The 55,746-nt window shown below is 64.0% G+C and carries 56 protein-coding genes, 1 tRNA gene and 1 other RNA gene (1 of these 58 only partly in view); 36 read left to right on the forward strand and 22 right to left on the reverse strand.

The genetic code is table 11. The features are described from left to right. Positions 1-185: 185 nt before the first annotated feature. The 3 genes from HTIA_RS00010 to HTIA_RS00020 form a co-directional block, all read right to left on the reverse strand. Positions 186-1,952, reverse strand: coding sequence for a cbb3-type cytochrome c oxidase subunit I (locus HTIA_RS00010; protein ID WP_008525307.1), 1,767 nt, complete (start codon positions 1,950-1,952; stop codon positions 186-188). A 131-nt stretch (positions 1,953-2,083) separates the two neighbouring features. Then, complete coding sequence (locus HTIA_RS00015) at positions 2,084-2,356, reverse strand: DUF6684 family protein (RefSeq protein ID WP_008525305.1); 273 nt, start codon at positions 2,354-2,356, stop codon at positions 2,084-2,086. A gap of 68 nt (positions 2,357-2,424) precedes the next feature. Next, the gene (locus tag HTIA_RS00020; protein ID WP_008525303.1) at positions 2,425-2,814 is read right to left on the reverse strand and encodes a DUF7541 family protein; all 390 of its coding nucleotides are present in this window, start codon (positions 2,812-2,814) and stop codon (positions 2,425-2,427) included. 145 nt (positions 2,815-2,959) lie between these two features. Between HTIA_RS00020 and HTIA_RS00025 the strand changes: the two genes are divergently transcribed. After that, complete coding sequence (locus HTIA_RS00025) at positions 2,960-5,578, forward strand: DUF7527 domain-containing protein (RefSeq protein WP_008528571.1); 2,619 nt, start codon at positions 2,960-2,962, stop codon at positions 5,576-5,578. Positions 5,579-5,645: 67 nt separating this feature from the next. Here the strand turns inward: HTIA_RS00025 and HTIA_RS00030 are convergent, their stop codons facing one another. Then, entirely contained in the window at positions 5,646-5,951 is a 306-nt protein-coding gene (locus HTIA_RS00030; protein ID WP_008525301.1) for a hypothetical protein, read from the reverse strand. A 163-nt stretch (positions 5,952-6,114) separates the two neighbouring features. Here HTIA_RS00030 and HTIA_RS00035 point away from each other — a divergent pair, with 163 nt between their 5' ends. Continuing rightward, complete coding sequence (locus tag HTIA_RS00035; RefSeq protein WP_008525300.1) at positions 6,115-7,503, forward strand: adenylosuccinate synthase; 1,389 nt, start codon at positions 6,115-6,117, stop codon at positions 7,501-7,503. A gap of 15 nt (positions 7,504-7,518) precedes the next feature. On the opposite strand, the gene HTIA_RS00040 is transcribed toward HTIA_RS00035, so the two are convergent. Further along, entirely contained in the window at positions 7,519-8,613 is a 1,095-nt protein-coding gene (locus HTIA_RS00040) for a Gfo/Idh/MocA family protein (protein WP_008525299.1), read from the reverse strand. Positions 8,614-8,722: 109 nt separating this feature from the next. On the opposite strand from HTIA_RS00040, the gene HTIA_RS00045 reads away from it, so the two are divergent. From HTIA_RS00045 to corA, 6 genes are all read left to right on the forward strand, one after another. Then, the gene (locus HTIA_RS00045) at positions 8,723-8,917 is read left to right on the forward strand and encodes a methytransferase partner Trm112 (RefSeq protein WP_008525298.1); all 195 of its coding nucleotides are present in this window, start codon (positions 8,723-8,725) and stop codon (positions 8,915-8,917) included. Positions 8,918-8,950: 33 nt separating this feature from the next. After that, on the forward strand, positions 8,951-9,508 hold the full coding sequence (locus HTIA_RS00050) for a DUF7524 family protein (protein WP_008525297.1): 558 nt from the start codon (positions 8,951-8,953) through the stop codon (positions 9,506-9,508). Positions 9,509-9,556: 48 nt separating this feature from the next. Beyond that, positions 9,557-10,036 carry a DUF7523 family protein gene (locus tag HTIA_RS00055; protein WP_020935870.1) on the forward strand — a complete coding sequence of 160 codons (480 nt, stop codon included), beginning with the start codon at positions 9,557-9,559 and terminating at the stop codon, positions 10,034-10,036. Between the two features lie 64 nt (positions 10,037-10,100). Beyond that, positions 10,101-11,591 carry a cysteine--tRNA ligase gene (gene cysS, locus HTIA_RS00060; RefSeq protein WP_008525294.1) on the forward strand — a complete coding sequence of 497 codons (1,491 nt, stop codon included), beginning with the start codon at positions 10,101-10,103 and terminating at the stop codon, positions 11,589-11,591. A 77-nt stretch (positions 11,592-11,668) separates the two neighbouring features. After that, complete coding sequence (locus HTIA_RS16745; protein WP_008525292.1) at positions 11,669-11,833, forward strand: hypothetical protein; 165 nt, start codon at positions 11,669-11,671, stop codon at positions 11,831-11,833. Then, complete coding sequence (gene corA, locus HTIA_RS00065; protein ID WP_008525291.1) at positions 11,830-12,807, forward strand: magnesium/cobalt transporter CorA; 978 nt, start codon at positions 11,830-11,832, stop codon at positions 12,805-12,807. Before HTIA_RS16745 ends, corA begins: the two co-directional genes overlap by 4 nt. Positions 12,808-12,832: 25 nt before the next feature. On the opposite strand, the gene HTIA_RS00070 is transcribed toward corA, so the two are convergent. Next, complete coding sequence (locus HTIA_RS00070; protein WP_008525290.1) at positions 12,833-14,074, reverse strand: tripartite tricarboxylate transporter permease; 1,242 nt, start codon at positions 14,072-14,074, stop codon at positions 12,833-12,835. A gap of 110 nt (positions 14,075-14,184) precedes the next feature. Between HTIA_RS00070 and pdxS the strand changes: the two genes are divergently transcribed. Beyond that, positions 14,185-15,090, forward strand: coding sequence for a pyridoxal 5'-phosphate synthase lyase subunit PdxS (gene pdxS / locus HTIA_RS00075; RefSeq protein WP_008525289.1), 906 nt, complete (start codon positions 14,185-14,187; stop codon positions 15,088-15,090). A 74-nt stretch (positions 15,091-15,164) separates the two neighbouring features. Next, positions 15,165-16,358: a mechanosensitive ion channel family protein gene (locus HTIA_RS00080; protein ID WP_008525288.1), complete on the forward strand. Its 1,194-nt coding sequence runs from the start codon at positions 15,165-15,167 to the stop codon at positions 16,356-16,358. Between the two features lie 25 nt (positions 16,359-16,383). Here HTIA_RS00080 and HTIA_RS00085 read toward each other — a convergent pair whose 3' ends face one another. Continuing rightward, positions 16,384-17,259, reverse strand: a complete 876-nt coding sequence (locus HTIA_RS00085; RefSeq protein WP_008525287.1) for a homoserine kinase — start codon at positions 17,257-17,259, stop codon at positions 16,384-16,386. A gap of 112 nt (positions 17,260-17,371) precedes the next feature. Here HTIA_RS00085 and HTIA_RS00090 point away from each other — a divergent pair, with 112 nt between their 5' ends. The 3 genes from HTIA_RS00090 to HTIA_RS00100 all read left to right on the forward strand — a co-directional run bounded on the left by HTIA_RS00090 (position 17,372) and on the right by HTIA_RS00100 (position 21,931). Beyond that, positions 17,372-19,561, forward strand: coding sequence for a histidine kinase N-terminal 7TM domain-containing protein (locus HTIA_RS00090; RefSeq protein WP_008525286.1), 2,190 nt, complete (start codon positions 17,372-17,374; stop codon positions 19,559-19,561). A 55-nt stretch (positions 19,562-19,616) separates the two neighbouring features. After that, positions 19,617-20,930, forward strand: a complete 1,314-nt coding sequence (locus HTIA_RS00095; RefSeq protein WP_008525285.1) for an NAD(P)/FAD-dependent oxidoreductase — start codon at positions 19,617-19,619, stop codon at positions 20,928-20,930. A gap of 101 nt (positions 20,931-21,031) precedes the next feature. Beyond that, positions 21,032-21,931, forward strand: coding sequence for a hypothetical protein (locus tag HTIA_RS00100; RefSeq protein WP_008525284.1), 900 nt, complete (start codon positions 21,032-21,034; stop codon positions 21,929-21,931). 169 nt (positions 21,932-22,100) lie between these two features. Here the strand turns inward: HTIA_RS00100 and HTIA_RS00105 are convergent, their stop codons facing one another. After that, positions 22,101-22,382 carry a hypothetical protein gene (locus HTIA_RS00105; RefSeq protein WP_008525282.1) on the reverse strand — a complete coding sequence of 94 codons (282 nt, stop codon included), beginning with the start codon at positions 22,380-22,382 and terminating at the stop codon, positions 22,101-22,103. Positions 22,383-22,515: 133 nt separating this feature from the next. After that, complete coding sequence (locus HTIA_RS00110; RefSeq protein WP_008525280.1) at positions 22,516-23,124, reverse strand: DUF6149 family protein; 609 nt, start codon at positions 23,122-23,124, stop codon at positions 22,516-22,518. Between the two features lie 146 nt (positions 23,125-23,270). On the opposite strand from HTIA_RS00110, the gene HTIA_RS00115 reads away from it, so the two are divergent. From HTIA_RS00115 to map, 8 genes are all read left to right on the forward strand, one after another. After that, a complete protein-coding gene (locus HTIA_RS00115; RefSeq protein ID WP_008525278.1) occupies positions 23,271-24,512 on the forward strand; it encodes an NAD(P)/FAD-dependent oxidoreductase in 1,242 nt (413 codons plus the stop codon). Between the two features lie 52 nt (positions 24,513-24,564). Further along, positions 24,565-24,981, forward strand: a complete 417-nt coding sequence (locus HTIA_RS00120) for a DUF7124 domain-containing protein (protein ID WP_008525277.1) — start codon at positions 24,565-24,567, stop codon at positions 24,979-24,981. A 78-nt stretch (positions 24,982-25,059) separates the two neighbouring features. Further along, positions 25,060-25,590: a DUF5815 family protein gene (locus HTIA_RS00125; protein ID WP_021029663.1), complete on the forward strand. Its 531-nt coding sequence runs from the start codon at positions 25,060-25,062 to the stop codon at positions 25,588-25,590. A 160-nt stretch (positions 25,591-25,750) separates the two neighbouring features. After that, on the forward strand, positions 25,751-26,005 hold the full coding sequence (locus HTIA_RS00130; protein WP_008525271.1) for a hypothetical protein: 255 nt from the start codon (positions 25,751-25,753) through the stop codon (positions 26,003-26,005). A 59-nt stretch (positions 26,006-26,064) separates the two neighbouring features. Next, positions 26,065-27,822: a flippase activity-associated protein Agl23 gene (locus HTIA_RS00135; protein ID WP_049816587.1), complete on the forward strand. Its 1,758-nt coding sequence runs from the start codon at positions 26,065-26,067 to the stop codon at positions 27,820-27,822. An 87-nt stretch (positions 27,823-27,909) separates the two neighbouring features. Beyond that, the gene (carB, locus tag HTIA_RS00140; RefSeq protein ID WP_008525269.1) at positions 27,910-31,143 is read left to right on the forward strand and encodes a carbamoyl-phosphate synthase large subunit; all 3,234 of its coding nucleotides are present in this window, start codon (positions 27,910-27,912) and stop codon (positions 31,141-31,143) included. Between the two features lie 6 nt (positions 31,144-31,149). Beyond that, positions 31,150-31,671 (forward strand): hypothetical protein, encoded by a 522-nt coding sequence (locus tag HTIA_RS00145; RefSeq protein WP_008525268.1) that lies wholly within the window; start codon positions 31,150-31,152, stop codon positions 31,669-31,671. Positions 31,672-31,740: 69 nt separating this feature from the next. Further along, positions 31,741-32,637: a type II methionyl aminopeptidase gene (map, locus tag HTIA_RS00150; protein ID WP_008525266.1), complete on the forward strand. Its 897-nt coding sequence runs from the start codon at positions 31,741-31,743 to the stop codon at positions 32,635-32,637. Positions 32,638-32,661: 24 nt separating this feature from the next. Here the strand turns inward: map and HTIA_RS00155 are convergent, their stop codons facing one another. Then, a complete protein-coding gene (locus HTIA_RS00155) occupies positions 32,662-32,862 on the reverse strand; it encodes a DUF7835 family putative zinc beta-ribbon protein (protein WP_008525264.1) in 201 nt (66 codons plus the stop codon). Positions 32,863-33,156: 294 nt separating this feature from the next. On the opposite strand from HTIA_RS00155, the gene HTIA_RS00160 reads away from it, so the two are divergent. Next, entirely contained in the window at positions 33,157-33,699 is a 543-nt protein-coding gene (locus tag HTIA_RS00160) for an HIT family protein (protein ID WP_008525262.1), read from the forward strand. Positions 33,700-33,738: 39 nt separating this feature from the next. Here the strand turns inward: HTIA_RS00160 and HTIA_RS16750 are convergent, their stop codons facing one another. Beyond that, a complete protein-coding gene (locus tag HTIA_RS16750; RefSeq protein WP_008525261.1) occupies positions 33,739-33,882 on the reverse strand; it encodes a DUF7557 family protein in 144 nt (47 codons plus the stop codon). 123 nt (positions 33,883-34,005) lie between these two features. Here HTIA_RS16750 and HTIA_RS00165 point away from each other — a divergent pair, with 123 nt between their 5' ends. The 3 genes from HTIA_RS00165 (at position 34,006) to HTIA_RS00175 (ending at position 37,358) form a co-directional block, all read left to right on the forward strand. Continuing rightward, entirely contained in the window at positions 34,006-35,001 is a 996-nt protein-coding gene (locus tag HTIA_RS00165) for a cation diffusion facilitator family transporter (RefSeq protein ID WP_020935875.1), read from the forward strand. Positions 35,002-35,122: 121 nt separating this feature from the next. Then, on the forward strand, positions 35,123-35,890 hold the full coding sequence (locus tag HTIA_RS00170) for an SDR family oxidoreductase (protein WP_008525259.1): 768 nt from the start codon (positions 35,123-35,125) through the stop codon (positions 35,888-35,890). Positions 35,891-35,975: 85 nt separating this feature from the next. After that, positions 35,976-37,358: a phosphoglucomutase/phosphomannomutase family protein gene (locus HTIA_RS00175; RefSeq protein ID WP_008525257.1), complete on the forward strand. Its 1,383-nt coding sequence runs from the start codon at positions 35,976-35,978 to the stop codon at positions 37,356-37,358. A 36-nt stretch (positions 37,359-37,394) separates the two neighbouring features. Here HTIA_RS00175 and HTIA_RS00180 read toward each other — a convergent pair whose 3' ends face one another. Continuing rightward, positions 37,395-37,844 carry a metal-dependent transcriptional regulator gene (locus tag HTIA_RS00180; protein WP_008525255.1) on the reverse strand — a complete coding sequence of 150 codons (450 nt, stop codon included), beginning with the start codon at positions 37,842-37,844 and terminating at the stop codon, positions 37,395-37,397. A gap of 166 nt (positions 37,845-38,010) precedes the next feature. Between HTIA_RS00180 and HTIA_RS00185 the strand changes: the two genes are divergently transcribed. Next, positions 38,011-39,000 carry a hypothetical protein gene (locus HTIA_RS00185; protein ID WP_008525253.1) on the forward strand — a complete coding sequence of 330 codons (990 nt, stop codon included), beginning with the start codon at positions 38,011-38,013 and terminating at the stop codon, positions 38,998-39,000. After that, positions 38,997-40,049 carry a methionine synthase gene (locus tag HTIA_RS00190; protein ID WP_008525251.1) on the forward strand — a complete coding sequence of 351 codons (1,053 nt, stop codon included), beginning with the start codon at positions 38,997-38,999 and terminating at the stop codon, positions 40,047-40,049. The genes HTIA_RS00185 and HTIA_RS00190 overlap by 4 nt, the downstream gene beginning before the upstream one ends. An 8-nt stretch (positions 40,050-40,057) precedes the next feature. On the opposite strand, the gene HTIA_RS00195 is transcribed toward HTIA_RS00190, so the two are convergent. Continuing rightward, entirely contained in the window at positions 40,058-40,531 is a 474-nt protein-coding gene (locus HTIA_RS00195) for an NUDIX hydrolase (RefSeq protein ID WP_008525250.1), read from the reverse strand. A 76-nt stretch (positions 40,532-40,607) separates the two neighbouring features. After that, positions 40,608-41,579 carry a transcription initiation factor IIB gene (locus tag HTIA_RS00200; RefSeq protein ID WP_008525247.1) on the reverse strand — a complete coding sequence of 324 codons (972 nt, stop codon included), beginning with the start codon at positions 41,577-41,579 and terminating at the stop codon, positions 40,608-40,610. Positions 41,580-41,748: 169 nt separating this feature from the next. Between HTIA_RS00200 and gatC the strand changes: the two genes are divergently transcribed. From gatC to HTIA_RS00215, 3 genes are all read left to right on the forward strand, one after another. Next, complete coding sequence (gene gatC, locus HTIA_RS00205) at positions 41,749-42,027, forward strand: Asp-tRNA(Asn)/Glu-tRNA(Gln) amidotransferase subunit GatC (RefSeq protein WP_008525245.1); 279 nt, start codon at positions 41,749-41,751, stop codon at positions 42,025-42,027. Then, on the forward strand, positions 42,024-43,334 hold the full coding sequence (gene gatA / locus HTIA_RS00210) for an Asp-tRNA(Asn)/Glu-tRNA(Gln) amidotransferase subunit GatA (RefSeq protein ID WP_008525244.1): 1,311 nt from the start codon (positions 42,024-42,026) through the stop codon (positions 43,332-43,334). The genes gatC and gatA overlap by 4 nt, the downstream gene beginning before the upstream one ends. 119 nt (positions 43,335-43,453) lie before the next feature. Continuing rightward, positions 43,454-44,089 carry a COG1361 family protein gene (locus HTIA_RS00215; RefSeq protein ID WP_008525242.1) on the forward strand — a complete coding sequence of 212 codons (636 nt, stop codon included), beginning with the start codon at positions 43,454-43,456 and terminating at the stop codon, positions 44,087-44,089. Between the two features lies 1 nt (position 44,090). On the opposite strand, the gene HTIA_RS00220 is transcribed toward HTIA_RS00215, so the two are convergent. Continuing rightward, the gene (locus HTIA_RS00220) at positions 44,091-45,200 is read right to left on the reverse strand and encodes a glycosyltransferase (protein ID WP_008525240.1); all 1,110 of its coding nucleotides are present in this window, start codon (positions 45,198-45,200) and stop codon (positions 44,091-44,093) included. Positions 45,201-45,322: 122 nt separating this feature from the next. On the opposite strand from HTIA_RS00220, the gene HTIA_RS00225 reads away from it, so the two are divergent. From HTIA_RS00225 to HTIA_RS00235, 3 genes are all read left to right on the forward strand, one after another. Continuing rightward, complete coding sequence (locus HTIA_RS00225) at positions 45,323-45,616, forward strand: ribonuclease P protein component 4 (RefSeq protein WP_008525238.1); 294 nt, start codon at positions 45,323-45,325, stop codon at positions 45,614-45,616. Positions 45,617-45,714: 98 nt separating this feature from the next. Beyond that, on the forward strand, positions 45,715-45,963 hold the full coding sequence (locus HTIA_RS00230) for a YhbY family RNA-binding protein (RefSeq protein WP_008525236.1): 249 nt from the start codon (positions 45,715-45,717) through the stop codon (positions 45,961-45,963). Beyond that, a complete protein-coding gene (locus HTIA_RS00235) occupies positions 45,960-46,856 on the forward strand; it encodes a mechanosensitive ion channel family protein (RefSeq protein ID WP_008525234.1) in 897 nt (298 codons plus the stop codon). The genes HTIA_RS00230 and HTIA_RS00235 overlap by 4 nt, the downstream gene beginning before the upstream one ends. Before the next feature lie 231 nt (positions 46,857-47,087). Here HTIA_RS00235 and ffs read toward each other — a convergent pair. Together ffs and HTIA_RS00240 are read right to left on the reverse strand one after the other, a co-directional pair. Then, positions 47,088-47,400: signal recognition particle sRNA (ffs, locus tag HTIA_RS15550), an RNA gene on the reverse strand. A gap of 58 nt (positions 47,401-47,458) precedes the next feature. Beyond that, positions 47,459-47,842: a DUF7548 family protein gene (locus HTIA_RS00240; protein WP_008525232.1), complete on the reverse strand. Its 384-nt coding sequence runs from the start codon at positions 47,840-47,842 to the stop codon at positions 47,459-47,461. A gap of 89 nt (positions 47,843-47,931) precedes the next feature. Here HTIA_RS00240 and HTIA_RS00245 point away from each other — a divergent pair, with 89 nt between their 5' ends. Then, positions 47,932-48,267, forward strand: coding sequence for a DUF5798 family protein (locus HTIA_RS00245; protein ID WP_008525230.1), 336 nt, complete (start codon positions 47,932-47,934; stop codon positions 48,265-48,267). Positions 48,268-48,304: 37 nt separating this feature from the next. On the opposite strand, the gene HTIA_RS00250 is transcribed toward HTIA_RS00245, so the two are convergent. Continuing rightward, positions 48,305-48,718, reverse strand: a complete 414-nt coding sequence (locus HTIA_RS00250; protein ID WP_008525228.1) for a CoA-binding protein — start codon at positions 48,716-48,718, stop codon at positions 48,305-48,307. Positions 48,719-48,851: 133 nt separating this feature from the next. Here HTIA_RS00250 and HTIA_RS00255 point away from each other — a divergent pair. Continuing rightward, positions 48,852-48,926: transfer RNA gene (locus tag HTIA_RS00255), tRNA-Arg, on the forward strand. Positions 48,927-49,134: 208 nt separating this feature from the next. Here the strand turns inward: HTIA_RS00255 and HTIA_RS00260 are convergent. The 4 genes from HTIA_RS00260 to HTIA_RS00275 all read right to left on the reverse strand — a co-directional run bounded on the left by HTIA_RS00260 (position 49,135) and on the right by HTIA_RS00275 (position 55,163). Continuing rightward, a complete protein-coding gene (locus tag HTIA_RS00260) occupies positions 49,135-49,668 on the reverse strand; it encodes a hypothetical protein (protein WP_198408532.1) in 534 nt (177 codons plus the stop codon). A gap of 307 nt (positions 49,669-49,975) precedes the next feature. Further along, positions 49,976-51,706, reverse strand: a complete 1,731-nt coding sequence (locus tag HTIA_RS00265) for a hypothetical protein (RefSeq protein WP_008525225.1) — start codon at positions 51,704-51,706, stop codon at positions 49,976-49,978. A 182-nt stretch (positions 51,707-51,888) separates the two neighbouring features. Then, complete coding sequence (locus HTIA_RS00270; RefSeq protein ID WP_008525223.1) at positions 51,889-53,970, reverse strand: AAA family ATPase; 2,082 nt, start codon at positions 53,968-53,970, stop codon at positions 51,889-51,891. Further along, positions 53,970-55,163, reverse strand: coding sequence for a hypothetical protein (locus HTIA_RS00275; protein ID WP_008525221.1), 1,194 nt, complete (start codon positions 55,161-55,163; stop codon positions 53,970-53,972). The genes HTIA_RS00270 and HTIA_RS00275 overlap by 1 nt, the downstream gene beginning before the upstream one ends. Before the next feature lie 320 nt (positions 55,164-55,483). On the opposite strand from HTIA_RS00275, the gene HTIA_RS00280 reads away from it, so the two are divergent. Next, positions 55,484-55,746 carry the 5' end (the start) of a hypothetical protein gene (locus HTIA_RS00280; RefSeq protein ID WP_008525220.1) on the forward strand. Its footprint extends 454 nt past the window's final position, so the window shows 263 of its 717 coding nt (coding positions 1-263); the start codon lies at positions 55,484-55,486; its stop codon lies off the right edge, out of view.

Consider the following 55,746-nt stretch of genomic DNA (forward strand, 5'->3'; position numbering starts at 1 on the left):
TCATGCTCGCGGCGCTGGTCGCGATCGCGCTGATGATGGGAATCGCCGCGTTCATGCTCGTCCTCGGGTGATCTTTCCCAGAACCGAGCGCCAGCTCGGTGTCGAGTGGGTCACAGTCGAAATAGAGCCCGTCGCAGTCGGAATGCCGCCTGAATTTGCCGAGTCGATATCTCGAATTTTCGACGTCAGTCGCTGCTCGTCTCCGGAGTGCCGCCGTCGGCACGAACCCCGTCGTTCTGTGGTTCGCCCCCGTCGGCAGCGGTCAGGCGGTCCTCGTGCCAGGCGAACTCGCGGGTGAACAGGCCGTCGTCCTTGAGGTCCCACGGATCGCCGTCCGTCACCTTTGGACCGTCGAGCCACGACTGGAGAACGTTCCAGACGAAGACGAGTTGGCCGACGAGCAGGATGAGTGCGCCGACGGTGGCCGCCTGGTGCAGCAGCGTGATCACGTCGAGCGGGCCGACCGTGATCGCGTCGTAGGTGGCGTACCGCCGGGGCATCTCGACGTAGCCCAGCAGAATCATCGCGAAGAACGTCACGTTCGTACCGACCATCGACAGCCAGAAGTGCCACTTCCCGAGCGTGCGCTGGTACATCCGGCCGGTGAAGATCGGGAACCAGTAGTAGATCCCGGCGAACACCGCGAAGGCGATCGCCCCCATGATCACGTAGTGGAAGTGCCCCACGACGTAGTAGGTGTCCGTCAGGATCAGGTTGACCGGGATCGCCGCGAGGAAGACGCCGGTCACGCCCCCGATGATGAAGTTCGCGACGAACCCGATAGAGAACAACATCGGCGTGTTCAGCCTGATGCGGCCGTTCCACATCGTCGTGATCCAGTTGAACGTCTTCACCGCGCTCGGTATCGCGATCGCCAAGGAGACGGCCATGAAACTCGCCCGGAGTCGCGGGTCGATCCCGGTCGCGAACATGTGGTGGGCCCAGACGCCAAAGGAGAGGACGCCGATCGCCAGCGTCGAGTAGACGACGAACTTGAACCCGAAGAGTTTCCGACCCGAAAAGCGCGGGATGATGTAACTGATCAGTCCCATCGGTGGGAGCACCAGTATGTACACTTCGGGATGGCCGAAAAACCAGAAGAGGTGTTGCCAGAGGATCGGATTCCCGCCCTCGACGGCGAAGAACATCGTCCCGAGGTTCCGATCGAGCAACAGCATGATGAGCGCGCTCCCCAGCAGCGGGAACGCGAAGATGATGATTCCCGACTGGGTGAGCATCGTCCAGGAGAAGATATCGAGGTTCGCCCAGGAGACGTCGTCACCGCGTTCGGTGAAGATTGTGACGATGAAGTTGATCGCCCCCATCGTCGCCGAGACGCCGGTCAGATGGAGCCCGAGCAACATCAGGTCCGTACCGAAGTGTGCCTGCTCGACAGAAAGCGGTGCGTAAAGCGTCCAGGAGGCCTGGGAGGGAGCGATCCCGGGGATGAGAAAGCCGGCCCAGATGAGCAACGCGCCCGGCGGCAACAGCCAGAAGGCGATCGCGTTGATCCGGGGGAAGGCCATGTCGTCGGCCCCGATCAGCAGTGGGATGAAGTAGTTGCCGAAGGCCGCCAGGATCGGCGTCCCGAACAGAAACAGCATGGTGATGCCGTGGCTGGTGAGCAACGCGTTGTAGAACTGCGGGCTGACGATATTCGAGGCCGGCGTCGTCAGTTCGAGCCGCATCACGACGACGGCGAGCCCGCCGACCGCCAGCGCGATCAGCGCGAACGCACCATAGAGGAGGCCGATGTCCTTGTGATCGACTGTGGTGAGCCACCGGAGCACGCCGCCCGGTTTCTCCCGGTGGCCGTACCCACTTTCGCCGACTGTCCCGCCGCCAGCCGGCGACGCATAGCTTCGCCAGTCTTCGATACGCGTGAGAAACGCCGCGACCCCGACCAGCAACACCCCCATCAACACCGTCAATGCCAGCTGTTCGCCTGCCATGGCCCACGTTCCGGGAGAAATCCACTAAAAGGGTGCGTTAGAGGCATCATTCGCTCCCGGTTATCTCCATTGGAGCGAGGTGGCCGGTATACCCTCCAGCCTGCATGGACTGGGGTACGCTGTTCCGTCGGTCACTCCCTGGATCCGGAGACGACGCCCGGCGGCTCCTCGGATTCGCCGTCGGCCTCGGCCCGCGAGACGGCCCGCCCGGCGTAATAGGACAGCACGCCGAGCAAGACCATCATCGAGCCGACGATCGCGAGTTGGAGGCCGGAGGCGACGCTGTTCCAGCCGAACGGGTTGGCGACGACGAACGCGACGAAGAAAAACGACAGAATTCCGAGCGGAATCGCGTTGACCGTGAGATCGAGCACCGTCTCGCGATCGAGTTCCCCGAATTGCATGAATGAGCGTTCGTCGACGGAGATAAATAGGCTGTTGAAACCGGAAATCGACGGTCGATCGGGCCGACTCACTCCGAGACGAGACCCACGATCCCGACTGCGAGCAGAATTACACCGGCTCCCGTGATCGAGAGTCCGCGGCCGACGATGCCGTTTGGCTCAGTGAGGAGTGAGGCAACTTCGACCGTTCCGGGGTCGATCTGTGTGGCGACGACGATACCGCCGAGTACGACGAAGACGACGCCGAGACCGGCTATCGGCCGCCAGAGGTTGCTCGCGTAGCGCGACTCCCGGAGGATGCCGGCGACGCTCGCCCCGAGAAGGAGAATACCGCCGACGGCGACCGGATACAGCCCGATGAATACGCCGAGTTCCGAGAGGGCGAACCCGAGTGCGACGAACAGCGGCCAGGGACTGGCCCGCCGACTTGGCGTCTGCACGTTCGTCTGTTCGCTCATGGACGATAGTGCAGTGGTGACCTCAAAGGTCCGTCGGAGGTGACAATGCCGGCCGGGATCGTCTCGCGGATGCCCCGGGTGGTACAGGGAGCATCCCCGCGCGCTGGCGCAAAGTATATGCCGCGCATGCGACTTGTTCGTGACAATGACCACACGAGCGCTCGAGCGCGTCGACGACTGGGAGACGCGTTCGTACACCGGGGGTTATCGCGGCATCCACGACCTTGCGGACCAGGCGTTCTCGGGCGTGGTCCGCGCGGGGACGGCGACGCTGTGTATGCTCAACGGCACCGTCGTCGGCGTGCTCGACGGGACGATCGAGGACTTCGAAGCGGCCGATGGAACGGCCTACGTCGCGCCGACGCCCGCCCTGCCACTGCTGGCCGTGATGCAGGAGCGTAGCGACGAGGTGCGGGCGAAATATTACACCGAGGACACGCCGCTCTCGAAGGTCGACAGGACGCTCGAAGACGGTGGGTTCACCGGCTTCGTCGAACTCTCCGAGAACGTTCTCAGCGGCGACTACTACGTCGTTTACCACGGTGGTCGTTCGATGAGCGTGGCGTTCGTCGGCGAGCGCGGGCAGCTTCTGACCGAAGAGGAGGCCTTCGAGCGCGCCGACGGCGAGGTCGGTATCTACGAGGTTCGGCCCGTCGAGATCGACGTCATCGACGTCCCGGAACCCGAACCAGACACATCGTCGTCGGCCGCTGTCGGTGCACCTACCGGAGACTCGGCCGCTGGTGGGGCCGATGCGGACAGCGAGTCTGTTGAGGACGCCACAGCAGTCGATGCCGAGGCGGCCGAGGAAACCGACATTGGCGACGACAGCGACGACGAGTCGGCCGACGGGGCGACCGATCGAGAATCGGCAGGGGAACCGCCAGCACACGAGGAGGATACGGCCGAGGAGAGTGCGTCAGAGCCGGACACTGATACTACGTCCGGGGACCACGGGACTGACGATTCGGCGAGTAGTGACGATTCGGCGAGTAGTAACGATTCGGCGAGTAGTGCTAGCACGCCGCGCGCGACGCCCGATAACGTGGAGACCTCCTCACGTGTGCCGGACGGCGAAGCGGAGACTGACGAACGCACTGGGACCGATCGACCGACGACAGAAACCCAGCACTCTGCGGGCTCGGATCGCGCCCTGTCACGGACCGACGAGGCGGACCAGGCTACCGAAACCCGGTCCACACCAACCGACGAGGCGGACCAGGCTACCGAAACCCGGTCCACACCAGCACAGTCAGAGCCCACCGACCAACCACGCCGGTCGACCGATCGCTCGCCCGCGCCTTCCGGATCAGAATCACAGTCTGCCGGACGGACGGACGCCGGCGATCGGCGGACTGAGTCGCCGTCCTCGAGCCATCCCGGGGCGAAGGCGGCGTCTTCGGGCCGTTCCAGTGAGACGGCCGAAGGGCGAGGGCTGTCCGAATCGGCCGGTGACGCGTCTGATCTCGAAATACGCACGATCCCCTCGCTCGATCCGGCACAGTCCTGGGGGGCGGACGAGGACGGCCCGCAGGCCAGTACGGTTCCCGTCCCGCCGGTCGAATCCAGCGCTTCGACAGTTACCCGCCAGCGACCGTCTGAGGGGCGCTCGGATCGCACTCCATCGGGCGATCGGTCGTCGGCGACTGTCGAGGGGCAGTCGAGGCCGAGGAACCGAACGGCGGTCTCGGAGTCGAACGGCCGGTCGACGGCTGGGGCCGACGAGACACGCCAGGAACCCAACGAGACAGGGGTGGCGACCGGGCAAACCGAGGACACAGGTGGGACGACCGATGCGACCGACGAGCGGGTGGCCGCGCTCGAAGAGACCATCGAGGAGCGTGAGGCGCGAATCGACGATCTCGAGGCCCGCGTCGAGAACGCCGAATCGAAGCGTGACGAACTCGAGGCCGAACGTGACGAGCTCCGCGAAGAGCTCTCGGAGGTGCGTTCGGAACTACAGTCTCTCAAAGAGGAACGTGACGCGTTAGCGGCCCAACTCGACGGTCTCGACGTCGGCACCGACGGTGTCGAGCGCCGGATGAGTCGCCGGGAGGCCATCGAGGGGACGAACCTCTTCGTGCGGTACGGCTCGAAGAGCGCGCCCACACTCGCGGCGGCCCGTGAATCCGGGGCGAGCCAGTCGGACGTCAAGGAGAACCTCTCGGTCGAGTATCACACGCAGTTCGAGGTCGACGGGACGCTCGTCGAAGGTCAGCCCTTCGAGGAGTTTCTGGAGGCGACGATGGAACACCAGTTCGTCACGTGGGTCGTGACGGAACTCCTCTTCGAGATCCGCGACACCGGCCATCGCGAGGCGCTTGCGGACCTCTACGATGCCTTGCCCCACGTCGACCGCGTCGAACTCAACGGGTCGGTGGGTGTGGAGTTCGACGAGGACGGCCAGACCAAGCGGTCCCAGGAATCGTTCGACGTCGTCTTCCGGGACCGGATGGGCAACCCGCTTCTCGTCGCCAACATGAACGACTCCCGGCAGGCCGCGACCGAGAACCAGATGAACTCGCTGGTTACCGCCGCGACGCGGGTGGGCGACACCAGCGACTCGCTCGCGGGGGCGATGTTCGTCACGTCGAGTTTCTTCGAACCGGCCGCCCTCGAGACGACGGCCGACGCGACCGGCGGCGGGCTGCTCAGTCGCGACAAACGAGAGAGCTTCGTGAAACTCTCGCGAAAACAGGGATATCACCTCTGTCTGGTCGAGGCGCGCGACGATCAGTTCCACATGGCTGTCCCGGAACTCTGAGAGCCGTCGCTCGAAAATTCGAGAAAGACCAACTGACACCCTCTAACTCTTGGTGCGTCTCGTGAATTCAGCCTTCGACTTCGGCCGTGTCCTCGATTTTCATTCCTTCGAGCTTTTCGATGGTCTGGTCGACCTTGCTGTCGAGGTCGTCGACGAACTCGTGGGTGTGGTCGGTCGTGATGGCACCCTGGCTCGAGGGCTCGATGAGGTTCTCCTCTTCGAGCACCCGCAGCGAGTAGCGTACCTTGTGGTGGGGGTAGCCCGTCTCGTTGGACATCTTCACGATGCCGATCGGTTCGTTCTCGATGACCATTCGGAGAACCTGGAGATGCCGCTCCAGCATGTCGACTTCCTTTTCGAGCCTATCTATCATGGCACGTGTTAACTTGTGTCCGTACGGTTTAAAGGTTGCTGTCTAGTACGCCGAAAACAACTGTACAATTTTCGTGCCCTGGCGATATAACGCTTGTGATAGAGTGACTATCAGGACGCGTCGACCGTAATCTGTTTATCGGGGTGGAAAAAACGGGCGAGTGATGACCGTTACGATCGTTGGGTCACAACTCGGCGACGAAGGGAAAGGCCGAGTCGTCGACCTCTACAGCGACGAAGCCGACGTCGTCGTCCGGTACCAGGGCGGGGACAACGCCGGCCACACGGTGTGTCACGGCGACGAGGAGTACAAGCTGTCGCTGGTTCCCAGCGGCGCGATCCGGGGGAAGATCGGCGTCCTCGGGAACGGCTGTGTGATCAACCCGCGAACACTGTTCGACGAACTCGAGATGCTCCGGGAACGGGGACTCGATCCGGACGTGCGTGTCGCCGAGCGCGCACACGTGATCATGCCCTTCCATCGCGTCCTCGACGGGATCGAGGAGGACGTCAAAAGCGAGGACGACCAGGAAGTCGGGACCACGGGCCGCGGGATCGGCCCGACCTACGAGGACAAAGCCGGCCGTCGTGGCGTCCGCATCGGGGATCTACTCGACCCGGACGTGCTCCAGGACCGACTCGAGTACGTCGTCCCCCAGAAGCGGGCGATCGCCGCGGACGTCTATGGACTCGACGTCGACAACCTCGAGGAGTATCCGAACGCCTTCGACGTCGACGCCCTCTTCGAGGAGTTCAGGGAATACGGGCGTCGGATCGAGCGCGAGGACATGGCTGTCAACGCCGGTGCGTTTCTGACTGAGGCGCGGGACTCGGGGAAGTCCCTCATGCTCGAAGGAGCCCAGGGGACGATCATCGACATCGACCACGGGAATTACCCCTACGTCACCTCCTCGAACCCGACAGCCGGCGGCGCGACGGTCGGTACGGGTCTCAGCCCGGGCGTCATCGGCGATGGCGAGGTCGTCGGTATCGTCAAGGCCTACCTCACGCGTGTCGGCAGCGGCCCACTTCCGACCGAACTGGGCGGCGTCCCCGGCGACACGCCGGGATACGACGGTGACCCCGACAATCCCCAGACGGAGGCCGAAGAACTCGCGACGGTCATCCGCGAGGCGGGCGACGAGTACGGCACCGTCACCGGTCGGCCGCGTCGCGTCGGGTGGCTCGATCTCCCGATGCTCCGCCATTCGACGCGCGCCAGCGGGTTCACTGGCCTCGCCGTCAATCACGTCGACACGCTGGCGGGACTTGACGAACTGAAGGTCGCCGAAGCCTACGAACTCGACGGCGAGCGACTCGAGACGATGCCCGCGACCACCGAGCAGTGGGCCGACTGCGAGCCGGTGTATCGGACCTTCGAAGGCTGGGACGATCAGGACTGGGAGACGGTTGCCACCGACGGCTACGAGGCGCTCCCGGCGAACGCTCGTACCTATCTCGAGTACGTCAGCGACGAACTCGACGTTCCGATCTACGCGATCGGCGTCGGTCCCTCGCGTGAGGATACGATCGTTCGCGAGACGCCGTACTGAGCGTCCAACGTCGCACTACTTTTCGCTGGCCGGCCCGACCTCACCCGCTTTGACCATCGCCTCGAAGGGGTTGTCCTCGATTTCCAGCGGGAAGTCGACGCGCCCACGCTGGCGGACCGACTCGTAGCCACCGAAGATGATCTCGGCGGTGTTCAGTCCGTTGTGCGCCCGGAGTTCTGACTCGTGGTCGCTCCCAAGTGCCTCGATCACGTCGTCGATCGCGCGCTGGTGATAGGCGTTCGCGTACTCGTAGTCGCCCGTCCCGGCGTGATGGAGCGTCTCGCCGTCCACGTCGACCGTCTCCCATGTCCCCGACTCAGACCGCCGGACTTCCAGCATCGGCCCGTCGTCGGCGTCGATTCGGATCTCGCCGTCGCTGCCGACGAGGTGGAACGCGGCCCCGACCAGATCGGACGGTTCGCCGGTCGAGAGCAACCCCTGTACGCCGTTGTCGTACTCCCAGTGGGCGAGCATCTGGTTCTCCTGGTGCATGCCAAAGCGGACGTCTTCCTTCCGGTAATCGAGCTGGGCCAGAACCCACTTCGCTCGGGGCTCGCCGGCGAACATCCCCGCGAGGTCGATGCTGTGTGCGCCGGTGTCGTAGAAGTCGTCCCACCCGATCTCGACCCGCCGGAGGTCGCCGATCTCACCCCCCTCGAGGATTTCTTTCGCGGCCCGAAACGGCCGGCCGAACCGACGCATCCGGTGGAAGGTCAGCTGGGCGTCGGCCCGCCAGGCCTCCCCCGCCATCCGCTGTGCGCCGGCCCACGTCGCGGCCATCGGCTTCTCGCAGTGGATCGCCTCGACGCCGCGACGAGCGGCCGCGACTGTGAGTTCAGTGTGAGCTTCGGGCGGGACCGTCAGGCTCACGACGTCCGGCTCGATCGCGTCGAGCAGTTCGATCGCGTCGGTGAACCGACCGTCCGCGGGCAGGTCGAACCGGTCGCCGAACGCGTCGACGCGCTCTCGGTGCCGGTCGGCCGCGGCGACGAGTCGTGTCTCGTCGTTGCGCTCGTAGGCTTCCGCGTGGCGATACGCCATCGACCAGCTCTCGACCGTCGGGCTCTCGGGTGCCGCTCCCGTCCCGACGACAGCGACGTCGTAGGTCATCGTCCCGGGCGAAGAGTGGCGTACCTATCGGCGTTTCGGGGACGGCTGTCTCCGTGAAAATATCCGACGCGAGCGGCACGTTTTTGCCGCGGGGGATGTAGGTAGAAGTATGCAAGAAGACCTGATGGACATCATCTGCTGTCCGCTCGATAAGAACGAACTCGAACTCGACGTCACCGAACGCGAGGACGGAGAGATCGTCGCGGGGACCCTGACGTGTACTGACTGTGGCGAGACGTACCCGATCGAGGACGGCATCCCCAACCTGCTCCCGCCGGACATGCGCGAGGACGCACCGGCCTAGAGCTTTTTTACCGGTCCCGCCGGAGAGACACGTGTGGTAGACCCGCTGCCCGTCCACGTCAACCGCGAAGAACTCCACGACATAGCGGTGCCCACGTCCTTCGAGACCACTGGACCGTTTGACATCCGACTCGTCAACCACGGCCAGCCGCTACACGTCCACCTCCACCTCGACGACGATCTCTCGGCCGTCGCAGAGATCGAAGCGACCAACCACTACGTCGACGGAGAGACCGAGCGCCGGGTCTCGGTCTCGGTCCGCGACGGGGCCACCGTCCGTGGGAAACTCAAGGTCGTCAGCGGCTACGGCGCACAGACCCGCTACGTCGACGTGATCGTGACTGAACCGGACGAGCAAGAGGGTTCGGTCCGAGTCGACGAATCGCTCGCCGAACCCCAGCCTGTCGAGACCGAACAGCCGGACAGCGCCCTCGCCCAACAGCCCATCGTGCCGGTGGCTGCCCTGGCTGTCGGTGCCCTCGTCGTCGCGGCCGGGATCGCCTTCGCCGTCCAGGCGTTCGTCGTCGGTCTGGGTGCACTCGTGGTTCTGGCTGGCGTCCTCGTCGCGATGTACGTTCTCTTCGTCGAGTGAGTGCTCTCTCACAGTACCATTATGGGGCTGACCCCCGGAGACGGAACTATGACGCTGGCAGCCAGAGCCCGGGAAGCCGCTCGCGCCCGTCCGTTCGTCTACGAGGGACTCCGTGCGGGCGTCATCAACTATTCCGCCGCCGCGCGGCTGCTCGATGTCGGCGACGAGGAAGCGGTCGCGGCCGCACTCCGGCGATACGCGGATGAGCTCCCCGACCGCGATCTGTCGGACGGGTCGGCGCGAGTCACGATGCACAGCGGACTGGGCGTGCAGGACAGCGAGTCGGACGGGGCTGTCGAGGGACTGCTCACGGTCGGCGAGACGACCTACGTCCAGGACGCGGGGTCGCTGACCGGCGTGGCCGCCACCGGCGACGTCGACGCGCGGTCGCTGGCTCGCGTGCTCGGCCGACTCGACGCCGAGGGCGTCGCCGTTGCGGCCGCTGGCGTCGCCGACGGACGCCTCCTGATCGTCGTCGAGCGTCGGGACGGGCCGGATGTGGTCCGCTTCGTCGAGGAGGCGGTGTGAGCTGCCGTTCGATCCTCAGCGCGCTTCGACGGATTGAAGCGCGCGCCCCGTCGAGCGTCCCACGATGACCCTGCGCGTGACGAACACGCTTTCGGGCGAACGTGAGGACTTCGAGCCACAGGATCCCGAGGACGTCCTCCTGTATTACTGTGGCCTCACGACGTCCGATCCGCCACACCTTGGCCACGCCCGCGGGTGGGTCCACGTCGACGTGATGCACCGCTGGCTGTCGTGGCTCGGCTATACGGTCCACCACGTCGAGAACTTCACGGACGTCAACGAGAAGATCGTCGCCCGCGTCGGCGAGGCCGGGTCGAGCGAGGCCGACGTCGCCCGAACCTACATCGAAGACGTGATCCGGGACATGCGGTCGCTGAACCTCAAGCGCGCCGAGGTCTACCCCCGCGTTTCCGAGCACGTCCCCGAGATCATCGACCTCGTGGAGACGCTGATCGACCGTGAGTACGCTTACGAGGCGAACGGGTCGGTGTACTTCGACGTCACCGCCTTCGAGGACTACGGCGACCTCTCGAATCAGACTGTCGACGAACTCGACGCTCAGGGCGACCCGGACGAACGTGGCGAGAAGCGCCATCCCCAGGACTTCGCACTCTGGAAGGCCGGCGGCGTCGACCCAAGCGACGTCGAGACCCATCAACACGAGGGAGCTGCTCCCCCAGAGACGGCCTGTGAAACAGCCCAGACCTGGGATTCGCCGTGGGGCGAGGGACGGCCGGGCTGGCACGTCGAGTGCTCGGCGATGAGCATGACGCACCTCGGAGAGACTCTCGACATCCACGTCGGTGGCCAGGATCTGGTCTTTCCCCACCACGAGAACGAGGTCGCCCAGAGCGAGGCCGCGACGGGCCAGCGCTTCGCCAACTACTGGCTGCACGTCGGGCTGCTCGAGACCGGCGACGAGAAGATGTCCTCTTCGCTAGGGAACTTCGCAACCGTCGAGGAGGCAATCGCGGAGTACGGCCTCGGCGTCGTTCGAACCTTCCTGCTGTCGACGGCCTATCACAGTCGCGCGACCTACACCGAGGAGACGCTCTCGGAGGCTCGCGAACGCTACGAGACGCTCGAACGTGGCTACGAGCGTGCCGTCGAGGCAGTCGACAGCGCCGACGCGACGGTCAAGACGACCGACGACGCGCTCCGAGAAGCCGTCGAGACGGCCCGCGAAGAGATCCCGCGTGCGATGAACGACGATTTCAACACCCGCAAGGCGCTGGCAGCGCTGGTCGAGTTCACGACTGCGGTCAATCGCCACGTCGACGAGTCCGGGACTTACGATTACCGTGGCCTCCGCCGTGCGATCGAAACCTACGACGAGTTCGCGGTCGGCGTGCTGGGGCTGCCGCTGGGCGACGATGGCGACGACACCGGCGACGTCCGCTTGGCCGAGGATCTGGTCGAGCTCGTTCTCGACGTCCGGGAGGCCGAACGCGACGCCGGCAATTACGAACGTGCAGACGAATTGCGTGACGAACTCGCCGCGCTCGGCGTCGAGGTCGAGGATAGCGACGGCGGCCCGACCTATCGGCTGCCCTGAGACAGTCACCGACTCGACCGTCTCGGTCGCCGCTGTCTGACGCGAACGCTTTTGACGTAGCCGTTTGAGGGGCAGATATGCGACTGCTGGCTGTGGGTGTCGTCCTTTCGCTGCTCGGGCTCGGCGGGTACGTCGCGGGCGTGGTCGTCGCCTATCCCGGACGATCGTTCACGATCGCCGTGGTCATGATCGGTCTCACTCTCGTTGCGATCGGCCGGACGCCGGGGGAGGGATCGGCGTGATCGAGTCGCTCGTCTACGACGGGACTGGCGTCGAGTCCGTCGAGGACCTCGCGGCCGCGCGAACGGCCGACGGGACGACCTGGGTCCACGTCGAGGACGCGAGCGACGCGGAGATCGACGCCGTCGCCGATGCGTTCGATCTCCACGCGCTGGCCATCGAGGACGTGCGGAACAACGTCCGGGCGAAATCCGAGGAGTTCAGCGCCTACACGTTCGCCCTGGTCAAGACTGCCCGCCTCACGCGGGGCGAGACCACCTTCGAGGAGGAGATCGACGACGAGCCGGTTGGCCTCTTCATCGGCGACGACTGGCTCGTGACCGTCGCCACCGGCAGCGCCGACCCGGTCGCTCGTGTTCAGGAGAGCGTCCGTCGTGGGGACGAACGGCTGCTCGAACGCGGGCCGGACTTCACTGCCTATCGCCTGTTGGACGTGCTCGTCGACAGTTACTTTGAGGTCCTCGAACACCTGGAGGGCCAGATCGAAGCGATCGAGGACGAGGTCGTCGAGTCGCCCGATGCCGACTTGCTCAGCGATATCAACAGCGTCCGCCGGGAGCTTCTGTCCTTCCGGAAGGTCGTCTGGCCCGTTCGCGAAACGCTGGCCGTGCTCGCCCGCGGCGACGTTCGCGCGACCCGGGCGGACACCCAGAAGTACTATCGGGACGTCTACGACCATCTGGTCCAGTTGGTCGATTTACTGGAAACGTATCGTGATCTGGTCGTCGGGACGCGGGACATCTACCTCAACGCCCTCTCACAGTCGACAAACGAGGTCATGAAGGTTTTGACCGTCGTCGCCACGATCTTCATCCCGCTCACCTTCGTCGCCGGCGTCTACGGGATGAACTTCGCCGACAGCGCTTACAACATGCCCGAGTTGACCTGGGAGTTCGGCTATCCGGCGGTCATGCTCGGCATGGCTGGCGTCGCGGCGCTGATGGTGTTTTACTTCCGGCGGCAGTCGTATCTCTGAGCTAGTTTTCGGGGGAATATCCGTCTCATACGCCGAGGATCAGCGGGCCGATCAATACGCCCATCAGTGACACACGCCGGGCACCCAATCTTGCAGGGATTAACCCTACCAGCGTGCTGACGGCGAAGACGGCAACGCCGATCGGCCCGGCGAACAGCCCCGAGAGCACCGCCAGTACGCCCAGAACGACAACTGACAGCCTGGTGTGATCCAGCTTTCTGACTAGCCTGAGATACCAGTCGCCGACCACTACGACGAGGACGAATCCGACCGCCGCCGCGATGAGGACGGCCGCGACCAGCAGGGGCCACGCAAGCGGCGCTCCTGATTGATCGAGTGCGACGAGCACACCGGTCCGTGGGTTGCCGAACGCGATCAGCGCACAGAGTGCAAAGAGGGTGTTCGACGTATTCACGCCGCTGGTGGTCACGACGAACCCGCGGCTGCCGTACTGCGACGGCGCGCTGACGAGCGCGAGCGTCGCCGCGATGGCACTGGAGACGCCCGGCAGGTAGCCCACGATCGCCCCCGAGACGGTGCCCAGCAGCGCGAGCCCGCCGACCGACGTTCGCGTGGTCCGTACGGTCGGATCGTCCTGGCTCGGGACGCCAGATCCCCGCATCGCGTCGATCAGCACTGGCGCGCCGAACAGCCCGCCGAACAGCGGCGCGAGCATGCTTCCGACCGGGAGAACGCCCTCGGCGGGCACGTCGAGCGTGACGACGCCCAGGGCGGCGCTGGCGAGAAACGACAACAGCGCGGCCTTTCGGGCGTGATTGGTCGGCTCCGTCGCGATGACTGCGGCTGCGATGGCCGTCAGCACGACTGGCAATCGCTCGGCGAGAACGGGATAGACTTCGAGCATCACGAGCGTCACTGGGACCACGAGTGGGAGCGCGAAGACGACGGCGAGTCCGCTGCCCAGCGCCGAAAGTCGAAGGGCCTCGCGACCGCGGCCGCCGAGGACGAGGCGATGGCTGGGTAGTGCACTTGCGGCCATCGCCGGGTCCGGGACGCCAAGCGCCAGCGCGGGCACGAAATCCAGAAACGTGTGGACGACGCCGGCGGCGAGCATGGCCGCCCCGACCAGTCGCGGCGGGGCGGGCACGCTCGGGGCGACGGCTGCCAGGAGCAACGCGAAGTTGTTCGCGTGTAGCCCCGGCGTCAGGCCGCTGATCGTTCCCAGACAGATCCCGGCGGCGATGGCCACAATGGCGAGGGCTGTGGCTTCCGGGGCGATCGCGAGTCTGACGCCGAGATCGAACACGGCAAGAGTGGTCGCTCTCTGTGACTTAAACTCCCGCCAGGTAGGCTGTCGGCGCTCACGTGCCGGGCAAAAGCAACCCGTTAAGTGAATCCACGGCGAACTTCCTGGCAATGACGGAAACCGATCTCGAAGACCTGCGACGCGGCACCGATCTCGTCAAGCGCGGCTTCGCGAAGATGCAGAAAGGCGGCGTCATCATGGACGTCGTTACCCCTGAACAGGCTCGCATCGCCGAGGACGCGGGTGCTGTCGCCGTGATGGCCCTGGAAGCGGTCCCGGCGGACATCCGCAAGCGCGGCGGCGTCGCCCGCATGGCCGACCCCGCCGACGTGCAGGAGATCATCGACGAAGTCTCGATCCCGGTGATGGGCAAGTCCCGGATCGGCCACACCAAGGAAGCCCAGATCCTCGAAGCCATCGGCGTCGACATGGTCGACGAAAGCGAGGTGCTGACGCCCGCCGACGACGCCTACCACATCGACAAGCGCGAGTTCACGACGCCCTTCGTCTGCGGTGCGCGGAACCTCGGTGAAGCCCTGCGCCGGATCGACGAGGGCGCGGCGATGATCCGGACAAAGGGCGAGGCCGGCACCGGCGACGTCAACCAGGCGGTCCACCACCAGCGGACGATCAAGGGCGCGATCCGGCAACTCGAAGGCATGAGCCACGAGGAACGCGAGGCCTGGGCGCGCGAGCACGAGGCTCCCGCCGAACTCGTCCACGAGACCGCCGAAATGGGGCGGCTGCCGGTCGTCAACTTCGCCGCCGGCGGGATCGCGACGCCGGCGGACGCCGCGCTGATGATGCACCACGAGTGTGACGGCATCTTCGTCGGGTCGGGCATCTTCGGTGCGGAGGACCCCGAGGCGATGGGTCGAGCCATCGTCGAAGCCGTCAACAACTACGACGACCCGGACAAACTTGCGGAGATTGCCTCGGACATCGGCGGCGGGATGAAGGGCGACGCGAACGTCGACCTGCCGGAAGACGAGCAGTTGCAAGGTCGAGGCGTCTGAACGCACGATCGAGCTGTTTTGACCCGGCGGCGACGAAGACAACCGTCAAGTTCGCGGCCCGGCCATAGGGAGTCATGGTCGCGATCGCCTCCGCGTTCTCGCAAATGCAGGGATTCTTCTCGGGCCTTTCGACCGTCGAGTGGCGTCTGGCAGTCAGCGTCGCCGTGGCCGTCGGTGCCCTCGTGGTCAGTACGGTCCTGGTCCCGTTCGCCGCTCGTCAGTTCCGCCGAGGCGTGCGAACCCATATTCTTCCGGGGCCGCTGGGAACGGGCGTCGACGTCGTCGACGAGTCCCTTCCCACGACAGTTGGGTGGGTCGCTGTTCGTCTCCTCCAGCTTTCGATAGTCGCCCTCGCCGTGCTTGCCCTGTTGACGATCTGGGATCTACTGGGCGTCGTCGAGTCGATCGTCGACTCCAGTGGACTCTCCCGGTGGGTCGTGATCCAGTTGTTCCTCACGTTCGCTCTGGCAGGGGTTGTCTACGTTGTCGCCGATCAGTACAAACGAGTCATCGTGCGAATCGGCACGCAGGCTACGTGGATGACTGATCATCAACTGGAGATCGTCGTCCGGATCGGGCAGATCGTCATCCTGCTGTTCGGGGGCCTGATCGGCATGGGTCTCTGGGGGATCAATCCCCAGGGTCTGCTCGTCGGGGCTGGCTTTCTGGGCATCGTCGTCGGCCTGGCCGCCCGACAGACACTCGGCGCACTCATCGCCGGCATCGTCCTGATGTTCTCCCGCCCGTTCGAGATCGGCGACTGGGTCCAGATCGGTGAGGAGGAGGGGATCGTCACGGACATTGCGATCATGAACACTCGCCTTGAGAACTTCGACGGCGAGGTCGTCTATCTCCCGAACGACCGCGTCAACGAACGGGCGATCGTCAACCGGAGTCGCCGTGGGTCGCTCCGGCTCCGCGTCGACGTCGGCATCGATTACGATAGTGAGCCCGAACACGCAAAGACCGTCGCGCTCACGGCGATCAAGGAGATCGACGTCGTTGCCGACGGTCCGCCGCCACAGATCGTCCCGAAGTCCTTCGGCGATTCGGCGGTCGTCCTTGAGATGCGCTTCTGGATCGACCATCCGACGCCGCCCCGGAAGTGGAACGCGGTCGAACGGGTCGTCACAGCGGTAAAGACCGCCTTCGAACGCGAGGGGATCAAGATCCCGTACCCCCAGCGGGAACTCTCCGGCCGGGCCGAGACCGACGGCTTTCGGGTCCACGAGTCGGGCGGCGTGGACGACGCCGGGACGCAGAATTAATACAGGCGGATCCTCCTCACCAGTGTCAGTACAGTCGCGTCCCCTCGCCGATCTCAGTCTGGTAGGCCCGCGCGTCGATACCGCGGTCCTCGAATGTATCGAGCATCGCGTTTGCGACCGCCCGCTGGTTCCATTCGTGGGTAACCGCGAGGACGCCCGGCCCGGCACCGCTGATCGTGACGCCGGTCGCGCCGGCCTCGAGTGCCGCCTCCCGGACGGCGTCGTAGCCGTCGATGAGTTTCGCCCGGGCAGGCGTGACGATCCCGTCTTTCATTCCCCGGCCGACGAGGGTCGGATCGTCCCGGTACATCCCTGCGGTCAGCGTCGCCGCGTTGCCGACCGTCTCGACCAATCGCTCGACTGTCGTCTCCCTCGGGACGACTTTCCGGGCGTCCCGGGTCGAGACGACGATTTCCGGGAGCGTGACGACGATAGAGATGTCGGCGTCGACCTGCGTGACGCCGTCGGGCGTCGCGATGGTGAACCCGCCGAGGATCGCGGGCGCGACGTTGTCGTCGTGGGCGTCACCGGAGACGACGGCCTCACCTTTGGCTGCGATCGGGACGAGCTCCTTCCGGGACTTCCCGCGGTCGTAGAGATCGTTGAGCGCGACGGCCGCCGCGGCGGCGCTTGCAGCCGACGAACCGAGGCCCGAAGCCGGTCGAATCCCCTTGTCGATCTCGATATGGGCGGGTGCATCCAGGGCGTCGGCGACGGCCCCGACGGTGTTCTTCTCGGGATCTTCGGGGATGAACTGGCTGCCGGCCCCCGTCACCTCGATGGTCGTCCGCTCGGCTCGCTCGACGCGGACGACGTCGGCCGGACGCGAGAGTGCGATCCCGAAGACGTCGAACCCGCTCCCGAGGTTCGCGCTCGTCGCCGGGGCTCGCGCCGTGGGCATACCCGCCTTTTCCGGACTGCAGGCAAAAAGGTAGCGGACGCGGTTTCCAGTCCTGATAGTTGGTCCCCCAAACATAAGCCACCGTCTCACAAACCATCGGACAGTGCCGTCGATGGTCTCTCCGTCGATTCCCCACCTGGTGGCCGCTTTGAGCGTCGCTGGCAGTCTCGTCACCGCCTGGATTGCCCTCTACGCGTGGCGACGCCGTGACGTCGCGGCGGCGACCCCCTTTGGCGCGCTCGCTGCCGTGGCCAGCGGCTGGTCGTTGTGCTATGCTGGCGCGCTGATCGCCGAGACCGAAGGGGTCGCCTCGACGCTCCTCACGGTCGGCGACGCCGTCGGCGCACAGATTGCGCCGCTGTGGATCGTCTTTACGATCGTCTACACCAGAGCCGAGCGATATCAGCGCCCGTCGATCTACGCGCTGGTGTGGGTCGTGCCGGCTGCGTACGTTCTGTTGGTCGCAACTGGTCCGATACACGGACTGACCGAGACGAGTGCACAGTTCATGACTGCCAGTGGCATCACCGCCCCCGTGCTCGAACGCACCGGTGTCTCGGTGGTCTACACCGCGTTCTCGTATCTCCTCCTGTTGGGCGGGTACTTACAGCTCGTCCGGTTCCTGATCGAATCTCGAAACGTCTACCGACAGCAGGTCGTTGTCATCATCATCGGGAGCGTTGTCCCGCTGGTCGCAAACGCCGTCTTCGCGATGGGGCTGAGCCCTCATCCGGGACTGAATCCGACGCCGCTGTCGTTCGTGCTGACCGGCGTGATCGTCAGCTGGGCGCTTTTCGAGTATGACTTTCTTTCAGTCGCACCGCTGGCAAGTGATATGGTCGTCGAAGAATTACCCGACCCGGTCCTCGTCCTCGACGCCGACGACGCCGTCGTCAAACACAACGCCGCCGCACGAGCCGCCTTCGGGGCCGACGACCCGATCGGACAGGACATCGAGGCAATCGTCCCCGGAATCGCCAGGCGAACGGACAACGGACAGCTCGTCTCGGCCAACGCACCGGACGGATCGGGGACAGACGCAAAATACAACCCCCAGCTGACCGAGGTCACGGACCAACATGGCGAGTATCGTGGCCAGCTGATCGTCTTTCGGGACGTGACTGCCCAGCAGCAGCGGCTCGACCGGATCGAAGCGCTCCAGGCGGCGACCGAGTCACTCATCGACGCGCGCATCGACGACGAAATTGCGGACGTCGCCGTCTCGTTCGTCGATCGCATCCTCGATCAGGAGGTCGCCGTCGTGTTTCTGGCCGACACAGACGGTGACACACTCCGTCCTGCGGCCGTCTCGGACGCGGTCGAGGCGGCGAACGGCGGGTCGTTGTCGCCGCTCACACCGGACGACAGGACGCTCTGGACGCGCTACGAACAGTCCGCGGGCGACGGCGTCGTCACCGACGGCTGGCAATGGGCTCCGCTCTCGAACGTCGATGTCGACGAATTGCTCGTCCTCTCGCTGGGCGACCACGGCCTGTTCTGCATCGGCTCCCGGGCGTCTGGATACACCACTGGTGATAGACAGTTCGCGAGGATCCTCGCTGATGGGGCCGAAACGGCGCTCGATCGGGTCGCTCGCGAACAGGATCTCCGAGAGAACCGCCGGATCGTCCGTCAGCACACCGAGCAACTCGAGTTCCTCAACGGCGTCCTCAGACACAACATCCGCAACGGGATGCAGGTCATCGAGAGCAACGCTGATCTCCTCGAAGCCCACGCCGGGGCCGACCCGGAGAGCCGCCAGTACCTCGACCGGATCCGCGACCGGACGGCGGAACTGTCCAGCCTGACTGCCAGAATTCGGTCGATCACCGATACGGTCACGACCGACCCCGAGGACCGGCTCTGGCCGGTCGAACTCACACCGGCCCTGCGCGAGCAGATCGCGACGATGGAGCAGCGCCACGACGACCTACAGATCGATGTCGACATCAGCGACGACCCGGTCGTCCTGGCGAACGGTCTCCTCGAGGACGTTTTCGAGATCGTCCTCCAGAACGCCGTCGAGCACAACGACGCCGCACAGCCACACGTCGAGATCGAGGTCGTCCACGTCGGCGACTGGATACAGGTCCACGTCGCCGACAACGGCCCCGGCGTCTCGGATCACTTCAAGGAGTCGCTGTTCGAACGTGACGTCGCCGTCAGCGAGACGGCCCACGGGTTCGGGCTGTACTTCGTGGCGCTCATCCTGGACCTCTTCGAGGGTGACGTCTGGTTCGAGGACAACGAACCTCGCGGCGCGATCGCCGTCCTGGAGTTCCAGCGCGCTCCCGATGAGTGAGGTGGCTGCCGATCGACGGGGAAAGGTCTTTTCCCCGGACCGCCGAACCCCTCGTATGATTGGTGTCGTCGGCGGCGGGATCGCCGGACTCGCGGCGGCCCGCCGTCTGCAGCAACTGGGTCACGACGTGACCGTGTTCGAAGCGAACGAGGACCTCGGGGGGCTGGCAACGACCTACGAGACCGCAGGCGACCCCGTCGAGGCGTTCTATCACCACCTCTCGAAATCCGAGGAGACGATCGTCGAGTGGATCGACGAACTGGGGCTTGATGATGCCCTCGAGTGGCGCTACGGCAGCGACGCCTACTACGTCGACGGCGTCGTCCACCCGATGGACAAACCCTGGGAGATCCTCGCGTACCCACATCTCTCGATCTACGACAAGTTCCGACTGGGGATGCTCGTCCTGGACGTCGACGTCCGCGGGGGCATCCCGTCTTTCGACACCTACGAACGACTCGAGGACTTCGAGGACGTCCCCGTAAAGGGGTTCGTCCTCGATCACACGTCCCGTGGCTGTTTCGAGCGCTTCTTCAAACCGCTCTTGGAGGCGAAGTTCGGCGACCGCTGGGCGGACGTCAGCGCGGCGTGGCTGCTCGGCCGGATAAAGTTCCGGGGCGAACGCGACCTGCTCAAAGGAGAACAGCTCGGGTATCTCGCGGGTGGGTTTGGCCAACTCACCGACGCCCTCGTCGAGACGGTCGGCAAGATGGACATCTTTACGGAGTCACGAGCCACCGACATCCGGATCAAGGACGGCGTGGTCGATTCGGTGACCGTCGAGACGGAGTACGGCGAGGTCCCCCACGCCGTCGACGGTGTCGTCGTCGCCACGATGCCCGACGTCCTCGAATCACTGACGGGCTATGCGTGCGATATCGACTTCCAGGGCACGGTCTGTTCGGTCATCAGTATGGAGAAGCCCCTGACGGACACGTACTGGCTCAACATCGCCGACGACGCGCCCTTCGGCGCGCTCATCGAACACACAAACTACGTCCCACCCGAGCGCTACGGCGGCGAACACCTGCTGTACGCTGTCAAGTACGTCCAGGGTCCCGAGGACGACCTCTGGCAGATGGACGACCAGGCAGTCGAGGAGACCTGGCTCTCGGGGATCGAGGACCTGTTCCCCGACTTCGATCGCGACTCTGTCAACTGGATCCAGACGTCACGGAACCCGAAGACGGCCCCCATCTACGAGCGTGGGTACCTCGAGAAGGTGATCCCCTACGACCTGAGCGAAGAAGTGGCAGACGGCGTCTACTACGCCGGGATGGCCTCCCGAGCCCAGTACCCCGAACGATCGCTCGACGGGGCCATCGTCGCCGGCGAGACGGTCGCCGAGCGGATCGGTGAGGCCCAGTAACTCTGTCAGGACAGACCGGCCAGTACCCCGTGGCGCTGAGAGTCTATCCGTAGAGAACGCAACCGAAATGTTCATACTGTCTATGTTTGACTATCAGATCTATGTTTGGTGTGTGGAACTTCGGTGGGACGTTCCTGCAACTGGGCATCGGAACGATCGGGCGGTGGGTTCTCTTCGTTGTTCTCTTGGGGCTGTTCCTCGTCCCGGCACTGTACATTGGTATCACGTACTTCCGGCAATGGCTAGGACTGCGAGGGACTGCCGGGACATCGGTCGCCGAAGCCGCCAATACAGACGGTTTCGTTGCTCTCGAAGGGACGGCCGTGACCGACGATCCGATCGAACCGGCGCTCGCCGACGAGCGGAGCGTTGCCGCCAAGTACTACCTCAAAGCGATCGCCCCGTTGCGCGTGGCTCACGAGTGGAACCCGCGGAAACCGATCGAGAGCCCGCTTGAATCAGGAGCGAACTTCTCTACCCCGTGGCGGACCGTCGACGAGGGCCAGATGACGACCGCGTTCTGGCTCGAAGACGACACGGGCCGGGTCCGCGTCGAGCCTGAAGACGCCTCGGTGTACGTCTCCGGCGGGAAGGTCCACGCCGAGGTCGATTCCAGGCAGGATCTCGAATCACAACTGTCGGACGTCGACGAAGACGAGATCGTCCGGGACAAACGGGAGATTTACGACGGGAAAGGCGAGATCATCACGTTCGTCTGGTCGGTACTGAACTGGCGTGATCGGTGGTACCGGGAGGGCCACATCGGGAACGGCGAGCAGGTGTTCGTCGCCGGGCCGGTCGAGACGGACCAGTCGGGACCTGCCGAATCCGGGACGGTCAACGCAGTCGTGCGATCCGACGGCAGCGGCCGCCCCTTCGTCGTGACGAACCGATCGGGGAACGAACACACGAACAAGCTGCTGTACGTAAGTCTGGTGATCTTCGCTGTCGGTGCTGTGTTCATCGGACTGGTTGGGTGGGGCCTCCTGCAGACCGTCTAGCTCCCGACGGTTGCTTGCCGACCGCGATCTTCCCTTTCTGGAGCGTCGTACTCGTCGATCCATCACCGCGTCACCGGGTCAGACCAAATACGAGCGCCACAAGGAGCAAGCCGAATAGTTGCGCACATCGGGTTCCCTCGAACGTTCGACCTTGACTGCCAGGCGTCCGTCAGGACACCAGCGAAACAAGCGACATGGCCACGACAGAGAGGAGTATCGCGATCGCCACAATTCGCAGCACGCTCACGAGGCTTTGGCGATTGGTCGGAAGTAGCTCGGCGATCCCGCCAATTCCCATACCGATAGCGAGAACTACGCTTGAACTCGTTCCATTGTTAGAAAGAAGTTCGATACCGCCGAAAATGCTGAACGCGACCGCTGCCAACAGAAAGATTCGAGCGCTCTCCCACCCGCCTGGCTCGGAAAACAGTTCCTCGGAATGAAATTCCATACACGTTATAGTGTCGGTGCAGAGTTAAAACACGAGGTCGATATGAGAGTGGGCGACGACCGATTTATTGTATCCCACCAGCCAGCACCTCGCTGAGGCACGCCATCAGGACAGGATCCGTCCGGAGTTGGATTCAGAATTCGATCTCGGCGTCCGTAACTGCGTCCGAATCCACACCGGGGGCTTGCTCGACGTCGACCGCGTCGGGTTCTTCTCCGCCGCCGATCACGACCTCGCCGTCGTCAGTCTCGACGTAGACGTCGTCGGCGAACCCGCCGATCGCGTGCGGGTGGTCGGGGTCGTCGAGTTTCTCCGGCGTCGACGGCGCGTGGGGCAGTCCACTCTTGGGCGCGAACTCGCCCAAGGGATCGTCGATCGTGATGCCGTGTGTTTCGAAGAAGTCGGCGTAGCGATCGTAATGCGTCTCGACTTCCTCGACGGGGAACTCCATCATCTCGGTCCAGCCGTGATTGTAGAAGTCGAAGTTGGCCTGGGCGTGGGTGATCTCGCGGGCTTCGGCCTCGGGATACCCCTTCTCGAGGGCCGCGACGTAGGTATCCATCGTCGCATCGAAGAACGCTTCGAGGCGCTGGCGGCGCTCTTCCTGGCGCTCCTCATCGGCCCAGTCCAGAAAGACGCCGGTGTGAAGGTCGACCAGCCGGTCGGCCACCATCTCGCCGACCACCGGCGCAGTCAGGCTTTGCTTGGCCGCCCAGTGTTTGATGCCTTGCTTGATCTTCATTGTCTCCGGGTAAACAGTCAATCCACATCAATTCGGGGATGTCGGCAGTCATACCGGGTCCAGGTCCGTTCGACGCGGTGACCGACCCGGTGACCTGATTTCCCCGATAGCAATCCACATTAGGCCCCGGTCCGAACGTCGGGAGCATGACCACGTCGCACGTGATCCTCGGCGACGGCATCGCCGGGAGTTCCGCCGCGGAAACGATCCGTGAAGCGGATCCCGACGCCGACGTCACGATCATCACCGACGAGGGCGAACCCCTGTACAACCGCATTCTCATCAAGGAGTTCGCCAAAGGAACCCTCCCCGAAGAACCCGTCTCGATCCACGAGGAGGAGTGGTACGAGGAACGGGACATCGACCTCGAACTCAATACCCGCGTCACGTCCGTCGATACCGACGCGAACGTCGTCGAGGCCCAGGACGGAGCCACCTACGAGTACGACAAACTTCTCGTGGCCACCGGCGGCACGCCGACGAGGCTCCCGGTCGAAAACAGTGACGCCGAGGGAGTCCACTACTTCTGGACGTTCAAGGACGCACGGGCGATCCGTGACCACGCTGCCGAGGCTGAAACGGGTGTGATCGTCGGGGCCGGGCTGCTCGGCATCGACCTCGCTGCGATCTGTGGCGCACAGAACGTCGAGGCCGACTACCTCATGCGTGGCAACCGGTGGTGGCGCTACGCGCTGAGCCTCGACGGCGCGGAGATCATCCACGAGGCGCTCAGGCAAAAAGGCGTCACGCCCGTCTTCGATAGCGGCGTCGAACGGTTCGAAGTCGACGACGACGGTCATGTCACGGGAGCTGTGGACGCAAACGGCGAATTTCACGCGGGAGAATTCGCCGCCGTCGCGATCGGCCTGGATTTCAACACGGCATTTCTCGAAGACACGGCGGTCGAACTCGATGACGGCATCGTCGTCGACGAACACATGCGGACAGGCGTAGAAGATATCTACGCGGCTGGCGATCTGACGCGGTATTACGACGTCATTCTCGACGAACGCGCCCAGAACGGCTCGTGGGGGAGCGCCAAAGAACAGGGCGTCGTCGCCGCCGAGAACATGGTCGCCGACGAGCCAGTCGAGACGTTCCGGTACGTCTCTTCGTACTCGATTACACACTTTGAGTTCCCGTTTCTGTCCTTTGGTCACCCGACGATCGGCGACGACGAGGCCGAACGGAAGTACTCAGACACCGAGTGGCGGCGGCTCACGTTCAAGGACGGCCAACTCATCGGCGGCGTCCTGATCGGCGACCTCTCCCAGCAACAGGCGTTCAAACAGATCATCCGTGAAGAGCGGCCTGTCGCCGACCAAAAGGAGAAGCTCCTCGAACCCGACGTCGATCTCGACGCACTGCCAGCCCCCGCTGTCGAGTGATCGGACTCGCCGGATCGACACCGTTTTGCTCGCCACGCCAATTTTTCAGGACATGGACGCCGACGCCGATGGAGAGATGACGCTCGCGTTCGATCTCGACGCATTGCAGCACCTGGCACATCCGGACGCGGTATTCACCGATGCTCGCCAGTGGAGCAAGTACGTGGGTATCGTCTCCGATGAGCCGACCTACGTCGTGACGAACTTCGCCCGGAAACACCGGATTCGACAGGATTTCTTCTCCGGGCCACGCGGACGAGCCGAGAGCTTCGAGACGATCAAAGACCAGTTCGACACCCCGCGGTACGTCTACGTCGGGACCGACGACGCGGCTGCGGAGGCCGCCACAGCCAACGGCTGGGAATACCTCGACGTGGAAGCCGCTGCCGACGCTGCGGAGTGGACACTCGGTGACCCCGAGGTGCCTTCGGCGGCGGACGAATCCGAAACGCGCGACGACTGGCCCTGAACGATCGACGCGTTTTCGCGCAGTCGAATCCCTTCGGGTACCGCGTCGTTTAACCACCCGGACGCGCAATCTCCGCCGATGGCTACCCCCCGCGTGCCGAGCGACGAAGACCGCCTGGAACTCCCGTGTGGCGAGACCGTGGATGTCCACACCTTCGACATGGGCCGTCGTGAATTCGCGTGTCAGTGCGGCGAAACCCACGCGCTCGTCATGGACATCCACCCGCTGACACGGTTCTTGCCGACGTTTCTCGTCGACACTCTCTCCGAGACGGTCGAACCGAGCGGGGACGCCGACGAATTCGGAACCCCTCACCTCATGGGCATCGTCCTGGAGGAGTTTCCCGACGACGTGGTTGCGAAGGATGTCGAGGACGACGGCGCGATCGGTTGTGGCCTGTTGTGGGTGACGGACTTCGACTCGCGTCGCCTCCACGAAATCGTGGTGGAACTCGTCGTCGAGCTTATGGAACACGCGATCAGCCACGCCGAAGATGAGACCGCCCGGGACGCCTTCGAGGAGGACATGCGCGAGTTCGACGTGGCTGCGTTCGTCGACGCCTACCGGGCTGACCGCGACTTCGATGGCGAACGCGACACACCAGTCTGACTGGTTCTGGGTCGGGTTCGTCTCCGGCGCTGGAGGCCTGTGTCGTCTGACCGGCGTGTGTGACACGGCCGGCGTCGATTCCGTCTGTGTGACGAGTTACTCCGCTACTGTCCCCCGAATCGACGCCAAGGGCCGTCAGACGCTAGTCTGACGGTGTTTAATGGTGTTCGGGGACGTTTGTCAGACCATGCTGCGTCACGGCGAGTTCGAGCGGATCCGCGCCGTGCTTCGGGAGTCGGATCTCGACGAACCCCTCACCGCGCGTGAGATCCACGACGTGCTGGAGGCCCACGACGAGTCCTTCGAGAGCCCCCACGAGATCGCGACCGTGCTCGGCCGTCACGCCGAGACCGGCGCGGTCGAAGTGATCCGCGGCCACCCCTACCGGTATCGATTCGACGACCGCGGGCAATGAGGACTCACGCGAAATTCTCGACCACAACACGTTTGAAACGACCCGGCGTGGCTCCGTTTGTGAATCGTGTCATCGATCGGCTGGGGCTGAAAGAACCGCGGCGAGCGCTCGCTCTTGTCGTGCTCGCCGCACTTGTTGCCCGGTTGGTTGCGCTCGATGTCCGGGTCGCCCACTGGGACGAGGCGCGGGTCGGGTACTGGATCCTCCACACTGCCGACACGGGATGGTGGGAGTACCGGCCGATCATCCACGGCCCGTTCGTCCAGCACGTCACGCGCTGGACCTTCGCCGTTGCGGGCGTCTCGGACTTCACGATGCGACTGCCGGTAGCTCTGATCGGGTCGGCGCTCCCGGCGACGGCCCTGCTGTTCCGGTCGCGTTTGCGCGATGTCGAAACCATCGCGCTCGGTGTCATTCTCGCGGCGAATCCACTCCTCCTCTACTACTCGCGGTTCATGCGCAGCGACCTGCCGCTGGCCGCATTCGCCTTCGTCACGCTCGGTGCGATCGTGGCCGCGATCGATACGGATCGGCGGCGCTACCTTCACCTCGCTGCGATCGCGTTCGCGCTCGCACTGACGACCAAGGAGAATGCGGTCCTCTATCCCGTCTCCTGGCTTGGCGCGCTGACAATGCTCGCCGTTACCGCGGTGGTGATCGCCTATCGAGCGGGCGACGATCCGCTCGAGTCCGTGACGAGGCCCGGGATCGCGGCGCTTCGGCGATTCCATTCGTGGCGCCGGACGCTACTCGTCCTCCCGGGAGAGATGCTCGTCGTGCTCGTGTTTTTCTACGCGCCGCGTTCACCGGAATCCGATGCCGGACTGTGGAGTGCGCTCGCCGATCCAGCGCTCTTGCCGGGGGTTGTTTGGGAGGCCACGATCGGGTCGGCGGCGGCCGTCGTTACCTGGGCGGCGCCGGACAAGCGCGCCCATCCGGACATATCGTCACTGGGTGACCTGGGACCGCTCCTTGTGTCGTACGCGCCCTTCTTCGCACACTTTCTCGCCGTGATCGCTGTCGCCGCCGCGGCGACCACAATCATGGCCCTGGCCGGGTTGCGGTGGCGTCGTCGCCCGATTGTAACGTTCTGTGGCTGGTGGGCGCTGTCGGGGGTTGTCGGCTACCCGTACGTCGCGGACATCAAGGCACCCTGGCTCGCAGTCCACGTCGTTGTCGCGCTGGCGATCCCCGCGGCTGTCGGGTTGGTCGTCGTCCACGATCGGTTGCGTCAGGCACGCCTTGACGGTCGAGACGTCGCGACCGTCGGACTGGCTGCCCTCCTCGTCACATCGGGCGTGTTCGTCGTGGGATCGAGCGCCGTCGTCACCTATCAGCAGCCGCCACACGGACTCAATATCGTCGCCCAGGGTGGGCAGCCTGGCGGGGACGTCCGCCCAGTCCTCGATAATATCCAGACGGTTGCCGGGGACGACGATATACCGGACGTGCTCTTCTACGGTGATCTCGCCGTCGACAACGAGTCATATAACGATCGTTCGGGGGCCGCGGCCAACTGGTACTATCGCCTCCCATTGCCATGGTACACCGAGACTGCGAACGCGACCGTGATCAGCGCGCCGGACCTCGAATCGCTTCCGGCCGATCCGCCGCCGATCGTGATCGCCAACAGCACGTATCGCGGGGATCTCGAGGCTGAACTTCCTGGATACAGCGTTCGTGAAACCGCTATCGTGTTACGTCCTCAGCCGGTAGCGCTTCGAGCGTTCGGGTTCTCCTATCAACTCAAGGGTAAGACATACGTGTTCTTCGTCGATCAGGAAGCGGTCGCTGGGGCAGTCAGCGACGACGGCTGAGCGGTAGGGGTACGATATTCGAAATCAAACTTCGAGGATCGTAACCTTTCGCCGGGTTTATTACGATGAGCGAACTCCGAATGCACAATGACAGCTGAGGACCAACCGACGATTCTGCTGATCGGGAGCGGCCCGATCAAGATCGGCCAGGCCGCGGAGTTCGACTACTCCGGCGCACAGGCGTGTCGCGCGCTTCAGGAAGAGGGCGCGCGTGTCGTCCTGGTCAACTCGAACCCGGCGACGATCATGACCGACCCGGAGATGGCCGACAAGGTCTATCTCGAACCCATCAACACGGAGGCCATCGCCGAGATCATCCGCAAGGAGAAACCCGACGGCGTGATCGCGGGGCTCGGCGGCCAGACGGGACTGAACGTGACCGCTGAGCTTGCTGAAGAGGGAGTCCTCGAGGAACACGACGTCGACGTCATGGGCACCCCCCTGGACACCATCTACGCGACGGAGGATCGCGAGCAGTTCCGAAAGCGCATGGAGAAGATCGACGAGCCGGTCCCCGCCTCGACGACGATCAAGAGCATGGACGAGGTCGAGGCGGCCGTCGAGGAAGTCGGCGGGCTCCCCGTCATCATGCGGACGACCTATACGCTCGGTGGGCAGGGTTCGGGCGTCATCGGTGACATGGACGAACTCAAGGAAGCCACACGCAAGGGGCTGCGACTCTCCCGGGACGACCGCGTGATGATCACCGAGTCCATCGACGGCTGGATCGAACTCGAGTACGAGGTGATGCGCGACGCCGACGACTCCTGTATCATCATCTGCAACATGGAGAACCTGGATCCGATGGGGATCCACACCGGGGAGTCGATGGTTGTCACGCCTTCCCAGGTCATCCCCGACGAGGGCCACCAGGAGATGCGCGACACGGCGCTGAAAGTGATCCGGGAACTCGAGATCCACGGCGGCTGTAACATCCAGTTCGCCTGGCGCGACGACGGGTCGCCCGGCGGCGAGTACCGCGTCGTCGAGGTCAACCCTCGCGTCTCTCGCTCGTCGGCACTCGCATCGAAAGCGACGGGCTACCCGATCGCCCGCGTGACCGCGAAGGTCGCGATGGGCAAGCGCCTCCACGAAATCGAAAACGAGATCACCGGCGAGACCACCGCGGCCTTCGAACCGGCCATCGACTACGTCGTCACGAAAGTTCCCAGGTGGCCGATCGACAAGTTCCAGGACGTCGACTTCGAACTCGGCCCGGCGATGAAGTCGACCGGCGAGGCGATGTCCATCGGCCGGACCTTCGAGGAGTCACTGCTGAAGGCGCTGCGCTCGACGGAGTACGATCCGGCGGTCAACTGGGCCGAGATTGACGACGACGACCTCGAATCGGAGTATCTCGTCCGCCCGTCGCCCGATCGGCCCTACGCGATGTTCGAGGCCTTCGAACGCGGGTACTCGGTCGAAGAAGTCGCCGAACTGACCGAGATCAAGGAGTGGTACGTACAGCGGTACAAGCGGATCGCCGACGCCGCCGAGGCAGCGAGTAACGGCGATCTCGACCTCGCGGCCGAAGCCGGCTTCACCGACCACGAGGTCGCGACGCTCGCGAGCGGTGGCGCGTTCGATGACACACACGCCTCCTGGCTGCCCGATCGGTTGCTCGACGAGCGTGGCGTCGTCTCCGAGGACGACGCGACGCCGCAGGCCGACGGCGGGACGGGCGCAGTCGACGAGGTCACTGTCGAAGACGTCGAAGACGCCGCGCCCGCCCGGTCGTTCAAACAGGTCGACACCTGTGCCGGCGAGTTCGAGGCCTCGACGCCGTACTACTACTCCGCGCGGGAACCCCTCTCGGGGCTCGAGCGCAACGAGGTTCAGGTCGACCCGGACGTCGAGAGCGTCGTGGTCGTCGGCGGCGGCCCGATCCGGATCGGCCAGGGCGTCGAATTCGACTACTGTTCGGTCCACGCGGTCCGCGCACTCGAAGAGGCCGGCATCGACGCCCACGTCGTCAACAACAACCCCGAGACGGTCTCGACGGACTACGACACGAGCGATGGGCTGTTCTTCGAACCGATCACCGCCGAGGAAGTCGCCGACGTGGTCGAGGAGACCGGGGCCGACGGCGTGATGGTCCAGTTCGGCGGCCAGACGTCGGTCGACATCGGCCACCCGCTGGAGGCCGAACTCGACCGCCGTGGGCTCGACGCCGAGATCATGGGCACCTCTGTCGACGCGATGGACCTGGCGGAGGATCGCGACCGCTTCAACCGCCTCATGGACGACCTCGGCATCGCCCAGGCAGAGGGAGGCACGGCGACCAGCGAGACCGAGGCACTCGAACTCGCGCGTGACATCGGCTATCCGGTGCTCGTCCGGCCGAGCTACGTGCTGGGTGGACGGGCGATGGAAGTCGTCTACAACGACGACGACCTCAGGACATACATCGAGGAGGCTGTCCGGGTGAGTCCGGACAAGCCGATCCTCGTCGACGACTTCCTCGCGGACGCCATCGAACTCGACGTCGACGCCGTGGCCGACGGCGACGATATTCTCATCGGCGGTGTCATGGAACACGTCGAGACAGCCGGGGTCCACTCGGGCGACTCGGCGTGTATGATCCCGCCACGCAGCGACGAGATCGAGGACGTCATGGCGCGGATCCGCGAGGTGGCCGAACAGATCGCCGCAGCGCTCGAGACGGTCGGCCTGTTGAACGTCCAGCTCGCGGTCCGGGACGGCGAAGTGTACGTCCTCGAAGCGAATCCGCGCTCCTCGCGGACGGTCCCGTTCGTCTCGAAGGCGACGGGCGTCCCGATCGCGAAGATTGCCGCGAAAGTGATGGCAGGTGCAGATCTCGACGAACTCGACGTCGACGAACAACAGCCCGAACAGGTCAGCGTCAAGGAGGTCGTCCTGCCGTTCGACCGCCTCCCCGGTTCGGACCCGCGTCTCGGCCCCGAGATGAAGTCCACGGGCGAGGTCATGGGCACGGCCGGTAGCTTCGGGAAGGCCTACCAGAAGGCACAGATGGCCGTCGACAAGCCAATCCCCCTCGAGGGGACAGCGATCGTCGACCTGCCGATCGTCGGCTACGAGGAGCACTTCGAGACGCGCGATCTCGAGGACTTCGATTCCCAGGACGATGTCGAGGCAGCACTTCGGAACGGCGAGATCGACCTCGTGGTCTCGCGTAACCGCGACGTGCTGGAGGTCTGCGTCGAGGAGTCGATCACCTACTTCTCGACGATCGCCAGCGCCAAAGCGGCCCTGGAGGCCATCGAATCAGACGATCAGCCACTCTCGGTCCAGGACATCGCGACCCGGCCGAAAACGACTCGGCAGTGGGGCGGCAACTGACGGGCAATGGATAGAAGCGAACGGGCACTTTCGTCGCTGCTCGGCGAGGAAGAGCCCCTTCGGGAGACGTGGAGAGTCGATACGGTGACTCGCGGGTTCGAGTTCTCCCCACCGGGGCTCGGCGGGAGCGAGACCGTCGGTCTGACCGACCAGCGCCTCGTCTGGCTCGACGACGAACTCGAGACGGTCGACCTGGCGGACGTCACGTCCGTCGGCATCAACTCCGTCGGCCAGTCGCCGACCTCGATGTTGCTCGTGGTCGGCCCCATCGCGGTCGTCTTCGGTGTGATCACTTCCCTCCTCCTCTGGCTGTTCACATCCCTCCCGTCGATAGTGACGCTTGCACCGGTCGGACTCGGGGTGCTCGCCCTCGTCGCCGCGTTCGTCGGGTCGCGGTTCCAGGACCCAGCGGACGTCGAACGCCAGTACTACCTCGACGTAAAAACCGTCGAGACGACGATACAGGTGTACGCGACGGAGTCGACCGTCAGGGCGATGAACGAACGCGTCTCCGCGGCTCTCGAGTGAGTGTCCCCCGGGTCGGGTTAGGAAGCGCCGACCGGCAAACACTTGCCCCCCTCGGTCGATAGCCGACGTATGAGCGACGTGGACTTCTCGGCCGAGAAGTACGAGAAACACCGGCAAGCAGGCGAGATTCTCGCAGACGTGCGCGAGCAGGCACGCGAGCGCGTTGAAGTCGGCGCGAGCCACCTCGAACTCGTCGAGTGGATCGAAGACCAGATTATCGAACAGGGTGGGAAACCGGCTTTTCCGGTCAACGTCAGTATCGACGAGGAGGCCGCTCACGCGACCCCGGCGATCGACGACGGGTCGACCTTCGGCGAGGAAGTCGTCACGATCGACATCGGCGTGAGCGTCGACGGCTGGCTCGCGGACTCCGCGGTGACGATCGACCTCGCGGGCCAGGACCAACTCGTCGAGGCCTCCGAGGAGGCCCTCGATGCGGCCCTCGAACTCGTCGAACCTGGGATCGAGACCGGTGAGATCGGGCGGGTCGTCGAGGAGACGATCGACGGCTACGGCTTCAACCCGGTGGTCAACCTCACCGGCCACGGCCTCGGCCACTACGAACAACACACCAGCCCGAACATCCCGAACCGTGCCGTCGATCAGAGCGTCACACTCGAAGCGGGCGACGTCGTCGCGGTCGAACCGTTCGTCACCGACGGCGCTGGCAAAGTCCGGGAGGGCAGCGACGAGGAGATTTTCGCGCTCGATCGGGAGGGATCGGTCCGGGATCGCCAGGCTCGCCAGGCCCTCGAACAGATCACCGAGGAGTTCAAGACGCTCCCCTTCGCGACCCGGTGGCTCGACGTCAAACGTCCCTCAATGGCGCTCCAGCGGCTGAAACAGCAGAGCATCGTCCACGGGTATCCCGTGCTCAAGGAGGCCGACGGGACGTACGTCAGCCAGACGGAGCACACGATTATCGTGACCGAGGACGGATGTGAGGTCACGACGCGACGCCGGTAGACGGCCGGCGCAGAAACGACCCCGTCACGCGTCGTTCATCCGACGCTCGGCCCGTCGACCGCAGACGCGACAGACGGCGACGCGATACGGCTCCCGCGAGTAGGCGGCGTTGTCCGAGTCCTCGTTTTCAGTCAGCAACGTGATCGAGACGTCGTGAGGCTGGTCCGACCCACACGACGGACAGTATTCGGTGCGACTGTTGTCCGTGCGACCTGTCGTCGCCATACCGGAACGACGACCGCAGGGCACTTTTAATAAGGTAGTCGTTCGGACCGTTTATCCGGGGACAGTGACGGAATTTCCGAATTAATGCCTAAAACCTACGGAGAGAGTTTATGGAAACATCTCTGTCAGTTTCATAGCTAAACGATCCGACAACGGCCAATATCTTTAAATACCAGAGTCGATCCCTCGCTTTCGAAGATCGTTCTCACGAGACACTCCTGATTCGTGTCGAGCTACTGGCGGAGGCCCGTTGGCTCGGAAGCTTCTTTGAGACCCAGCGGCGAGTGTCTCAGCATGGACCAGGTGTTCGCGCCGTGGCGCATCGAGTGGGTCGAACGCTCCGGGAAGAACCCGGACGTCGAGGAGTGCGTCTTCTGTGAACTTCCCGAGTGGGACGACGACCGTGAGAATCGTCTCCTCGCCGAAAACGACCACGCCTACGTCCTGCTCAACAACTATCCGTACAACCCCGGCCACGCGATGGTGATTCCGCGCGCGCACTCGGGGGCCTACGGCGACCTCGACGACGCGGCGCTCCTGGACCACGCCCACCTCAAACAGCGCACGATCGACGCGATGGACGCCGCGTTCGATCCCGACGGCTACAACGTCGGGCTGAATTTGGGGGGCAGCGCCGCCGGCGGCTCGATCGACGACCACCTCCACACTCACGTCGTCCCGCGCTGGTCGGGCGACAACAACTTCATGGCGGTGATCTCCGACACGAAAGTCATCGTCGAGGCGCTCGAGGATTCATACGACCGACTCCACGACGCCTTCGCCGACCAATCCGGCGCAACCGTCACCGATTCCGACGACGCCGTTTCGTTTTCGTGATCCGGGTGTCGCCGTTCACTCGCGCCGTCGCGCAGTCGATCACAGTCCCTGGTCGGTGAAACGGCCCTCCTGCTCGTAGATGGAGACCAGTTCCTCGAAGAACTCTTCGATCGTCTCGTCGTCTTCGAGGTGGGTCTGGACGCGTTCGACGAACTCCTCGTCGAGTTCGATTGTGTGTGCCATTATATAGCGTACTGTTCCTCGTTCCTTATAGATATCGACCAGATCACTGAGGGCTGCTGGCCACTGTCAGGACCGACTCCCAACACGAAGTCACTTTAGGGACGGCTCACCAACTCAGCGGCGATGACCCGCCGCCGGACGCTCCGTCGCGTCGGCCTGTTGCTGTTCGGAGCGAACGTGATTCTCTTTCTCGCGAAAGGCGTCGTCGCCCTCGAGACGGGCAGTCTCGCCGTCCAGTCCGAGGCGATCAACAGTCTCGCCGACTCCGTCTATTCGCTGGTGATCGTCGGCGGGCTCTACCTCACCACCCAGCCGCCGGACTTCGAGCACCCCCACGGCCACGAGCGGATCGAGCCGTTCGTCTCGCTGTTCGTCGCCGCCGGCATCTTCGTCGCCGGCGGGGCGGTGATCTATCAATCCGGGACGGCGCTGCTCGCTGGGGACGTCACGGCGCTTCAGAGCCCGGCTGCGATCGGGGTCCTCGTCGTCTCGATCGGTGCGAAGCTCGCGCTGTATCGGTACTGTCTGGCCGTCGGACGCGCCCGGAACTCACCCGCGCTGGTCGCGACCGCCATGGACAACCGCAACGACGTGCTGACCGCCGGGGCCGCCCTCGTCGGCGTCGTCGGCGCAGCGCTGGGGGCACCGATCCTCGACCCGCTGGCCGCCCTCGTGGTCGCCGTTGGCATCCTTCACACCGGCGTCGACGTCGTCAGGGACAACGTCAACTACCTCGTCGGGGCAGCCCCGCCCGAGGAACTTCGCGAGGAGATACTCAAGACGGCGCTCGCACACCCTGACGTCGAGGGTGCACACGACGTCATCGCCCACTACGTCGGCCCGGAGATCGACGTGAGCCTCCACGTCGAAATCGAGGGCCACCGGACGCTCCGGGAGGCCCACGACATCGAGTCGGCGGTCGTCGAGTCTGTCGGCGACCTCGACGAAGTCGACGACGTTTTCGTCCACGTCGACCCTCGAGAACTCGGTGAATGGAAAGACGACCCTATCGTCGACCGATACGCGGGGACCGGTCACGACACCGCCGGTCCAGCCGAGACTGAGACCGACGCCCAAGACGAGACTGCGGCTGACTCGACTCGTACCGACGACACCTGACCGGACACCTTCGGCGACGGTTGATCTATATTCTTCTTCAAAAAGCGGATTTCGAAACCCAATCGTCGACAAACGGCCAAACATTCATTAGTAATTCTCCCGAAGGTCGAACTGTCGTACTATGGCCCTACTAGAGAACGACGTCGCAGTCGTCACCGGCGGATCGAGCGGCATCGGCCGAAACATCTGTGAGACCTTCGCCTCGGAGGGCGCGTCGATCGTGGTCGCCGACATCCGGGAGGAACCCCGGAGCGGCGGCACGCCGACCCACGAACTCGTCGCCGCGGAGTACGGCGTCGACGCGACGTTCGTCGAGTGTGACGTCTCCGAGAAGGCAGATCTGGAGTCGGCTGCCGAAGCCGCCGAGGATCTCGGTGGACTCGACGTGTGGGTCAACAACGCCGGCATCTTCCGCGGCGAAGAGTTCACCGAGGTCACCGAAGACGAACTCGATCAGATGCTCGATATCAACGTCAAAGGCACGTACTTCGGGGCCCAGGTCGCCATCGAGGCGATGGTCGAGAACGGCGGTGGCAGTCTGATCAACCTCTCGAGCGTGGCTGGACTCGAAGGGTCGGGCGACTTCGTCTCCTACTGCACGTCGAAGGGCGGCGTCCGGCTGATGACCTACTCGCTCGCGGACAAGTACGGCCCGGAAGGCGTCCGGGTCAACGCGATCCACCCCGGTGTGATCGAGACGGAGATGGTGACCGACGACGTGCCGATCATCGGCGGTGAGGGCGAGGAGGCCTTCCGTCAGCAGGTCCCGCTGCGTCGTTTCGGCGTACCCCAGGACATCGGGAGCGCCGCGCTCTTCCTCGCCAGCGACATGAGCAGCTACGTCAACGGCGAGTCCCTCGTCGTCGACGGCGGCCAGACCAACACCTGATTCAGTCCCTTCGCCTCAGTCACGGCCCGCATCGACACCAACGACGGACCAGCCGTTTTTTACCGGCCCCGGAAGAGCTAGACACATGGACGAACCGATCGAGTTCGGAACGGATGGCTGGCGGGCAGAGCTTTCGGAGTTTACGACGCCGCGTGTCCGTATGGTCGCACAGGGAATCGCCGACTATCTCAGAGAGGAAGCCGATCACGCCGGCGATACCGTCGCCGTCGGCTACGACGCCCGCGAGACCTCCCCCGGGTTCGCGGCCGACGTCACGGAGGTGCTGACGTCCAACGGGTTCAACGTCCTGCTCGCCGATCGGGACTGTCCGACCCCGATCACGGCCTGGACGATCAAGAACCGGGGGCTTGCAGGGGCCGTCGCGATCACTGCCTCACACAATCCGCCGGAGTACAACGGCATCAAATTCATCCCCGACGACGGCGCGCCCGCGCTTCCAGCGGTGACCGAGGCCATCGAATCGCACCTGCGCGAACCCGATCCACTCCCACCGGAGGAACACGGCGTCCACCGGGAGGACGACTTCGTCGAACCGTACTTCGAGAACGCCATCGTGATGGTCGACGCCCACCTCACGGACCTGACTGTCGTCTACGACGGGATGCACGGCAGCGGTCGCGGCGTGACCGACGAACTCCTGGAACTGGCGAAAGCGACGGTCCACCGTCGGCGGTGTGACTACGACCCGACCTTCGGCGGAACGCCGCCCGAACCGTCGGCCGAGAACCTCGAAGGGCTCGTCGAGGCCGTCGAGGAACACGATGCCGACATCGGGATCGCCAACGACGGCGACGCCGACCGCATCGCCGTGGTCACGCCCGAACGCGGGTTCCTGAACGAGAACCTGTTTTTCGCCGCGCTGTACGACTATCTCCTCGAATTCAACGACGGGCCGGCAGTTCGGTCGGTTTCGACGACATTCCTGATCGACCGCATCGCCGAGGCCCACGGCGAAGCAGTCTACGAGACCCCGGTCGGGTTCAAGTGGATCGCCCAGGCGATGGGCGAACACGACGCCCTGATCGGCGGCGAGGAGAGCGGCGGCTTCTCGATCCGGGACCACGTCCGCGAGAAAGACGGTGTGTTGATGGCGCTGCTGGCAGCCGTCATGACGGCCGAACGGCCGATCGACGACCGGATCGACGATATTCTGGACACCTACGGCGAGATCTACCAGGACCGCCGGAGCATCGACTGCCCGGATGATCGCAAGGAACCCGTCGTCGCCGACCTCTCGACACAGCTCCCCGACAGCGTCGCGGGCCTCGACGTCGAGGACGTCAACGACGTCGACGGGTTCAAGATCCTGCTCGAGGACGGCTCCTGGCTGCTCGTCCGACCGAGCGGGACGGAGCCGAAACTCCGCGTGTACGCGGAATCGAGCAGCCAGGAACGGATCGAAACGCTGCTGGATGCGGGTGTCGACCTGGTCGAACCGCTCGTCTGAGACGCTGCAGACGCAGAGCAGTCGAATAGGACTCTGTCACTCGTTCTCGACGTCGAGATGTCGACAGTGCTTTGCCTCGGGGTCGTAGCAGTCCGGACACTCGGGGCGGCGCTCCACGTATCGGGTCAACCGGGTGGCGACGTCGTCGCTGAGGGCGTGCTCGAGCCGACACGCCTCGTCGTGAAATCCTTCGGTCACGTCCAGTCCCTCGACGAGGAACCGCTCGATGAGACAGTGTTTCGCGAGGAGATCGCGAGCCTGCTCGGTCCCTTCCTCGGTGAGTTCTGCGCCCCGTCGTTTCTTGTATTCGAGCAGCCCCTGGTCCTGCAGTCGCGAGAGCATCTGGGTCACGCTCGGTGGCGAGACGTCGAGTCGGTCGGCGATGGCCCCCGTCCGCGCCGGGTCGCCGTCCCGCGAGAGGAGGTAGATCTCCTTGAGATACATCTCCACACTCTCGCTCGTGGCGGATTCGCTGTGATGGCTCACGGTGACAACAGGTATCGGACCGACCAAGAAATACTCACCGCTCCGAACAGTCCGGCCCAACTCCCGCCGACGGCTCCGTCGGGACACCCGCCCACACCGAGATATTACTCAGGCGCATTTCTACGAATAGGAAATATTAAGCCTCGTCATTTCTTACGCCGGGGTAATGACACAGGTGGTAGCAACCACGACCGGACTGTATCCCCTGCCGGACTGGGCGAAAGACGATCTCGCAGAGCTGAAAGGGCACCAGCGCAGCGATCTCATCGACGGCTCGGAAGGCGAGGCGGTCGTCTCCGCCTACGAGACTGCGCGTGAGGAGGTCGTCGACGTCCAACAGGCCGCCGGACTCGACCGGATCGTCGAGGGGCAGTTGCGGTGGGACGACATGATCGCCCATCCCCTCGCCGTCCACGACGCCGTCGAGACCCGTGGGATCGTCCGGTATTACGACAACAACAACTTCTATCGAGAGCCAGTCGTCGAAGGCGAACTCACGCCCGACGGCGACGTCGGCGCGGAACTCGACGCCGCGGCCGAATTCGTCGACGATGGCCTTCAGGCCGTTCTCCCCGGCCCGTACTCGCTTGCCGACCTCGCTACAGACGACTACTACGGCGACGAGGATGCTTTCCTCAACGCTATCGCGGACTTTCTCGCCGCGGAGACCGACGCGTTCCCCGAGGTCGAGACGCTGTTCCTCCTCGAACCGTCGCTCGTGACCGACTCGCCGGCTGACGGCGGCGAACGTGCCAGCGAGGCGATCGACACTGTCGCCGAGGCGGCCGACGCTGACGTCGTCGTCCAGACGTACTGGGGCGCACTCGAGGAGAAAGTCTACGCGTATCTGCTCGACGCCGGGATCGACGCCGTCGGCTACGACCTCGTCTCCGATCACGAGCAGGCGATCTACAACAGCAACGAGTACGGCACGACCGACGACGTAGCACTTGGGCTGGTCGACGGCCAGAACACGCTCGTCGAGACGCCTGCAGAGATCCGCGAGCGCATCGAGTGGTTCCTCGAGCAGACGACCAACGACTTCGAGACGGTGTACGCGACGCCGAACACCGAACTGTTCTACCTGCCGGTCAACAAGTTCGAGGCCAAACTCGAATCGCTTGCCGAGGCGGCGACCGAGGAGGTGAACCTATGAGCGATACACGCGAACAGTTCCGACCGACGGATCACGACACCGACCACTTCCTGCTGACGACCGTCGTCGGCTCCTATCCGAAACCGGAGTGGCACGATCACGCCCGCGACCTGCACGAAGCCGAAGACACTGGATTCGACGACGAGGACTGGGAAGAGGCCAAAGACGACGCCTCACGGCTCATCACCCGGGAACACGAACGCGCGGGGATGGACGTCGTCACCGACGGCGAGATGCGGCGCAACGAGATGGTCGAGTACTTCGCCCACCGGATCGACGGCTACGAGTTCAACGGCCGCGTGAAGGTCTGGGGACACAACTACTTCGACAAGCCAAGCGTCGTCGACCCCGTCGAGTACGGCGAGTCCTGGCTCGTCGAGGAGTTCGAGTTCATCGACGAGGTCGCTGACGCGCCGGTGAAAGTTCCGATCACCGGACCCTATACCCTCGCGTCCTGGAGTTTCAACGAGGCCTACGACTCTGAGGCCGAACTCGCCTACGACCTCGCGGACCTCGTCAACGAGGAGATTGAGGCCTTGGTCGAGGCCGGGGCCCGGTACATCCAGATCGACGAACCCGCCCTGGCGACGACGCCCGACGACCACGCCATCGTGGGAGAAGCGCTTGAACACATCGTTGAAGACGTACCCGACGACGTTCGCCTCGGACTACACGTCTGTTACGGTGACTACTCCCGGATCTACCCTGAGATTCTGGATTTCCCCGTCGAGGAGTTCGACCTCGAACTCGCCAACGGTGACTTCGAACAGATCGACGTGTTCAAAGAACCCGAATTCACCAAGGACCTCGCGCTCGGCGTCGTCGACGTCCACGACGCCGAGGTCGAGTCCGTCGAAGAGATCAAAGACAACATCAAGAAGGGCCTGGAGGTCGTCCCGCCCGAGCGACTGACTGTCTCGCCCGACTGCGGACTGAAGCTCCTCCCGCGAGAGGTCGCCTACGAGAAGATGGACAACCTCACGACCGCCGCACGCGAGGTCGAGGCCGAACTCGACGCCGGCGAGATCGACGTGCCGGCCAGCGAATAACGACTCACTCAGTCTTTCTCGAACGCTTCGATCGCCCGCTCCCCGATTTCGATGACGTCACGCGGAAGTCGGTCGCTCGCCGCTTGGAGGTCGGCCGGCGAGAACCACTCCCAGGCGTCGGCGGGCGCTTCGCCGTCCGCGGGATCGAGTTCTCGACCCTCCAGTTCGCCGTAGAAGATGAAATCGACGTGCTGGTGACCGACTTGGCCATCGTGGACGTTGATGTCTTCGAGCAAGAAGTGCTGGGGCTGTGGGATACTCTCGACCGTCGACGATGAGATGTTCTCTTGTGGTGCAAAAAGATCGACGTCGAGGCCGAGTTCCTCTCTCGTCTCTCGTTTCGCTGCGACGTGGGGGAGTTCGTCGCGGTCGATGTGACCGCCGGGCGGGAGCCACATGTCCAATTTCTCGTGGTCGTGTAGTGCCGTCTCGCCGTCGTGGACGACGTACACCGTCGCGACGAAATGACGCGTCGTCTCCATGGGCCCCCTCGGGAACGGCCCGGAGTTGAACCTGCCGAAACTGGCGAATTGCGAAAAGCTGACTCTCTGACCGCCCTCAGGCCGTCCGGATGTCCTGCTTTGCTTCCAAGAGTTCGTGATACCGGTTGCGGATTGTGACCTCGGAGATGTTCGCGACCTCGCTGACCTCGTTCTGGGTCACTTTCTCGTTTGCCAGCAGCGAGGCGGCGTAGATCGCCGCAGCGGCGAGGCCGACCGGGCTCTTTCCTGAGTGGACGCCCTCCCGCTTTGCGTTCTCGAGCAGGTCGCGGGCGTGGCGTTCGGCTTCCTCGCTCAGATCGAGGTCTGAGGCGAACCGCGGGACGTAACTCGTCGGATCGGCCGGCTTGACTTCGAGGTTGAGCTCGCGGACGACGTAGCGGTACGTCCGGGCGACCTCGTCTTTCTCGACGCGGGAGACGTTGTCAATCTCGTCTAAGCTACGGGGATTGCCGGCCTGGCGGGCGGCCGCATACAGCGATGCGGTCGAGACACCTTCGATGGAGCGCCCCGGCAGGAGGTTCTCGTCGAGTGCTCGCCGGTAGATGACGCTTGCAGTCTCACGGACGTTCTCGGGGAGTCCCAGCGCCGAGGCCATCCGGTCGATCTCGCCTAAGGCCTGCTTGAGGTTGCGTTCCTTCGAATCGCGCGTGCGGAAACGCTCGTTCCAGGTCCGGAGGCGCTGCATCTTCTCGCGCTGACGGCTGGACAGCGAGTTTCCGTAGGCGTCCTTGTTCTGCCAGCCGATGTTCGTCGAGAGGCCCTTGTCGTGCATCATGTTCGTCGTCGGTGCACCGACACGGGACTTCTGGTCTTTCTCCTTGGCGTCGAAGGCGCGCCATTCCGGACCCGGATCGATCTCGTCCTCCTCGACGACGAGCCCACACTCCGCACAGACGGTCTCTCCGCGTTCCGAGTCCGTTACCAGGTCGCCACCACACTCCGGACAGACGTGGGTCTCTGTCTCTTCCTCGGTGGTAGTCTCTCGCTGATTCGTTCGCTCGTGGCTTCTGAGGGTGGTATCTGACATTGGTTGCTGACGTGACGGGCACGGTGCCCGAAGAACACTGTCACTCGACGTATGGTATTTTCCCGGAGAACTTAAATTCTTTGGTCGGCCAAAACCTCGCGTTCGTGGAAGCAAAAACCGTGCCGGGGGGTTTCGAAACCCTTAGTGGCAATCCCACACGAGTACGGCCATGAGCGAATCGGCCGTCGACCCCGACGAGGTCGCACACGTCGCGGAACTCGCGAGGGTGAATTTAGATCCCGGCGAGCGCGAGCGCTTCACCGAGCAGTTCGCCGACATCCTCGCCTCGTTCGAGACGCTCGACGAGGTTCCCGAAGTCGACCCCGAAACCGAGTTGACCAACGTCATGCGTCCCGACGAGGTCGAGGCGAGTCTCGGCCAGGACGAAGCACTCGAGAACGCCCCGGAAAGCGAGGACGGGTTCTTCAAGGGCCCACGCGTCTCATGAGCTACAACGTCTACATCACCGAGGCGACGATCGACGGAGCGGGGGACGAAGACAGCCCACTCGCGGGCCGAACGGTCGCCGTCAAGGACAATATTTCGACCGAGGGGGTCCGTACGACCGCTGGCTCGGCCATGCTCGACGAGTACGTTCCCCCCTACGACGCCACCGTGGTCGAGCGTCTGAAGGATGCCGGTGCGACGATTCCCGGCAAGACCAACATGGACGAGTTCGGGATGGGGACGACCACGGAGACCTCCGCCTTCGGCCCGACCGAGAACCCCGCCGCCGAGGGGCGCGTTCCCGGCGGGTCATCCGGTGGCTCCGCGGCCGCCGTCGCCGCCGGCGAGGCCGACCTCGCGCTCGGCAGCGACACCGGTGGCTCGGTTCGGTGTCCGGCCGCGTTCACGGGCACGGTCGGCATCAAACCGACCTACGGGCTGGTCTCGCGGTACGGCCTGATCGCCTACGCCAACTCTCTTGAGCAGATCGGGCCGATCGCTCCCACGGTCGCGGAGGCAGCAGAACTACTCGAAATCATCGCCGCCCCGGACGAAAACGACGCCACGACGCGTGCCGCACACGAGGAGATCGGCGGGCCGGAGCCTGACGATATGCGCGAGTACGCCTTCGCGGACGCCGCGGACGGCGACGTCGACGGGCTGGAGATCGGGATCCCCACGGAACTGCTCGACGGTGCCGACGCGGACATCGTCGAGACGTTCTGGGACGCCATCGACGACCTGGAATCACAGGGCGCGAGCTATCACGAGGTCGACCTGCCCTCCGTCGAACACGCCGTCGAGGCCTACTACGTCATCGCGATGAGCGAGGCGTCCTCGAACCTCGCGCGCTTCGACGGCGTCCGGTACGGTCCGACACCCGACTACGAGGGCAACTGGAACGAGGAGTACGCGAAGGTTCGGGAGGAGGGCTTCGGCGAGGAGGTCAAGCGCCGGATTTTGCTCGGTACCTACGCGCTCTCGGCCGGCTACCACGACAAGTACTACAAGAAGGCCCAGGACGCCCGCGCGTGGGTCAAACAGGACTTCGATTCGGCCCTTTCCGAGGCGGACGTCCTGGCCTCGCCGACGATGCCTGTCCCGCCGATGGAGCGCGGCGAGAGCTTGGACGATCCGCTCACGATGTACCTCGCCGACGCCAACACGACGCCGGTCAACCTCGCGAACCTGCCCGCCATCTCAGTGCCCGCGGGCGAGACGAGCGACGGCCTGCCGGTCGGTCTCCAGTTCATCGGCTCCGCCTTCGGCGAGCGGAAAATCATTCGAGCCGGCAGTGCGCTGGCGTAGCACACAGAGAGTCCAGGCTGGGACAGGGTTCCGGTGAACGCCGTTGCTGAGGGGTCTGGCGGCACTCGTTCTCACGGACTGGCACAAAGCATTTACCGGACGAATATAGATCTAGTGATATGAACCGCCGATCAGTCATCGTCGGTGGCTTGACCAGCCTGGCTGCCGTTGGCGGCATCGGGACGGCAGTCCTGGGTTCAGAGGCCAGCGAGGAGGGGAAACGGCCGGACGAACAAAACGGAACAGTCACGCCGACGGGCGACGCGTCGGCCGGTGGCCAGCCGGCCACACCGACGCGGACGCCGGCGGATCGTGTTGCACCTGCACAGGAGTCGGAGTCAGCAGGTGAAGCGAATCAAACGGACACGGCCGAGTCAGATCGGAGCAACGCCGGTGGGTCGATCTGTCTCAACCCGGGCGAATCCAGGGATGGGACGCTGACAGTGGCTGTCACCGAATCGTCGTTCGTTTCGGCCGGGACGAATTTCGTCACTGAGAACATTGAGGCGAGGGTGACGGAAATCGACCCGTCGCCGAACGCGACACTGGAGTCGGACCCGCCCATTTGGAGTTGGAGCCAGGACGCGACGGTCTCGATTTCGTATACTGTGTCCGTCAGCGACGATATCGAGCCGGGCACCTACACCGTCCCGGTGTCCATCAAGGACGAGCTATCCCTGGAGGGGGATTCGCCTGAGCGTCGAGCTGACGTCCACATTGTCGTCAGGTCACCTGACGCGGACTGTCACCCGTAACTCACAGCACACCCCGATAGACATCCTCCAGCGTGTCGACGGCGTTCTCCATGCTGATCTCGTCCCGGTGGTCGAGACACTGCTCGCCGTGTGCCTCGCGTTCGTCGAGGACGCGCTCTATCGTCCGCTGGAAGGCCTCGACGTCCCCCTGCGGGTAGGTGTAGCCGGTGACGCCGTCCTCGATAGTGACTGAGAGCGCGCCGCTGTCGACGCCGGCGACGGGCGTCCCGCAGGCGTTGGCCTCCAGGGCGACCAGTCCCTGGGTCTCGACCGGGCTCGGGAACGCGAAGGCGTCTATGACGGAGTAAAACGCGGGTAACTCCTCGCGGGGGAGAAACCCGAGGAATCGCACGTCGACGTCGGCCGCGGCGGCCCGGGATTCGAGGTCCTCGCGTGCGGGGCCGTCACCGCCGAAGACGACCGTCACGTCCATCCCGTCGGTGGCGGCGACGATGTCCGGGAGACACTTCTCGTAGCCGTGGCGACCGGTGTACCCGACGACCGGGCGATCCTCGGGCAAGTCGTACCGCTCCCGAAAGTCGGCCGTCTCGACGGGCTGGAATCGCTCGATGTCGACGCCGTTCGAGACGACCTCGACGGGCGTCGAGACGCCGACCTCCTCCCGGACGTGCTCGCGTGTCCGCTCGCTCGGCGTCACGACGACGTCGGCGCGATCGAAGAACCACCGCTCGTAACTCCGTGCAGTCTTGCGGATCGTTCGCTCGACTCGGTCACCCAGTGAGACGTACGCGGCGTACTCACTGGTCGGGGTGTGATAGGAGGCGACCAGCGGAAGGTCCTGTGAGCGAGCGAGACGCATCGCGCTCATGCCGAGCCCAAAGGGCGTGTGGGCGTGGACGATGTCCATCTCCCCGATCTCCGCAGGCACTCGCGGGACGCCGACTCTGAACCCTTCGTAGAACGGGAACGGCAGGCTTTGGACGGGGAACTCACGCTCGTCAGGTTCGTAGTCGTCGGCAGCGGGGTAGACGATCGGCATGTCGCCACCTCGACGGTGCCAGGCGTCCCGCCAGGACTGGACCGTGTAGGTGACGCCGTTGACCGTCGGGAGGTAGGTGTCGGTGAACGCGGCGACGGACGGCAGACTCATCGTTGTCTCCGGTTCGGCGACGAGTGATTAATGCGTTGTGACTCGGTTCGGGGGACCGACATCTCCCTGCTCCCGGATTCGGATCGACATCCCTAACCGCTGCTCCCTGCTATTCTCGCTCAATGAGTGAGGAGGTGGCCATCGCCGAAGAGCGGATCGAGCGGTTGGCCGAGAGCGCGCGGACGGCTGCGCGTGCCGGCGATGCAGACCGAGCAAAGGCGTACGTTCGTCGGACACGACGGATCGCCGAGCGTCATCGGCTGTCGCTCCCGAAGCCCTTCGAGCGGTTCACCTGTAACGCCTGTGACGCCTATTTGCTCCCGGGCCACAATGCCCGCGTTCGCACGAGCGACGGCCACGTCGTGATCACGTGTGACTGTGGGTCTCATGCTCGGTATCCCTACGACGACCAGTAGCGGTCGACGTACTCGCCAGCCTATCGGTGCCTTCCGGTCGGTACCACTCGCCGCCTCAGTGCCGAAGCTTCAAACGGAGTGGGGACCAACGAAGGGGTATGAGCGAGGTTACACCGGACAATGCGATGCACGACTTGGACGTGACAGTCTGGGTCGGCAAGAACGGTCTCGAGGCCGTCGTCGACGAGCTGAACGATCAATTACACGAGCGGGGGCTCGTGAAGGTCAAGTTCCTCCGTGCGGCCCGTTCGGAGGGCGAACCCGCCGCACTCGCCGAGGAGCTTGCTGACCGAACGAACGCATCGGTCGTCGATACACGCGGTCATACGACAGTGCTGAAACGATGAGTGAAATCGCATTCACTCCGATGGCTGGCTTCGTCAGTGACCTGCTCGCCGAACAGAGCGTCCCCTATGCCGAACCCATCGGTTCGGCACTCACTTTCGTCATCGTGCTCGCTACGGTGTATCTCCTCGGTCGGGCGACGATTCAGCCACTCGTCCGCCGTGGGCTCCGGGCTCGCGGCGTCGACAAGCACGCGTCGGTACCCCTGCTGAAACTGACGCGTGGTATACTCGTTTTCGTCGCCGTCGCCGTCGCCTTTCAGATGGCCGGGTTCGGCAATTTCCTCACGTCACTGGCGACGATCGCCGCCGCTGCCACACTCGCGATCGGGTTCGCCATGCAGGACGTCATCGCGAACTTCGTCGCCGGCGTGTTCATCTTCACCGACAAACCCTTCCGGATCGGTGACTGGATCGAGTGGGACGGCCATAGCGGCGTCGTCGAGGACATCAGTCTCCGGGTGACGCGTATCCGAACCTTCGACAACGAACTGTTGACCGTTCCCAACTCCAACCTGACCAGCGGCGTCATCAAGAATCCCGTCGCGAAAGAACAGCTCCGGATGAAGTTCACCTTCGGCATCGGCTACGACGACGATGTCGACGAGGCGACCGAGATTATCCTCGAAGAGGCCACTGCCCACGACGAGATCCTCGACGATCCAGAGCCCTCCGTCCGACTCGTCGAACTCGGCGACTCCTCAGTCGGTCTGCAGTCTCGGATCTGGATCGACAACCCCAGTCGCGCGGACTTCGTGAAGACCCGCGCCGAATACGTCCAGGCGGTCAAGGAACGCTTCGACGAGGCCGACATCAACATTCCGTACCCCAACCGCACCATCGGCGGCGAACTCGCCGTCGAGGGCGGTGGGCTGGCCGAATCGGCTGAGAGGTAAACAGCGCCATTCGGGGACGAAATTCTGGAGCGATTCTTCTCAGAGGTGAGATCATTCAGGCCGTATCGTGATCACTGTTAAGCAGCATCCTGTTCGATTCGACACGCGGCCTCTCCGAATTCGCCGCGACGCGGCGAATTCGGCTTTTTGATCCAGCTTTTTGGCGGGGGTTGAGCCGCGAGCAGTTGCTCGCGGCGATGCCTCCGCGAAAAAGGTGGTGTGGTATGAATGGAGTGGACGCCCGGGATGGCCCGGCGTTCGAGCGCGGGGAATCCCGCGTGCCTCCTCCACCCCGCGACCCTGCGAGCGGCAGGTGTCTGGGGGTCCGCTGCTCGCTTCCGCGCCTGGCGGGCTGCCCCCGGTTAACGACACCGGCACGCCCCTGCAGGCGATTCAGCGTCGACCGCTACCCCCGCAGGACGAGGCTTCGACGTTGGCTAACGGGGCCCGCGCCCGTCTGCACGGACGCCCCCGGGGTTCGGCCCCCGCTGAAGACCATAGTGCGGGGTGAGAGCGGGGCCTAACCGCCCGGCCTAGTCCAGTTCACTGTACCTCATTAACCCATAAGGGCCTTTCGGCTCGTCGTCTCGACGGGGCGACGGTCAGAAGATGTCTAGTGCATACGCGTACCACGCCGCGACGATCGGGATCGACACAGCGGTCCCCGCGAGTGCGTATCGGTGGAGCCAGGTGATCGAAAGGACATCCGTCCGGGCAGTCATCAGCCAGACGACGACGATCACCGCAATCAGGAGTCCGAGTGCGAGTGCAACGCCGGCGGAACGTGCTGGATCAGTGCGTTCTTCCCGGCCCGCGGCGAGTACGATGATCGTGACGAGTGCGAACAGCCCACCGAAAAGCGGGTTCAACGCTCCCGATGTGTAGTAGGTACTCACCGATCCAGCACTGAACGGAAACGACAGTGCGGCCAGAAACGCCAGACACGCGAGGATCCCGACGGCTGGAACGAGACGCGTTCGGTCCATGTCCGCACGTCCGGCCGCCGGTGTCTTAATGGCGACGTTCGTTGAGTCGCACCGAAAGGCGCACAAATGCCGAGTCACAATTGCTCGTCATGGGATTTGGCGATACGGCGAAGAAACTCCAGAAAGTCACCAGTGCGGCAGAGGATCTCTACGAGAAGATGAACCAGCTCCGTGGGCAGGTCCAGTCACTCCGTGAGGAGGTCGCGACCACGAGCGAGCAAGTCGACGAGATCGAGACCGACCTCGCCGAGCAGCGCGCGCTGCTCGAAGCACTCGCCGAGAACGAGGGAATCGACGTCGAGACGGTGATCGCGGACGCCCATATCGAAGCGGTCGAGAGCGATGACGTGCCAACCGACGGAGCAGGCCAACGGCAGTCAGAAGACGCCGAGACGGAGCCTGGATCCGCTGCTGGTGAGTCTTGAGAGAGTTACTCCAGAAGGGCAGATTGCGTCCGGGCAGTCACCCGAGCAGTCGCTGGTGCTCGACTTTCATACACCGGTCCTGAACAAATTGTCGGCCCGCTTTTTCGGCTTGCTCCGCGCTCTCGTCGTGAGTGATACCCTCCTGAAGCCAGATCGCCGCATCGTCGTCACGGTCGAGCGCTGCCTCGACGATTTCAGGGACTTCCTCGCTCGGACGGAACACGTCGACGACGTCGATTTTGTCGGGGACGTCCGACAGCGAGTCGTACGCATCACGGTCGAAGATATTCTCGGCGAAGGGGTTGACCGGGATCACGTCGTAGCTCGCTTCGAGCAGGTACTTCGGGATGTCGTGGGCGGCTTTGCCGGGTGTCGATGAGCAGCCGACGACGGCGATTGTATCGCTCGTTTCGAGGAGCTGTACGATTGTCTCGTCGTCTGTGATCGGCATAGCTCAGTTACGGGCATGGTATGGATAAGCGTAACGTCCACCGTAGTGTCCCGGGAGTCAGCGCAAGAGGATAGAGACATTTTTTAGAGTGGGTGCGTTTTGGGGTAATGCGAAGGGTCGGCCACGGCGACGTGGGCGCTTAGCTCAGCCTGGACAGAGTACTTGGCTTCGGACCAAGCTGTCGGGGGTTCAAATCCCTCAGCGCCCATGTGAAAACAACTTGCTGAGGAGTCGCAAGAAGGCAGTAACCTCCATTTAAGCGTTCGCGTCGTTTCTCCCAGCATCTCAAGTCACCATCATTCCCGTCCCGGCGCAGTCACCGGATTCCGCGAATACAAACTCGGGACTTGGATATAAAACCAGCGCCCACCCGGACTTGAGGGTCCGACCGCGCGCGTCCCGTCCAGTGTCGTCAGTCACGCGCGAGCGAACGCCGACCGTAACGACAACTGCGCCGCATCACCCGTCGAAGACCCGAACACGTCCAACGAGAACTGCTCCGAATCCCCGTCCGAATCACTCGAATCCCCCGTGTCGCTGGTAAGCAGTAACGACGACTCAACCACATCAACCACATCCCCTTCAACCGGATTCACCGACGCCGCGCGCGGAGAACACCGTTCAACCATGCGCGTCGCCACGCCCGCGTACTCGATGCCAGGTGACATCACCAACAGATCCGGGGACGGGACCGCGCGCATCACCACGGAATCCGGGTCACGTAGCGTGTCACGGTCCGCCGCAACGAACGCGCCCGGATACCCGTCCGGTTCCGACACGCCAACACCAACCAGTTGAACGTTGAGTCCAAGGTCTTCCCGGAGCACACGCACGTCGTTAGTAACCGCGTCACCGGGGAACAACTCAACCACGTACAGGTCCGCGTCCGGGTCAGCTGCGAACGCCTCCACCTCCGCGCGGCCGATCGGCGACGGCGCGGTCTCCGCCAACGTACTCAACACCGACCGTTCCCACGACGACCCGCCCGTCTCATACCGCTGCTGCGCCGTCTCAGGCTTCGTTCGAGACGCCATCACGTGCGTATTCGGCCCACCGGACGGGTTCGGAACTCGTTCCACAGGACCGCGCGCGCCAGCATACCGCCCCGGCTTGAACTTCGATAACGTCGATAACGGCAGCGGTGTATCTCGGAGCATCCAAGGACCCGCGTCATGCCGCGGAATCCCCATCACGTCCGTCCAATTCGCCCGTACCCACTGTTTCAATGCCATTGTGTTAGTAACCCTCTGAATCGTGTTACTGCCCGCCCGACCACTCGCTCGCACCGCCAGACGCACCCGTGCTGGGCGTGTCGTTGGTAGTCGCTTCTACCGTGAGATCCGCTTCTTCGAACGCGTCGTACGACTCTCCCTCACCGGTCACGTCGTCGGGAACCTCCGGGACCGTGACACCGTCGTCGTCGGCCACTGGGTCTCCGCGCCCGCCGGTCGAGTCCGCGTCACCATCGAACTCGTCCGGAAGCACCATGTCACCCGTCTCCGGTCCCGTGTCCGTGTTACTGTCAGCTGCAGTGTTACTGTCAGTGTCGTCGGGAAGGTCCGTCACGTCACGCGCGTCTTCCACGGACATGTCGTCAAACACCGCCTGCGCCGTGCCGTACGTCCTATCCGTCACGGCGTGCGAATCCGCCGACACGCCCAGCACGTCCTCGATGATAGCGTGCAAGGCGAGAGTCGGCGCATCAGCTTCCGGCGTCACTGCACCGGCTTCACGCGCCTCAATAGACGCTACGAGGCACGCATCCGGGTTCTCCCACGGATTCGTCCCTGCGTCCTTGTACTCCCCGAGCACGTCCATGTACAGGTCCGCCGTGTCACCCGACTCCACGTACTCCGGGACGTCGAACCCGAGGTCTCGCAAGTGGTCAAGACACCGGTGAGCGTCACGCCCGGTCACATCCCCAGGCTCCGCGCCGTCATGGTTCAGGATACGCAGGTCAATCGCCGCCATGATGAGCGGCCCGCCATGCCCTGAGTCCTGGCCTTTGTCCTTCCACACGTCCTCCGTGACGAAGTTCGCCGTCCCGCCGTCAGACGACGTTCCCCACGTTGGGAGGAACGCTCGGAACTCTGTCCCGGCCGGGTCGGACCAGGACTGCACGATCGTCGCGTCAGCCACATCCCGCGCATCCAGGTTGTTCACAGCGGTGAACACGTCTTCCATGTCCGTCACAACGTCCGCATCCACGGTCGCGTCCGCGTCACCGCGCGTCAACTCCTGAACGTCCTGCGTGGTGTTCTTCCGCGGGTCCGTGGTCTTCCCGTGAGCGTCCAGAATCGGTCGAAGGGCGGTCTCGTCCGCCGCGTTCACTTCGACCGGTGTCCCGGGAACGTGCCACCCGGTCAGCACGGAGTTGTGCTTCGTCGGGTAAATCTCGATCTGCGGGAGGTCACCGTCGTCGTTCTCGCCCCACGCTTCATCGTCTAACTGCAGCACCGGTTCCTTCTTCGCTACCGCCGGCAGGGCACCGGTGTACACGGCGTGAATACCGCTCCCGGATTTGGACACCTCGCACCATGTCGCGCCGAGTGTAGCGAGGAACGCTTTGAACGCCGGGTGAACGTCACCGGTCTCCGGACACCGGACATCGTCACCATCGATGAAGAGAAGCCCGTCGTCTTCTGCGAAGATGTACGCTCGGTGCTCGATTTCCCCGGTCGGGATTACTAAGTCTACCTTGTCACCGGTCCGGTAGTGCCCTTCATGCGACCACTTGTACCGCCCGTCACACGTGCAGCACGGGTCGTCACACCGGTCAGCTGGGCAGTCATCGTCAATGCATTCGACCGGCGGGTCTCGCGTCCCCCACGGTGCGAACGGGTACTTTACACCTTCTTGCGCGCCCATCCACCGCTCGTTCTCGGTGAGCTCGTCCGGGTACGCTCGCCCCTCAGGATCGGTGAATCCGACGTTGGTGAACGCGCCGAATCGCGCTTTTTGTTCGTCTGTGGTTGAGTCTGCTACCATCGTACATGGTATTACCACCCCGTGCCTAATAAACGTTTGCCGTTACACAACTCCGGGTAACACTATCAAAACCATACTCAAAACCCCGCCGCCCGGCACGGCATTAGTAACCAGAATCACTCGTGTCACGCACCCCGGAACAGACCAGGGAACCACGACCACGAGAACGCCGCAGACGCCCGTCAGTCCGCCGCCGTTCCCTCACCGGGCCCGTCACCCTCACGACGTGCGCGTCGTCGTTCACGCGCCGCAGCAGCCGCCTTCGGTTCCAAATCGTCCGGGACCATCCCTTCAAAGTCGTCGCACGTCATGTCGAACGCATCCCGAACGATGTGCAGCCCGGTCGTCGCCCGCGTCAGAGCGACATACCACGTCCGCGATTCGTTCTCTGCCTGTCGTTCATCCTCACGGATACCGTCCCGAACGCGGCCGGTCACGCCCGTATAGACAACGGCGTGTTCTGCTTCGTCGCCTTTCGCGGCGTGCATCGTCCAGAGACGCGTTTCCACGTCACCCGGTTTCTCGGGAAGGTCGTCACCGTACCGTTCCCACGCGCGCTGCATGGCCGTCACGTCACGATCCCGATTCCCGGTGAACCCGGCGTGTTCGTTCACGTACACCAGGTTCTCGATGGACTCCTTTCCTTGCCCGTAGACCGCCCACCAGTCCCGTGACACCATGTCCGCGAGCACCGGCATTGGAACGAGAGACGACGTGTTCGGCATTATCTCTCGCTCGTTCACCCGTGACAGTGCGTCCGACCGCGACCCGTCCAAATACCCCTCGTCCGTGTGCTTGAGGAGCACCCGCGCCTGCCGCGGCGTCAACCGAACATCCGACGTTTCAGGCGTCTTCACCGCCCCGTCACGCTCACCGTCACGGCCGTACTCGTCACCGTCACCCACGACAGACACCTGCTGCGCCGGCCGGACATCCCGGACAGCACGCAACGAGTGCATAACGTGCAGCCGCCGCGCCCAGTTCCCCGCCACGTCTTCCTGCGACTGGTACACGACACCACCAGCATCCAAGCACGCACCGACACCGTCCGCGAGCATCTGAGTCCGCGCCATATGCATCATATCCGCCCCGTACTCCTCGTGCAGCCGGAGCGGGGACTGACTCGCAGTCTCTGGGAACATCCGCCACCCGTCCTGGTCGTCGTACTCCATCGACCCCGGCGTGGTGTGCCGGTACAAGTCACCTTCACCCGCCGTCTCCAACTCTGGCGGAGTCCGGTGCCGGGATAAGATCCTCGCGGCGGCTTCGAAGTGCTCGTCCGGCACCCGGTGGCTCTTCGGGAGTTTCACCGGTTTCAAGTCGGTGCCCACGCGGTCGTTCAGCCCGGTGAATATCTCCGGTGACGCACCGCTGAACGCGTTACACACCTGATCCGGGTCACCAGCCGCGACCGCCGTCCCGGCCGCATCAATCCACTGCTCGAACAGTTTCACCATTAACGGGTACGCGTCGTGGAGCTCGTCAATCACCACGAACTCGTCACCCGGCAACCCGGCCGCGAGCCCGATTTCTAACTGTTCATAGAAGTCGTGACAGTCGTGTTCTCGCTTCCACGACTCCCACGCCTCCACCGCTACGTCGAACGACGCGCTCTGACCCCACTTGTCGTGGAAATCCTGCAGTCGCCGGAACGCGATCGTGTTCGACCGGACCGTCCCGAGGAGTTCGTCGTCAGTGATGTACCTCCACGTCCCGACATCCAGCAGATTCTGCTTCGCGTACGTGTACACCGCGTGGAACACTTCCCACTGCGAATCCCGCCCGTTCACACCGTTCTTGTACTCGATTCCGTGCTCGTCACAGAACGCGCGCGCTGCCTTCCCGTCAACCATCCCGGCGTGAGTCGGGGAATCCTCGTCAATGTGACCTAAGAAATCGGTGACACGCGTAGCGACCGCGTGCGCCGTCCCCCAGTACTCGTACGCGTCTTCTATACCGTCTGCGAACGGGAACACTTCCCAGTCCATCGCTCGCTCCGTGATGCTCACCGCGAGCTCCGTTCGGTACGTCACCACGGTCACGTCGCGCGGGCTCACGTCGTCGTGAGCGTCCACGTACCCCGCGACACGCGCGAGGGACTCCGTCGTCTTCCCCGACCCGGGCGGCCCCCAGAGAAGGACTGAGTCGTCCACGGCCGCGGTGTCTAACCCGTGAACGTACCCGTTCTGCAGGTCCGCGTCCAGGTTCCGGTACACGCCCTGCGAGACGACGTCCTCGAACGCTGTCTCACTAACTCGGGGCATTACTCGTCACCCCCGAACGTGGTCGTGCCGCCGTCCGCAGCCGCTTTCCCGGCGGATGCGAACGTATCAGCTTCCTCAATCGACTGCACGATTCGCGGCATCTCAACCGCCGACGCCTTCAACCGCCACCACCGAATACCGTCCTTCGCTACCGAGCACCCCATCCCGCTGATTTCGTCGGTCGTGACACCGCGAGCGTCCAGTTCCCGAACGAGTTTCTCACGGTTCGTCGCGTAGTCCTCGCAGGCTGCGTCCACCATGCTCGTGGGAACCCAGACTTCGTCGTGGTCTTCGTTGTAGTGCACCGCGCCGTCAGCAGCGTCAACGACTGACTGCCGGTCGTGCGCCGCACGACCGTTCTCGATGGAGGTCTGCAGGTCTTCCCACGCATCTGTCCGCGGGCCTGCCGGCGGTTCCGCCATGCCTTCACCTTTGTCGTCTTCCAAGTCCACAATCACGTTGTTCCACGACAGACCCCACGGTCGTTCCTCGGGACCGAGTGACAGTTTCCGGTACTGTTCCTCCGCCCAGTCGTCTTCGGACGGGTTCCCGGAAATGTCTTCACGGGCCTGAGCGGACGCGTACTCCTCATGCACTTTGACGGGAGCGGCGGTTGAGATCCGGTCGTAGAATTCCTTCTCGTCCCGATGGTCGTTGTTTTCGAATTCAACACTGGTACCGTCGCTGAAGTTGAATTCGAACGTGTACTCGGACACGTGGTCCCGGTTCGTCAGTTCCACTACACGTTCTAACCGGTTCTCGATGTATTCGTCTAACCCGACGCCGTAGTCGAGCGTGTATGCAGACCCGGTTTCTGCGAGTTCTTCGACTTTCTCTTCTGCTTGTTCGCGTTCTACTTCACCGATGTGCGGTTCAATCGCACCGAGGATGCGGTCTCCACCGCCGATGAATTGGATGTTCTTACCGATTTCCCGTGCACGAAGGTCCGCGCGGTCTTTGACGTCCACGGCGGCGTTGTGCTGCGTGGCGATCGCGGCGAGGGCTTCACCGGCTGCAGCGAGTTCTGGACCGGATTCGGTCATGGAACTGGATTCCAGTTGCGTTTGGAGGAGTTCCATGACTGCGTCGGTTTCCTCGGTCGGGCGGTCGGTGGTTTGGTTAGCTGCTTTCTTGTACAGATTCGGACTGTCGTCGTCTTCAGTTTCGATCGTGTAAGTGTACTCGCTTGGCATTACTGTTCACCTGCGATTCCTGCGTTCTCGGCGGCGTGCGCCGGAGTTTCCGGTGTTTTTAAGTCGGTGCGTGTCGTACGGTCATACGAGGTTGGACGGGTCATGGTTTGATTCTCGTCCCCTCGCCGCCGGCGCGACCTGGCAGGGTTCTCCGGCGGCGATTTTGCGACGGTATCTACGTTCTCCGTCAGGGGTTACTCCATACTTTGGTCCCGGGGGTAATAAACGTTTGCTGAGGTACAACGCCGGAAAACACCATCGAGAACCCGGCATCAAACACTAACCATTAAGGGGTAAGACAACGTTGGTAACATAATACCATGACCCCCGAAACCACCGAAGCAACCCTCGAACCCCTCGTCATGCCCACAGACGCCAAAATCCTCACTGGCCTCCAACACGGCACACGAGAAACACCAACCAACCTCGCAGCACAACTCGAAGACACCAGCCAAAACTACACCGCCAACCGCCTCCGCAAACTCGAACTCCGAGGCTACACCCACAGCCCAGGCCCCGCCGACCGCAGCGGCATGTACGAAATCACCACGTGGGGCCGCTACGCCACCGCGCACATCGAGAA

The organism is Halorhabdus tiamatea SARL4B, assembly GCF_000470655.1.
GTDB lineage: Archaea > Halobacteriota > Halobacteria > Halobacteriales > Haloarculaceae > Halorhabdus > Halorhabdus tiamatea.

Excerpts from the sequence above, each read along its gene's own strand:
- HTIA_RS00010 (WP_008525307.1), bottom strand. The coding sequence starts at position 1,952 with ATGGCAGGCGAACAGCTGGCATTGACGGTGTTGATGGGGGTGTTGCTG.
- HTIA_RS00015 (WP_008525305.1), bottom strand. The coding sequence starts at position 2,356 with ATGCAATTCGGGGAACTCGATCGCGAGACGGTGCTCGATCTCACGGTC.
- HTIA_RS00020 (WP_008525303.1), bottom strand. The coding sequence starts at position 2,814 with ATGAGCGAACAGACGAACGTGCAGACGCCAAGTCGGCGGGCCAGTCCC.
- HTIA_RS00025 (WP_008528571.1), top strand. The coding sequence starts at position 2,960 with ATGACCACACGAGCGCTCGAGCGCGTCGACGACTGGGAGACGCGTTCG.
- HTIA_RS00030 (WP_008525301.1), bottom strand. The coding sequence starts at position 5,951 with ATGATAGATAGGCTCGAAAAGGAAGTCGACATGCTGGAGCGGCATCTC.
- HTIA_RS00035 (WP_008525300.1), top strand. The coding sequence starts at position 6,115 with ATGACCGTTACGATCGTTGGGTCACAACTCGGCGACGAAGGGAAAGGC.
- HTIA_RS00040 (WP_008525299.1), bottom strand. The coding sequence starts at position 8,613 with ATGACCTACGACGTCGCTGTCGTCGGGACGGGAGCGGCACCCGAGAGC.
- HTIA_RS00045 (WP_008525298.1), top strand. The coding sequence starts at position 8,723 with ATGCAAGAAGACCTGATGGACATCATCTGCTGTCCGCTCGATAAGAAC.
- HTIA_RS00055 (WP_020935870.1), top strand. The coding sequence starts at position 9,557 with ATGACGCTGGCAGCCAGAGCCCGGGAAGCCGCTCGCGCCCGTCCGTTC.
- cysS (WP_008525294.1), top strand. The coding sequence starts at position 10,101 with ATGACCCTGCGCGTGACGAACACGCTTTCGGGCGAACGTGAGGACTTC.
- HTIA_RS16745 (WP_008525292.1), top strand. The coding sequence starts at position 11,669 with ATGCGACTGCTGGCTGTGGGTGTCGTCCTTTCGCTGCTCGGGCTCGGC.
- pdxS (WP_008525289.1), top strand. The coding sequence starts at position 14,185 with ATGACGGAAACCGATCTCGAAGACCTGCGACGCGGCACCGATCTCGTC.
- HTIA_RS00080 (WP_008525288.1), top strand. The coding sequence starts at position 15,165 with ATGGTCGCGATCGCCTCCGCGTTCTCGCAAATGCAGGGATTCTTCTCG.
- HTIA_RS00085 (WP_008525287.1), bottom strand. The coding sequence starts at position 17,259 with ATGCCCACGGCGCGAGCCCCGGCGACGAGCGCGAACCTCGGGAGCGGG.
- HTIA_RS00090 (WP_008525286.1), top strand. The coding sequence starts at position 17,372 with ATGGTCTCTCCGTCGATTCCCCACCTGGTGGCCGCTTTGAGCGTCGCT.
- HTIA_RS00095 (WP_008525285.1), top strand. The coding sequence starts at position 19,617 with ATGATTGGTGTCGTCGGCGGCGGGATCGCCGGACTCGCGGCGGCCCGC.
- HTIA_RS00100 (WP_008525284.1), top strand. The coding sequence starts at position 21,032 with ATGTTTGGTGTGTGGAACTTCGGTGGGACGTTCCTGCAACTGGGCATC.
- HTIA_RS00105 (WP_008525282.1), bottom strand. The coding sequence starts at position 22,382 with ATGGAATTTCATTCCGAGGAACTGTTTTCCGAGCCAGGCGGGTGGGAG.
- HTIA_RS00110 (WP_008525280.1), bottom strand. The coding sequence starts at position 23,124 with ATGAAGATCAAGCAAGGCATCAAACACTGGGCGGCCAAGCAAAGCCTG.
- HTIA_RS00115 (WP_008525278.1), top strand. The coding sequence starts at position 23,271 with ATGACCACGTCGCACGTGATCCTCGGCGACGGCATCGCCGGGAGTTCC.
- HTIA_RS00120 (WP_008525277.1), top strand. The coding sequence starts at position 24,565 with ATGGACGCCGACGCCGATGGAGAGATGACGCTCGCGTTCGATCTCGAC.
- HTIA_RS00125 (WP_021029663.1), top strand. The coding sequence starts at position 25,060 with ATGGCTACCCCCCGCGTGCCGAGCGACGAAGACCGCCTGGAACTCCCG.
- HTIA_RS00130 (WP_008525271.1), top strand. The coding sequence starts at position 25,751 with ATGGTGTTCGGGGACGTTTGTCAGACCATGCTGCGTCACGGCGAGTTC.
- carB (WP_008525269.1), top strand. The coding sequence starts at position 27,910 with ATGACAGCTGAGGACCAACCGACGATTCTGCTGATCGGGAGCGGCCCG.
- HTIA_RS00145 (WP_008525268.1), top strand. The coding sequence starts at position 31,150 with ATGGATAGAAGCGAACGGGCACTTTCGTCGCTGCTCGGCGAGGAAGAG.
- map (WP_008525266.1), top strand. The coding sequence starts at position 31,741 with ATGAGCGACGTGGACTTCTCGGCCGAGAAGTACGAGAAACACCGGCAA.
- HTIA_RS00155 (WP_008525264.1), bottom strand. The coding sequence starts at position 32,862 with ATGGCGACGACAGGTCGCACGGACAACAGTCGCACCGAATACTGTCCG.
- HTIA_RS00160 (WP_008525262.1), top strand. The coding sequence starts at position 33,157 with ATGGACCAGGTGTTCGCGCCGTGGCGCATCGAGTGGGTCGAACGCTCC.
- HTIA_RS16750 (WP_008525261.1), bottom strand. The coding sequence starts at position 33,882 with ATGGCACACACAATCGAACTCGACGAGGAGTTCGTCGAACGCGTCCAG.
- HTIA_RS00165 (WP_020935875.1), top strand. The coding sequence starts at position 34,006 with ATGACCCGCCGCCGGACGCTCCGTCGCGTCGGCCTGTTGCTGTTCGGA.
- HTIA_RS00170 (WP_008525259.1), top strand. The coding sequence starts at position 35,123 with ATGGCCCTACTAGAGAACGACGTCGCAGTCGTCACCGGCGGATCGAGC.
- HTIA_RS00175 (WP_008525257.1), top strand. The coding sequence starts at position 35,976 with ATGGACGAACCGATCGAGTTCGGAACGGATGGCTGGCGGGCAGAGCTT.
- HTIA_RS00185 (WP_008525253.1), top strand. The coding sequence starts at position 38,011 with ATGACACAGGTGGTAGCAACCACGACCGGACTGTATCCCCTGCCGGAC.
- HTIA_RS00190 (WP_008525251.1), top strand. The coding sequence starts at position 38,997 with ATGAGCGATACACGCGAACAGTTCCGACCGACGGATCACGACACCGAC.
- HTIA_RS00195 (WP_008525250.1), bottom strand. The coding sequence starts at position 40,531 with ATGGAGACGACGCGTCATTTCGTCGCGACGGTGTACGTCGTCCACGAC.
- HTIA_RS00200 (WP_008525247.1), bottom strand. The coding sequence starts at position 41,579 with ATGTCAGATACCACCCTCAGAAGCCACGAGCGAACGAATCAGCGAGAG.
- gatC (WP_008525245.1), top strand. The coding sequence starts at position 41,749 with ATGAGCGAATCGGCCGTCGACCCCGACGAGGTCGCACACGTCGCGGAA.
- gatA (WP_008525244.1), top strand. The coding sequence starts at position 42,024 with ATGAGCTACAACGTCTACATCACCGAGGCGACGATCGACGGAGCGGGG.
- HTIA_RS00215 (WP_008525242.1), top strand. The coding sequence starts at position 43,454 with ATGAACCGCCGATCAGTCATCGTCGGTGGCTTGACCAGCCTGGCTGCC.
- HTIA_RS00220 (WP_008525240.1), bottom strand. The coding sequence starts at position 45,200 with ATGAGTCTGCCGTCCGTCGCCGCGTTCACCGACACCTACCTCCCGACG.
- HTIA_RS00225 (WP_008525238.1), top strand. The coding sequence starts at position 45,323 with ATGAGTGAGGAGGTGGCCATCGCCGAAGAGCGGATCGAGCGGTTGGCC.
- HTIA_RS00230 (WP_008525236.1), top strand. The coding sequence starts at position 45,715 with ATGAGCGAGGTTACACCGGACAATGCGATGCACGACTTGGACGTGACA.
- HTIA_RS00235 (WP_008525234.1), top strand. The coding sequence starts at position 45,960 with ATGAGTGAAATCGCATTCACTCCGATGGCTGGCTTCGTCAGTGACCTG.
- HTIA_RS00240 (WP_008525232.1), bottom strand. The coding sequence starts at position 47,842 with ATGGACCGAACGCGTCTCGTTCCAGCCGTCGGGATCCTCGCGTGTCTG.
- HTIA_RS00245 (WP_008525230.1), top strand. The coding sequence starts at position 47,932 with ATGGGATTTGGCGATACGGCGAAGAAACTCCAGAAAGTCACCAGTGCG.
- HTIA_RS00250 (WP_008525228.1), bottom strand. The coding sequence starts at position 48,718 with ATGCCGATCACAGACGACGAGACAATCGTACAGCTCCTCGAAACGAGC.
- HTIA_RS00265 (WP_008525225.1), bottom strand. The coding sequence starts at position 51,706 with ATGGTAGCAGACTCAACCACAGACGAACAAAAAGCGCGATTCGGCGCG.
- HTIA_RS00270 (WP_008525223.1), bottom strand. The coding sequence starts at position 53,970 with ATGCCCCGAGTTAGTGAGACAGCGTTCGAGGACGTCGTCTCGCAGGGC.
- HTIA_RS00275 (WP_008525221.1), bottom strand. The coding sequence starts at position 55,163 with ATGCCAAGCGAGTACACTTACACGATCGAAACTGAAGACGACGACAGT.